Genomic DNA, 54051 nt, shown 5'->3' on the forward strand with positions numbered 1-54051 from the left:
TCTTCCACTTTCTCCGAAGGTTCGTCCCGTCCCGGTGTCTGCTCGCCGGTGTGGATTCTGCTGGTTGGCAGCGGCGGATGGCCCGGGGCTCGGAGGTGGCAGGTATTCGAAGGGCAAGAGACAGGCCCGGACCGGCTGGCGGCCGATCCGGGCAGATGATCAGATCGTCTGGAGCATCCAGCGCAGCATTGTGCGGCGCTTCGACCCCTCGTCGTTGGCAAGCGCGCGAGCGAATGCACGGCGCGAGCCGATGATGATGCACTTCTTCTTCGCACGCGTCATCGCGGTGTAGAGAATGGTACGCTTCAGCAGGCCGTAGTGCGCCTGGTGGAGCGGTATGATCACCGTCTCGTATTCCGAGCCCTGAGACTTGTGGACGCTGAGCGCCCAAGCGAGGTCCAGCTGGCTGAAGTTCTCATCATCGTAGGTGACAAGATCATCGCCCATCTGGACTGCGACCTGACCGCCGGTTCCGACAACCTCAGTGATGATGCCGGAGTCGCCGTTGTAGACATCGCGATCGTAGTCGTTGTCGGTCTGGATGACCTTGTCGCCCTTGCGAGCGACCTGCCCGCGAGCAATACGGACTTCCGCTCCCGACGTACCTGCAACCGCCTGCAAGCGCTGGTTCATCGAGATGGTTCCGACCTCGTCCTTGTGCCCTGGGCAGAGGACCTGCACATCACCGTCAAGCTGCTTGAACAGGTGTGCGATACGGAAGGCGATCTTCGCAGCGTCGTTCTCTTCGATGAAGACGAGATCGGAGCCGCCTAGTTCGGTGGTAACCGGAGCCTTGCCTTCGCGAACCGCGGCAGCGCCCAGTGCGATGGCCGAGCCCTTCGCCTGGCGACGAACCTCGACCAGGCGGGCCACCGGGACCTCGCCGCTCTCGATGATGTCGGCGAAGACGCGGCCGGCGCCGACGGATTCGAGCTGGTCAACATCGCCGACGAGCAGGATGTTGCAGCGGCCCCAGGCGACGGAAAGCGAGGAGAAGATCGCGACGTCCGACATGGAGACTTCGTCGCAAGCCAGAAGGCCGCGCTGCAGCGGATTCTTAGAGTTGCGCTTGAAGCGGCCGTTCTTGTCGATCTCCAGCAGGCGATGGAAGGTCATCGCCTTGATCTTGGTGACCTCGGTCATCCGCTTGGATGCCTTGCCGGTGGGCGACGAGAGCAACACGGGGGCGCGGTCCGCGTATTCCGGGCTGAGCTTGGCCAGGATCTTCCATGCAGCCACGATGACCTTGAGGGTCGTCGTCTTGCCAGTGCCGGGGCCCCCTGTGATCACCGAGATGGGGCACAGGAGCGCCTGGATAGCGCCGAGGCGCTGTTCAGCGTTCAGTTCGACCTGGACCGAGCTTTCGGCCTGAAGAACGCAGCTGAGAGCGACGTCGTAGGGGACGTTCGGTTCTTCATCGAGCTTCGCGAGAATGCGGGTTGCGATGGTGCGCTCGGCGCGCGCCAGATACGACAGGGCAAGGCCCGGCTTGCCGTCGACATCGACGGTCTCGATGCCCTTCTGTTCGAGGCGCGACGCCACGTCGAACACGTTGCGGCTTGCGATCTTGGTACGCTCGAAGACCTGGGCAGCGACCTCCTGGAGGGTCAGGAACGTGTGGCCGTTCTGAGCCGCGGCGCGCAGCGTGTCGAATATGGCTGCGCGGATGCGCCCCTCCGAGCGCAGGGTGAGCCCGGTGGCAAGAGCGATCTTGTCCGCCGTCGCGAAGGCGACGCCGGGGACCTCTGCGATCACGCGATACGGGTCTTTGGTGATCACCTCTTCGGTCTGCATACCGTAGAGTTCGTAGATCTTGCGGCGCAACGCAGGACCGATGTCGTGCTGCGCGAGCAGCGGGCCGAACTTTTCTTCGGCGCGGACTGCTTCCAAGCCTGCGACAGCTGCGTCGATGTTCGCGCCGAGCAGGGCAACTGCACCTGCTTCGCGTGCAAGGACGGCGTCGACCGTACGGCTGCCATAGAAGGCGACCAGCTTGCGAGCGGTGGCGAGCCCCACGCCCTTGATCCCGACCTGGTCGAGCCAGCGGATCAAGCCCTCCTGGGTCCGCGGAACGACGCGCTGCACGTCGGAAACCTGCAGCTGATCGCCGAACTTCTTGTCGGATACGAGCTTGCCCATGAAGCGAGCCTGCTCACCCACGTCGAGGCCCTGAAGCGCCTCGCCTCCCTTGATGGTCATGCGCTGACCGCGATCGTTCTCGATCCCCAGGATGCGGAAGTCGTCCTTGCTGTAGATGACGGACCGCACGCGACCTTCGATCGTCGAAACCTGCTGGTTGGTCATCTGTTTTTCCCTTCCCTAACGCAACTCGTCTCTCACTATTCGGATGAGAACCTTCAGGGCTGGGCTGGGCAGGATCAGGACGTCACATAGACGTCACCCCTCTATCCAGGACCTCGATGGAAAGAAGAACCCCTCCATATGCGAGCAGCCAGGAGGCGAGCCCGTGCAGGGCGATGCTTCCCATGTTGCGCCCGCGGGCACGGCGAATGACGAGGAAGCAGAGCACCCCGGTAAGCAGGAGTACGACAAAGGCCGATTCAGCAGGCAGGGTCATAGGTGCTCCGACTTTTCGTACTGGCAGTGAGTCGTGAACGACGTTCACGGCGGATGCGGCTGGCTAGACTTTCCGGCCGGGCGCCTTCGCCTCCCAGGCAGCGAGCGCGCTCTCGCGACTGTCATCGAGATAGATAGGGAGGACAACATCGTTGAAGATGATGAAGACTTCCTTGCTGCGCTCTATGGAGAGGACCTCATCGATCAAGGAGGTGATATCGCCCATCGGAGAGAGAAAGCACTGACGCTGGACCAACCTGCGAAGCTTGGGCGGTTGCTCGAGCGAGCCGGTTTCGCCGTGGAGGCGAGCGAGAGCCTGGAAGTAGCCGTCGAGGAAGGCCAAGGCGGCATTCGTACCTTCGCCGCGGAAGGACCCCAGGACATCCGCGCCGACCTTGGCCACCCAAGGATCATCGGAAACCTGCGGCTCCTCGAGCCCGAGCAGCCGTACGCCTTCGACCTTCATGCTCAGCGCCACGCCGAAGTTCGTGGTGTAGTGCTGCGGTGGCTGCCAGGCAGTGCGGTCCTCCGGGTCCCTGCGATGCCAGACGTTGTCGTCGCCAACGAGGTCGGACCAGACGTCTCCTTCCTCATCTTCGTGACTGCGAAAGATGAGCCCGTCTGTGACGCGGGACGGAGCCACCGGGTACCGACACAGGTCAGCGAGGTCTGTGTAGGTGGGTTTGACGAAATGAGACATGCAGGGTCCTCGATAGGGTAAGGCAGCTTCACCGGACTATCATCCGTAAATGAAGATGCTGCTCCGGTCAGCGTCGGCGATAGGAGCGTGGAGCTGAGTTCCTGGCCCGGAAATCATAGGCGACGGATGGAAGCTCACGCGCACTCAGCTGCTCCAACCGACGGATCATGTCGTCAGGCTCGGCACGGCAGCGAACAATGGTTACGCCGCGGTCTTCGGCTGTCGGCCGCATCATGCGCTCGAAGGCCGTCACCGTCCCCGTCTCGGTCGTCTCGGCGGGCAGGGCAGGACCGTCGAAGCGGTCTTGCACCGTCATCGCGATGTCCGAAACCCCTAGGGTCGATGTCACGAGGTCGTTCATGCTTTTCCCTTCCCTGACGCGTTGTTGACAGAGCTCAGCCCAAGGTTGCGCGAAGGTGCTCGACCGAGATCCCCATCTGAGACGCCATCATCGCTAAGGGGTCCTGAGCTGGAAACCAATCGACGCCCACATGTCCAGCGGCCTTCTCAACCGCGTTCCGTCGCGAAGCCTCGGCTTTCGCTGCTCCCTCGGTCAGACCGGTTGCGTTCGCATCGAAGCTCAGCCCGTTGTTCTTGCTGATCTCGACGCTCGCCATGACGAGCCAGGTTGACATGATGACGATCCTATTTTGAGTTGCTGGGGCTTCGGATCGCTCCGACGGGTTCAAACGACGTGTCCTGATGGCTCCGTCGCCGCGGCGAAGCCGGCCGGAGCAATGCCCCGGCCGGTCCTCGTTTGCCTTTAGGCTGCGAGGAGGAGATCGTCCTCCTGCGGCACGCGTGCGTAGTAGAGGAGGGAGAGATTGCCCGCTTCCGCCTGCTGCGCGAGAGCGAGCGCCGTGGACGTCTCCAATGCCCGGAGTGCGTCGATGCGCTCGTCTCCAGCCTCGATCCACAGACGCATGCCGTGCTCGTCGAACTCGGTGCTCTCGTTGTAGCCGAGGATCTCCGCGAGGCCCGGCTCCGACATGTCCACGATGATGCAGCGGTAGAATTAGGCGACCTTGCGTGAAGCCTCGACGCGCGCCTCATGGGCCGCCATCCGATCTGCCTTGCGAGCGGCGGCCTCCGCGCGAGCTTCCGCATTGCGCATGACGTGCACGTTCATGCGCGTGGCCTTACGGGCGAGGGCAGCCTCGTGTGCTGCGGCGTTGCGTGCTTCATGCGCGCGCAGGTTCGCAACGCGGATCGCCTCGTCTTCTGCCTGAACCTTGGCGCGAAAGGCGAGGACTTCGCCTTCAGTGGACGTCGCGGAGTTCATTGCGGCGGTCGCCAGTTCAGTTGCGCGTGCATGCAACTGATCAGCGGAGCGAGGTTCACCGACGATGCGGCAACCCGGCATGTTCGGCGCCCACGCGAAGGGCAGGCCAGCGGCGGCAGCGGCGGCAGCGGCGGTGACGGTGTTCATTTTGATTTTCCCTTCCCTTGAGGATCTTCGACCAGCCCTCCTGTTTTCGAGGCACCGCTCAAAAAAACACCGCCGCCCCAACCCGGAAGGTCTGGAGCGGCCGCAATTCGGTCTAGGTCCTGAGCGCGAAGGTCGAGCGCGGGAGCACGCAAGCGTCGTGCGATCCGGAGCCCGAGCCGCCCGGTTGAACCGAGCGGCTGAAGCGTCAGCGGACCTTGCGGCGCACGCCCATGGGGACACTGCCGAGTAGCAGTGAACCTTGGGCCGGCGGCGCAGGCGGCGGGGGCAGGTCGCCCACCAGCGCGCGCGAGACGTGCAAGTCGTCGAACTGCCACTCGCGCGCGCCCTCGCGCAGCTGGGTCTGGAGCCAGCCGACCACGTTCTGGCCGAACAGGTCGCCGGAACTACCCTGGGGCTTGGCGCCCCAGAAAGCATCGCGCATCGACAGCTCGGCGATGTCGCGGCCCATCGTCGCGGCGAGGGCGGCGCGGTAACGATTTCCCTGAAGGCGGGCGGTCTGCGTAAACGCCATCGCCTTCACATTCACCTGGCGCCAGTCAGCGCGGCGCTCCTTTAGCCGCTCGTACGCGGTCATCTTGGACTGCATCGCGTGCGGCGCGGCCAATATCCTCGCCTGGTGCTCAGGCAGGTGGCCAAAGGCGAGCCACTGGAACAAGTGCTCGCCGGACGGGAACACGATCGTCTCGACGACGTGTCCGTCCCGCACCCGCTCGATTACGAGCCGTTCTCCATTGGCCATGTTCGAGAGATGTCCATTGGCATCAGCAACCTTGCACCAGGCTGCCGTGGTAGCCTTCGGCCACAAGCGAGCGGCGGGGACCGTAAGGTCGAACGTCTTGCTCATCGCATTTTCCCTTCCCGAGGTAAGTACAAGGAAGGACTTTACGCAGTCTCCCCCCTCCCATCCCGGAAGGTTATTGCGCGGAGGATCTTCTAGTAGCCGGAGCACGGCTGGCGGCCTGCGCCCGAGAAGTGGTCCAGGACCCAGGCCAGGGGAACCATGGTCCCGGTGCCGCCTGCGGCGATAGCGAGCAGCCCCGCAACGAACGAGTATAGCTGCCCACCCGGGAGTTCGGCGGCATTGAGCGCGGCGCAGGCGGAGCCCGCGGCTGCAGCGACCACGAGGCAGCAGATCACGGTGATGACGGTGAGGCGGTTCATAATGTTCAGCTCCCCGATGGTTGAAGTGTGGGGGCGCAGGCGAGGCCTGCGCCGCGAGGTCAGCTGAGGCGGTTCCACCAGTCGATGTCTGCAGACAATGTCACGAGGCGTCCGTCCACGAGGAACACCGAAATGGAGACGTCATCGGTCACCACGTGAGCGACGTCGCTCCAGTCGAAAAGCGGGTCTTCTCCGCGATCGCGCGACCAGACGAATACGCATTCGTCGGTGAACCCAAGTTCGCTGGCCGGAATACGGGCCGTCGGAGCCAGTGGGTTATAACCGAGCAAGAAGCCGTCTCCGCCTTCCTGCTCCGCAGCCTCGCGCAATGTCTTGAGGGCCTCCACCACCTGTTCGCGGCTCGCTTCGAGCTCGTGTCCGGACAGCGGCTCAGTTGCGGTGATCACGGTGGCGGCGGAATAGCAGAGGTCCGTCATCGAGAGGCTGGAGGTCGGTGCGAGCCGGAAAGAAGGCGACGGGTCGCTGCGAACCCCGACAAACGGAAGCTCGTGAACGATGGCCATTTCGGTGGTGATATGGCTGAGATCCAGGGTAGCCGTTTCGATGATGAGGTTGCCCATCTTCCTTTTCCCTTCCCGGTGATGTTGATGCTTGGACCACCCACGGGGGTCAGATCCGCGCGACGCCGTGATGGTCGAGCTAAACCCACCGACCTTGAGCTAATGAGCGGTGTCGCCGGGAAAGGGGTGGATGAGGGCGTTCGTCAGGGGCCGGGCGCCGCGGCGGCCCAGGCGAGGACGTCGTCGATGTCCTGCTTGGTGTAGTCGGCCCAGCCTGAGACGTCATCTCTCTTCAGGCGAGCGGCAACCTCGGGAGAGATGGCGGAGAGAGACACCCGCGCCGGCTTCAGTCCGAAGCTATCGTTGCGCAAGCTGTCATGCTCGGCGTCTAAAATTGCGACCCCTGAGCCGGTCACGATCAGAGGACCTGCGTCATTGTAGGACCAATCGCCGTGCAATGTCCCGACCACAGTGCCCAGCGGTTCATCGCCGTAAAGATCCAGAAGATCGAGGAACAGTGCCAGTTCGGAGCGTCCGTTGTCGCGCACACGGTTGGTGTTGACCGTGAACGCATCGATGAAGAGACGGCCATCGATCACCGCTACTTCCGCGACCTCGTCTGGGACGTCGGGTGCTGTGATGAGGATCCGAGAGGTAAGCGACGCCAGAAAGGTGCCGTCGCCGGCTTCTCCCCTCTGCGGACTAAGGATCTCCCGCACCATTTCCGGAAGGTTGGCGGGGGCATCAGCCTTCAGGCGCATACCGAGGAGCAGCGAGACATAGTCACCCATTACTCAGCGCTCCGCCGTCGCGACGCAAAGCTGGCGTGTGTAGCCACCCCGGCAGAGGGTCTGGAAGGTGTCGAGCCGGCTTGAGTGCTTTATGTCGAGCATCCGAGCGCGTGTGATGCGCCTGCTGGCAGCGTAGTACCGAACGCGGCCATCGGCGTTGCGGGTGGTTTCGCATAGATTCATCGAAGGTGTTCCTCGGATGGCGTCCTGGGCCAGACGAAAGGAGGCGCCACTGTCAGGCCTTGGCGAACACGAGGTCCGAGAAGACTCCCTCGAGCGGCTGGACCCGGCTAGCGCCGAAGTGCCGACGGTCCTCAATCGTCCAGGGACAATCTTTGTCGGACAGGTGAGGGGCCATCCGGACCTCACGCCCCGCCATCATATGCCAGTCGCCGTCGGCAAGCGCCATAATCCGGTCGATCACCGGGTCGGTACCGGGAGCTGGAAGCTCAGGCAGTGCCGCGAGATCCTCAACGTTCCAGTGGACGCTGGCCTGCATGATGTCCTGGGGCGACCAGTCTGTGGGCTCTGCCGTCTCTGCGGCTGCACCGCTGCCAATCTGAACGCGTGTACGGTGCATGAGCTCCTGGTCATGGGTCACGCGCCATTCGCCGGTGTAAAACCACTCCTGCGTGGTAGTCCGGCGGCGGCTGGTCTCATCCGTAAAGGGACCGGAAGTGATGGTCTGTCCGGCACGCAAAGCATGCACGATCCGCGCGAGGCGCGTGAGATGGTCGATCATCTTGTTTTCCTTCCCGATCGTCTTCGTCAGCTCGAGCAGACGCGTGATGACGCAGACTTCAGACTGCTACGCTGCGCAGGACGTACGTTGACGGCATCATGGTGGTAACCATGATCACCGTCAACGGAGCCACGGAGAAGGTTAGCCGGCCGACGCCTCGCGTCGCGCTTGAGCCTTCTCGAGGAGACGAGTTTGGGCAGCGACGAGACGGCGCATGAGCTTCAGGTCCGCGTCACTGAGCCGCAGCGCCGCGTCGGCCCAGAGATCCACCACGGTCTCCAGCTCCGCTAGCGTCAGCGGGTTCACGGCTCGAGACGCTTCGTAGATCGCGCAGTGGCCGCTGTGGCGCCGGCGGTTCTGCCGGATATAGTCCTCCACGACCTTTCGGCCCTCTCCAGGCTCCGCCAGGGCGTGGACGATGCCGAGATCGTACATCTCCTCGGCAGAGTAGTTCCGGCCGCTGAGGATCATCTGTTCCGCCCGCGCAGCACCGAGGCGCCGGGACAGGAAGCAATGCGCCCCCATGCCGGGGAACAGGCCGAAGACGGTCTCGGGCAAGCCGAAGCTGCTGCCGCGCTCCGCAACGACCACGTTGAACGATAGCAGAGCCTCGAAGCCGCCACCGAGGGCGTCCCCCTGGACCAAGCCGATCGTGATGAGGGGCAAGTTCAAGCCGAGCATGTTCCGGTGCAGGATCCGGACACATGCCCGTCCATAGCGGACGAGCGCTTCCCGGTTGCCTTCGTTGATGTGGCTCGCGAACAGGTCGAGATCACCGCCCAGCGAGAACACCCCCGGGAAGCGGGAGCCGAGTACCACATAGCGGATCGGAAGCGCTCCCGTCGTATGCGCCTGATCGATGTCCGCCTGCCATTGGTCGAAGTCGGCCAGGAGCCCGGGGTTGAAGCTTGGGCGCCGCGTCGGGGTCATGTAGGTCCACAACGTTTCGAGCGCAGGATCGAAGTGGGACTCAAGCTGCTGTTGTTCGAACAGTCCAGCGATCATGGTATAGCTCCTTTTTTTCGCGCAGATCTGCGCTGCGCTCCGCGGAGACGCGTGGACTTGGCGCCTGTGCATCGGGATCAACGTCAGGGTCGGGCGACGCTGGGCAGTAGGATCAGGCGCTCTGGGAGATCGCGACTGGGACCTGGTCGGGATGGTCAGGAGGCACTTCGGCGGCCTCCGACACGATGTCCGTGATCGGTGCGACCGCGACGCCGGCACGTCGGATCTGCTCAACGATCTGAACTGCGCCGGCGGGTCGCATGTGACTTGCGACCGCGGCACTCTTGACCCGTACGATGAACTCGCTGCCGTAAGCCGAGGCCAGACCGGCTTGCTCGACCTCGAGCCACTGCTTGAGATGGAAGCCCGCGCACGTCAGAACGGCCTGAATGCGAGTGGGCAGGGTGACCGGAACCGACGAATGGAGGGTTCGCCCTGGTAGCACGATGCTGGAAAGACAGCGCCCTTGGAGGGAATAGAGATGGAGGTTCTGAGACATCGTGGGCCCCTAGCTCGGCGCAGTGCTTGAGGCCTGCGCCGCCCAAGGGGCGGCGCAGGGAGTGGATCAGGCCGCGAGGCGGCCTTCGGCGTCCACCGATCGCTCGTCCGGGAAGGCGGTGAATACGCCGTCGATCACCAGGCCGGTGATCTTCATGGTGCTGTAGTTCGGCGTGAGCTCGACCTCGAACATGGTGGTGCCGCCGTCCAGCATGGTGTTGATCGCTTCGGCCGCCGGGCCGTATGCCATGCAGGTGCGCGTGTACGCGACGCCGTCGACCATGAACTCCACGCCCTTCAGCGTGGCGAACGGGCGCGGTTCGTCGCCCTTGGTCATGCCGCGGTTGGTCTCGGTGAATGAGATCATAGCATCGAAGGGTGCGACGTCCTGCAGGACGAACTTCTTCTTCATCTGGACGACCTCGCCCTGCGGCGCGTTGTCCTGCGGCGCAGCCTTCGCCTTCTTGCTCGCCTCGATTGCCTTGAAGCGTGCGACTTGGGCGCGGGTGTACTGACGCTTGGTGCCGGTGGTGCTCATCTTGATTTTCCCTTCTCTTGGAAACGACGTTTGCAACCCCTTTGGGGGTAGATCTTGTGGGGCTGCGCTGCCCGGAGGGGCGGCGCAGGGAGCGGATCAAGCCGCGAGGCGCTCTTCGGTCATGGCGGGGCGCTCGTCCGGGAAGGCGGTGAACACCCCATCGATCACCAGGCCGGTGATCTTCATGGTGTTGTAGTTCGGCGTGAGCTCGACCTCGAACATGGTCGCGCCGGCGTCTAGCTGGGCGTTGACCGCCTCGGAAGCGGGGCCATATGCCATCGCAGTGCGCGTGAAGCTCTCGCCGCCGACGGTGAACTCGACGCCCTTGAGCGTGGTGTAGGGGCGGTCGTTCTGGCCGACGCCGCGGCTAGTCTCGGTGAAGCCGATCATGGCATCGAACGGCGCGACGCCGTCTCGAGGTGCCGCTCCGCCGAAGGGCGGAGCGGAAGGGGGTTCAGTCGATGGCGCCGTTGACGTCCTTGTCGACGACGTCGCCGTCGACGAACACGTCGTAGTCGTCGCCGGCGCAGTAGGCGCCGTACCAGCGGGCGATGTCGGCGGTGGCGCCGGCCTCGACCGTCATGCTGGCGGAGGCGGCGCCGGACGTCCGGTTGACGAACGACAGCGTGACGGTCTCAGGCATGGACGCTCTCCGATGATGCCGCTCCCGCCGAGGGCGGGAGCGCGGTGTTACAGCGCGTGCGAGCTGCTGATGATGACGCCGTCGGTCTCGGTCACCATGAACAGCCACTGGGCGTTCGCGCCTGCCGGCGTGAACTGCCCAATGAAGCGGTCGGAGGCATTGTCCTGTCCGCCCCGCCCCGCCCCGCCGTAGGGCGGGGCGGCGCAGGGAGCGGATCAGGCCGCGAGGCGGCCTTCGGCGTCAACCGATCGCTCGTCCGGGAAGGCGGTGAACACGCCGTCGATCACCAGGCCGGTGATCTTCATGGTGTTGTAGTTCGGCGTGAGCTCGACCTCGAACATGGTGGTGCCGCCGTCCAGCATGGTGTTGATCGCTTCGGCCGCCGGGCCGTATGCCATGCAGGTGCGCGTGTAGGCGACGCCGTCGACCATGAACTCCACGCCCTTCAGCGTGGCGAACGGGCGCGGTTCCTCGCCCTTGGTCATGCCACGGTTGGTCTCGGTGAACGAGATCATCGCATCGAAGGGGTCGATGTCCTGGAGGACGAACTTCTTCTTCATCTGGACGACCTCGCCCTGCGGCGCGCTGTCCTGTGCCGCAGCCTTCGCCTTCTTGCTCGCGTCGATTGCCTTGAAACGTGCGACCTGGGCGCGGGTGTACTGACGTGCATTGCTCATCTGATTTTCCCTTCTCTTAGGAACTTATGCTTGACCCATCAGGGTCAGACCTGACCTCGGCGAGGTGATCCTCGCTGTGGCGTCGCAGGTGTTGTGCGCCGTGCAGATTGCTGGGCGACGTGATCGTCCCCCGGTCCCGCTTCGATATCTGGATGAACCGCCAAGTCCGCGTCGGCGATCCTCCGCGCGAACAGGAAGAAGCCGAAGAGGAAGGACATGCCGTCGAGGACGGCATGTGCCCGGAACAAGGGTAGCGGCAACTTGGCAGTGCCCTCCGGGATTGAAGGGAGGAGAATGCTCCTGCCGGCTTCTTCTCCGGGGCTCTCCTATTTTCGCATCGCTGGAACCGGGTCGAGCGAAGATGCCGCGCCCGCGTGTTTTCGAGGCTTCAGCCACGAAGAAAGCGGCCCGCCGCGGAGGCGGCGGGCAGGTCAAACGGTCAGCTTGTTCCCAGGATGGTAGGACGGGCCCCGGTGATCAGTTGGTAGCGAGCGTCTCGCGAATTGATCCAACACCATAGTCCGGGGTGACGCCGTAGGCGGCGAGAGCCTTCTGAAGGGCCCGAGTGGCCGGCCCGCCGATAGCGCTAAGGTATGCGTCGGCGTCGCCGAGCCGCGAAAGCACCTGATCTACAGCCTGGACCATTGCCAGCTCTCGCGGGTCAACGATCTTGGCCATTGCTTCCAGTGAGCGACGCTGGACCTCCTGGCGTTCGGCTAGCTCTGCTGCCAGCCGGGCTTCGTGTGCAGCCTGGTCGAAGACGTAGGGGCGAAAGATGCTGCCATATTCCATGTCGGTCGTCCTCGTTGAAAGGGCAAAGATGCCCTCAGGGTCATCCCTGCTGAGTGGGCGGCGTAGGTCACCGCCGTCGGAATTCAGATGAAGCTCGCGTGCGGATGCGCCTGTCCGTAGGTACGGCGCGTGTCCTTTCGGCTCAGGCCGCGGAGGGAGGCAAGCAGCCGGTCCACTGGCGCGCCGCGACGCCATTCCTTGAAGATCGTGACGGGACAGGTGTCCTTATGCGCCTCATAACGAAGCCAGTCGGCGAGGGGCTTCGGAAGACATCCCATGATCTTGTCCTCGAGCTCTTGCGTCGTTGCGACGGATTGCGCCGAAGGGCTGTTGTGTCCTTGCTCGATGTGAACTTGCTGCTGCATTTTCCACCTCCGGATGAGTTCGTTCATCACAGGCGAAGGAGATGCATCAGTGTAGGGACGAAGTACGGCTGACCTGCTGATCCAGCCAAGCGTACCCCTCTTCCCAGGGGAAGCGGTTCGACCGGTCCGGCATTACGACCTGCGCTAGCTTTGCGGGGCTGGTCGACCCGATGCGCTTCAGACGCGACACCGATCCGAATGCATGGGTGGCGAGCTTCTCGTCCGCCGGAAGTAGCCAGATGGGCACCCCGAAAGGGTTGCGGACGTCATCGGCGGGAAACTGACCGAAGGGGAGTTGCTCACCCGCGAGTTGGATCTCGATGAACATCTGGAGATAGTTGTACGTCGGCGGCGTACAATCTCCGATGAAGATCAGGTCGGTTCCGCCCTGTTCGGACATCCCAATGCTATAGACGAACCCTGGGCTGTCGCGGTCTGGAAGCACAGGCGCAAGCGTGACGCCGTGGCGCCGGATCGCCTCATCCTGGCGCTCTGTGTAGCCTCCAGGGTTGCCGCTGCACTGTTCAACACCGTCGGGGCAACACTCCTGGTCGTCGCCGTTGGCCACCACCATGCGCAAGATCTGGCTCACGAGATCGGCTACCGTTGTGGCGGCATCGAAGTCGACCACGACGCCCTCACCGAACCTCGAGGAGAACGCCTCCTTGAGCGTTGCGGTATCCTCATCGGCCAGCTTCAGAGCCGCTAGATGCGTGAGCAGACTGAGGTCGATGTCTTCGCCGCGTCCATCGATCTGGAACGAGATAAGGGCAAGTACCTGCTCGCTTACGCCGACTACCTGAATGCCTTGGGAAGCAGCCGCAAGGAGGGTCTCTGCGGAGAAGTCGCTATCGGGCTCATTCGCGCTCATGGCCTCCCGCACGACGGCAACGACCGCAAAGGCGATCGTATCGTCCGAAACGTCCGGGTTAGCGTGTGCGAGTTGCGCAGCAGCCTTGGCTACGATCCGCAAGCGGCTGGTCTCGTCCATCTTGATTTTTCCTTCCGCCGTTCTGCTTCGAGGCAGCGTACCCCTATTCGAAATCTGCGTAGTGGGGAGCGGGCAGATGACGCCAGGTAATATCGATGCCACCTGCTGCATGAGCTAACGGCACAGAGCGCGCACGAACTTCGATGATCGTCTTGCGCATACCGTCGACCCAGTCGTGCTCGATACCGGCTTGCGTCAGCGCGCCCTCGATTTCCTGGTGGAGGTCGGAACCACAGGTCATTTCTTTCCAGTCGGCCAGGATCCCCTCTGGACCCTTCAACCATGTTGAGGTCCAGGTCGAACCGCGCAGCGATGGCGCGGATCTCCGAGTACGTGCTCATGTCGGTATTACCTTGGCTGCCGGGCGGTGGCACGACGGATCCTGATGAGTATCGGCGGTCTTGAACTCTTCCTCGCCCGCCGGTCCCGATATCCCGAGGCGCGCGGCGGCCCGATGTGACTGGGCCGCGATCCGCGCAAATGCTTCGGCCTTGGTCTCTGTCGCACGTGAATTGACCCGCGGACTGGCTCCGACGGAGTGCTTCGGTAGAACCTTCTTCCGGGACTTGAGAGGGTTCACGCGCTGAACCTCACGGAAGAAGGCATCGCTGCCTTCTTCCAGCCCGAGTTTGTGCAGGCGAACCTTCTCCTTGACCGAAAGGGTTCCGACCAGAACATTGCACTTGGAATGAGACGCGCGGATGTTCGCGAAGACGTCCGGGCCGCCGTGATGCTTCGCCTTCAGATGCTCTGCGGTGCAGTCGTCCAGGAGGCGCAGATGGCAATAGTAGCAGCGACCATTCTGGTCTTTGCGCCTCTGCTCTCTGTAGCGAATTACGTCGGCGTGCACCACGGGAGACTCCGTAAATAGAGGGCCTTCTTGCACTCTCAGAGGCGAGGATGCAGCGTGGCACTGTTCGGTGAGGCAGAATCCGTTATCTGGACCCTTCGGCCATGTTGAAGCCCAGGTCGAACCGCTCAGCGACGGCGCGATCTTAAGGCGAGGTTGCGGACGAACTTTTCACGCTAGTCCCGGATAGGAAGAAGCCCGGCCGACAAGGTCGACCGGGCGAGTCTTCTGGGTGCGGAGGTTTACATGCCCCGCTGGGACATGGCAGCCATTGCCGCGCCGGCGACAGCGGTGCTGGGCGCTGCCTTCTGGCCGGCGTCCATCGCCTCGTCGTGGGCCCGTGCGAGCGATTCCATGTCGCGAGCAGCGGCGGGCTCAAGGCCGAGATCGCTGTAGCGGCTCCGCAGCAGAGCGTCACCGGCCCGCCCGGCTGCTTCGACGGACGTGGCCAGAGCGTCGAAATCTCCGCTGTTCGACCGACCGATGTCGTCAAGCATGCCCAGTGTGGCCTCGGCCGCGTCAAGGACGCGTCCGCCGTTTTGAACCGTCGGAGCGCGCGTGCGGGCATTAAGTGCGTCAACGAGTTCGGTAATCTCCGACCGCTCGCGTCCGTCCTCGTGAGAGCCACCCCCGAGCTGTACCAAGTCCTTTAGCAATGCTGCGGAGTCACGGACGACCTCGCCGATCCGCTTCTCGAAGACAGCCGTGTCGATCGCGCGGTTCGCGATGGCGAGCTCGTCATCGGCCGGCCGCCCGTAGGTCATCGGCATTGCGACGATGTTGACCGGTCCTGTCTGGTCATCAAAGCTTGTGGCGTTGCGATGGTAGAGGTCGACCTGGAAGGCGCCTTCCTCCAATTCCTTGCGTAGGCCGTCCAGCCCCTCGGGGTGGATCTCGTCGGCAAGCTTACCGGTGAGGCCGACGATCTCGCGCGCGGGCCCCTCCACAGCGATCAACTTGCCTTCCTTGGTCTCCATCGGGACCGCCCACATCTCGCCATCACGCATGGCGATTACGCCGTGCATGCCGGCCTCGCCCAGCTCGTGCTGAAAGGCTTTGGCATTGAAGCGACCCTCGACGCCCTCGAATTCGTAGGTGGGGAGAACATATGCGCCTTCACCCTTCATCACCGTCTTCGAGACGGTCAGGACATCTGTACCCAGGTCGTCGACGAGTGCCTGCGTGTTCACGCCTTCGATACGGGCGCGCGGGTCCACCCGGAGCTTGTCACCGGGGAGGGCGTAATGCTTCACGAAAGTTGCCTCGTGGACGCTCGTGTCGTCCCCTTCGTACGTGATTGGGCTGTCAGCCATCGATTTTCCCTCCGAAAGGCGAATTGTCGATTATCGGATAGGACGCGTCAACAACGGAGTGCTGCCCCACACATCAGCGATGTGGCCCCATCACGTCGATCACCCGACGGAAGATCACTGCGCCATCGCCGGGGGGCGTGACCGGTGGATTGGTCGGGGTAGTGCAGGCTCTGGTCTCGCTGGTGGCGGGCACAGTGGAGCAGTTGAAGTCCGCCACCGCCGTGCCATCCGAACGACGGCACTCCGCTGTCACGGGCCGACTCTGTGTGTCATTCACGCAGGCAGTCCACTGGCCAAACCAAGTGAGTACCCAACTGTACTCGCACGCGCTGGTATCGGAGATTGTCTCCGACGCGACCGGCTGGTCGTCGGCGTCGCATAGCGTTATCGGTGCGGTCGCGCCGTCCGAGCGCAAACAGGTGATAGCGCGAGTGCGAGTCGTCTGGCCGCACGCGGAGGGCGTGTTCCATGTGCCGGCATGCCATGCGTACGTGCAGGCGGAATAGTCCGTCGAGGGCTGCGTTAAAGGCTCAGAGGTGCCGCAGAAAGCTTCATCAGCTGGGGCACCATCCTGACGGAAGCACTCGGCGGTACGGGTCTTTGAGCTCGCCCCGCATGCCGGGGTGGTTGGGCCATACTGGCCGTAGCTCCACGAGTAGGAGCAGGTCGAAAAATCTGCAACCGTCTCGGTGGCCTCGGGTCGAGTTCCGGTACAGAGGGAGTCTGCGACCTCGTCACCGTTCGAGCGGCGGCAAACAACTGCGCGCGTCCGCGTGGAACTGCCGCATGTCTTGGACGGCGAACTCCATGAGTGAGCTTCCCAGGCGTAGCCGCAGGCGGCATAACTGGTGCCCGCGCGTTGATCCGCCGGCCGACCTTCGGGCGGGCAGAACGAGTCCGCGGCGCCTTGGCCGTCGGACCGCTCGCAGGTCACGCTGCGCGTCTCCACGGTTGGTCCGCACGCGGGCACGAGGCCGGTCCAAGCCCCTGCATTCCATGAATAGGAGCACCCCAGGGTCTGGTAGGTAGACTGGCTATTCGAGGGCTTCGCGCCGGACGACGAGCAGTAGCTGTCCCCAACGGTCATGAGGTCAGACCGTGAGCAGCTGACGTCACGGTTCTGGGTAGCTTCTCCGCAGGTGGTCGACGGAGCTGACCACGGGTCAGCCGTCCACGAATAGGAACATGTTGAATAGCTGGTCGTGGGCGCTTCGGATGGCGGCTTGGATGCCTGATCGCAAAGCAACGGATCGACCGACTGATCGTCGGATCGGGTGCAGGTAACAGGACGGGACATCGTCGTCGCGCCACAGGCGGGAACCGGGCTTCCGTAGCTGCCCGTCGTCCAGGAATAGCCGCAGCCGGATGTCTCGTAGGATGCTTCCGACGTGGCAGGCTTGCTCGCCGCCGAACACAAGCTGTCGGATAGCGTCGTGCCCTCGTCGGGGCTGACGCAACTTACGTGCCGGGTCCGGGTTGCCGAGCCGCAGCTGGTCGACCAAGCGCTCCAATTGCCGCTGCTCCATGCGGGTGGCGCTGCCCGATCCGCGGTTCCGCGGATGCCGGAAACAATAAACGCAGCAGGTGCGCCATAGTCTTCGACCATGAAGGTAATCGTGTTTAGGCCGGACTTGAAACCGGATGTGATGCTGAATGCTGTGGGGGAAGAGAACCCGTCTGAGTTGGTCGAGAAGGGCTGGCCGTTGATATATCCGACGCCGTAGTTGTCTACACCCCACGAACCCGTAATCTGTGCCGTCGCGGGATTGAATCCAGTGAGGTCGAAGGTCAGCGTGTAATAGGTTCTCGCCTGGCCGTCGACGATCGGCGCCGTGTAATGGCCTCCGGGAAGTTCGCCGACCCATAGGGAATCGTCGCTCTGATAATATGCTGGGTGGGTGAACACGACGGCGGGGCGGCCGTTCACTTGGTAGTGCGCGTCGAGATCGCCGTCGCCACCGAGCCTCTGACCGTTCGAGTTCAGACCTGTGCCGTAGAGACCGGGAATGGGGTCGGCCCATGCGGCGCTCGACATGAGAAGTGCACATAGCCCGAGCGCCGCACGTCGTGCAGTACGATTGAACCTCATAACGAAGACCCCGAAAGTTAGTTGTTCCATCCGTAAACCAGGCATCAGCAACCCGCAAGGCCCGGTGTTTTAAGGATATCGTTTGGGTTCTTCGTACATTCTTGGCCCCTACATTAGGCAGGAGACTTTTTGATGTCACACAGGCTCGGAGACTTGGGCCATCGATGAAGAAGCTCTTGAGACAGCGAAATATTCGCCGGCGCCTGCTCTGGCCTCCGGCGAATTCTAGAATGTCTCGAATGGGATCGTGAGCGAGCCGTCATCGAGGTCGATCTCGAGGAGATCGACGGACAACAGGCCGTTATGTTCGCGGAAGGTGGCGCCCAGGCGCTCGGGGGACCAGCTGTTTACGTATCCGCGCAGGAGACGGCCGTCCACCCAAACCATCGGAAACCATTCGCCCAAGCCTTCACTGAAGAAGGCGCCGACTATTGATCCTGCAGGGGCAGCGCAGGTCCGGCCAAGCGCATCAAGTAGCACTGTCTCCCGGCTGGCTTCTTCGGACTCAGCCGGAGATGAGGCGTGCCCTGCCCGGCTGGGATTGAGGAGATCTGCAGCGAAGGTGAAAACGCCGTCGTCCCACGACCAGAAGGTCTCACCGCCAGGATGGCCATCTGGCACAAGATGCCGCACAGTGATGCCTGGCGCGACGTTACCGACCTCGAACATCGGATCATCGAACGGGCGGGCGTCGTAGAGGGGCAGGGTCGCGCACGGTGCTAGGGCATTCGCACAGGCGACCTCGTCTCCCCGAGAAGGCCAGCGCAAGCGGTACGTGGTTTGGGTGCTCATGGGCCAGTCCTGATTGAAAGAGATCATACTCAGCGCTGGACGCGCTCGACCGTCTCGCCTCGAGCTTCGATCGCCGGAATGCGGCTTGGGTTTACCACGACGTTGCCCTCGTCATCATGCGCGAACCATCCGTCGCCGTCGCTGGCCTTGCAGAGTAGGCATTCGCTCCATGAGAGCCCGTCAATGTAAACCTTGTGCGCGCGGACGTTGATTCTCCACTCGCGGACAGGAAGGGTGTTGTCGACCACCTCCGTGGCACCACAGACTGGGCAGTCGCAGCCGTCCACAAGGACGATCTTGGGCGCACTTTCTTCCATGTCTTTTCCTATCGTGAGGGAACTTCCCATTGTGCCTGCTAAGCTCTCGTACCCTGTCCCGAGCGCGGTGAAGCAGAAGGGAGGCTGAAATCGTGATCCGGCCGGCTTCAGTCCAGCAGATTGAGATGTTGATCCAGCCGCACCATGCGCGTCAGGCCGTCCCGACGCTCTCCATCGCAGAAGAGATCCTCAAGAAGGGCGTCCTGACGCGCGACTTCTGCCGAGCTCGCCCCGTCGATGTGGAGGCGCCAACCTTCTCCCAGAGGGGTGTCGTCGCCATATACGCGGGACAGACGCTGAACGTCGCCAGGGCCGAATGCCTCCGCGAGGAACGCGGTCACGCTGTCCCGTACGAACTCGATCGGGAGTTCGCCGGACTTCAGGACGTCGACGAGGCCGGTTAGCTGCTGGAAGACTTCGTCCACCGGCTGCCCGGCCTTGGCCGTGGCTCGCGCGCGGTGCGAATGCCGATGCCATTTGGATACGTGCAGGTTGAGGTGGAAATCGGCCATCTGTGGTTCCTTTCTGTGGGTTCCGGCCGCGAGGGCCGGTGCAAGAACGAAGAAGGGCGCCCAGACAATGTCTGCGCGCCCCTCTACGGCTAGGTCAATGGCGAGCTATGCGGCGAGTGCCGTATCTCCCTGCTGGTGATCGTAAGCGTCCGGATTGCGGAGCGCTAAGTCTGGGATCGATCCCTTTTCGACCGCTCCATGGGAGGCGTCGGCGCTATAGCGGCGGGAAAGGCCGCGCAGACTGGCGGTTGCCAGCTGGTGCACGTCGTCTCGCGTCTGGTCGAGCCGTAGGGCGGCCACATACAGGCCGAGGTCGTCGCTGAGGGCCTTCAGGGCCACGTAATCGTCGCCGAGCATCCATCGGCGAAGGCCCGGGATCGTCGGGTGATCGGTGGTCAGCATCGCGTCAGCCACCGAATGAGCTGCCGCCAGAGTCTCAAGGGAGAGCCGGCTGGACGTTTCTACGATCTTGCTCATTTTCCGCTCCATGGAGTTCACCTGTCCCGAGAACAGGCCAACCACTCCGTCACGGGTCGTTTTAGGATGGTTCCTACTCCCCGTCCAGAACCCTCGGCGATTGCGTGTTTTCCTTGCCTACGACAAAAAACGCGAGCCCTTCCAACGGCTGCCGGCTGGATCGCTCGACGCCTTGCCCCACCCGCAGACGGCGAGTTCGTCCGAGAAGATGCGTAGTTGGGCCGGGGAGGGCGCTCGGCATCATGAGGCAAGGCGACCGCCGCCATGACGCTCATAGCGGCGGTTCAGAGGCCCAGAGCGTCTGCGTCCGCTGAACGGGTCACTGGGTAGCCGGAGTCTTCTCCGGCACACCTGCGATCAGGCGATTGAGGTATGCTGCGACGTGCTGGTTTGTCAGGCTTGGGAGTCCAGGGCCTTCCCATTCGAAGAAGCCCTTGGCTGCACAGCCATAGCCGTGCTCCGCTTTGGCCTTGAGCATCTCCTGATCGACCGAGGAACCACTCGCGACGATAGCCGCCACTTTCAGGTCGGCCCACTCATCAACAGTCATATCGTGAAGATGGTAGATGCGAGCGACGTGGGCGACATCCTCCGGGCTGCGGAGCTCGACCAGCCAGGGGGCGGGCTTCCATTGCCACAATCCTCGCGGCCCCTCGACGCTGTGACAGCCTTCCCGGACGGGAGGGCTCCAGTTCCGAGGAAGCACCCCCTGCGGGAACCCACTGATGTCTGTGTAGCCGAGCAGGGTGCGGTTGATATACTCGACGACCTGCGAGGGCGTGATACCGAAATACTTCTTGCGAAAGCCCCGCTCGACCTCATCCCAGCCGACCCCATTGAACGTGGGGAGATCGACTTTGAAGCGGCCTCCGCGGGGCGTTGCGATCGAGATCTCGCGACCGAAACGCCAGCCCCAGGTCTCGCCCCGGATGATAAGGCGGCGCATGCCTCGTGGCACTTCAGGATGGCTTTGCGTAGACATAGAGCTTCCCTGTGCGAGTGAGGTGGATGACACGAAGCCAACCAAGACGGCCGGGAACGTTGAATTTGATCGCAGAGGCGCGGAGGCGCCCTGCTTGAGCCCACGCCGTGGGTGAGAAGGGAACGGCTGAGATGAGGCAGCCGCCGGCGTGGACTCAAGGAGGGCGCCGTCCCTAGGGGACGGCGCTTCGAGCGGTATGGGGCGGGCCTACCTGGGCGTGCGGTCCTTATGAAAACCGCATCAAAGGCTAGAGAGGTCGCAGGTCACGAAGCCGTCCGGAGCCGTGAACGCATCCTCCGAGAGGATGACTGCGATCCCGGATCCACCGTAGAAGCGACGGAAGTTCCCAATCCTCGCGTCGTCTGCCATGTCGTCGCTCCAGCCGCGCAGAACAAACATGTAGGTCAGGTCGGACGCGTCGGCGTGGCGGGCCAGTCGGCGCAGAGGGCTGTCGAAAACCTCGAGGTCGGCGAGGTTCGTACGATCAGAGTCGATGATCTCGATGCGATAGTCGAGTTCCTCAGCGATGCCGCGCAGCACATTGGTGCTGTCCTCCGGCCGCCCGATAATGAAGATGCCGGTCTCGGTGTCGAGTAGCACGCCTTCCTTCTCCTGCTGATGCAGGGCGGCCTGATGGAGTGCGTTCATGATGCGAATAGTTGCGGGGATCGTGGTCATGGTGTTCCCAAGGTCAGAGTGAAGAGGAGAGGGAGATGGCTACAAGGCCCCAGACGATTTTGCACCCATAGTGCAGGAACTGGTCGGCCCCGTAGCTGAACTTTCCGGCAGACTTCGCATCGTGGATCATGAAGTGGGCTACGAGTTCCGCCAAGCCCAGCCATGCATATCCAGTCGCCAGCCCGACGAATAGGCCGTGGATTGCGGCGTGCGCAAAAAGCACCGGAAACCAATGCACGTTCTTCTGGTTGCCGTGCTCGTCGACTGCATGCCTATCTTTGCCAAAAGCCATGTAGGCTGTTTGCAACCCGTAGTCTCCAAGAGCGTGGCCCCCGAGAAGTGCGAGGAACATCATCGCGGGATCGCTTGCGAGGCCGACAGGCATACTGACTTTCCTTGTTGTGCGGCAGAACGCGTTCCGGTGTGCGGATAAGGGCCGAGATCGCAGTTCAGCGCTGCCTGATTGCCCAGACGGTGAGGGAGCCAACTGCAGCGGTGACCTCGGTCAGGCTTTGCAGCATACAAGTCATCGCCGCCTTCATAGCTTCCGGGTCCGTTGCGTCCACGCCCTTAAGATCCCGGGACATTTGGCGAAGTTTTACATTCTGTGCATGCAGGCGTCGCTGAATGTACGTGGGATGTTCAGGCAGAAACATTTCGAACTCCTATTGTGCGAGCGGATGGCCGGCGATGATGGAAAGGAGGCGACGGGCGCTCTCGTCGTCTCCCTCATCCAAGGCCGAGAGTGCCGCATGCGCCTGGTTGGAGATGGTCAACCGGGGCGCCTGAAAGGGAGCATCATCTCGATCGGCATGAGCCAGATCGATGTGGGTCCCCGTACCGGCGAGGCGCCTCGCACGACCGACATCTCGAGGATTCAGGCCGAACTCCATGTCGGTATGGATGAGGCGGTGCAACTGCTCGGCAGTAAAGTCGCAGCGTTCGTCGTCGAGGATCCCGTATGGGCGGTGTCCATTGCGGCTAAGCCAGTCCGCGATCTCACGAGAACGTGAGGAGAGATCGCCAGTCCGCCAATCAGGGTGCAAGCGGCTGGTCAGGTCGTAGCGGGCCAGCATGTCGAGACAATTGTTCGGCGTCCCCATGTCGGCACGGCCGCGGCGCGTAGACGACACCACCATCAGCGCGTCCGTATCCCGTAGGATGCGCCCCAGCAGTCCAAACGCGACCGGGTCGTCAAAACGTCCGAGCGCCATGTTGGCCCGGGTGGTGCAGATCACTCCGTCGAAATCGACGAACCAAACGAAGGCACTATCGGGATTCATCATTTTCCCCTCCCGTTTACAGTGTCTTAGCGGTCCTCAGGCGTAGATCTCTGCGATCCTTGCGAAGGCTTCATCAAGGTTGAGGCGATCTTTGGAGTCGATCGGACACCAGATGGCATCCTCGCGCGGGCGCTGAACCAAACGATGCCGGACGTGCGAGTTAAACTCGATGAGCATCCCCGGGGTGAGAACGACGGGGGCATGCTGACGGACGTGGAGTGTGGCAGCGCTAGGCGCTGCCAGGATCAACAGGTAGCTCCACGGGGGGAAGTCATCGTCGATGTGCTCAGCGATGCGGCCATGAGCAGCGAGCAACTGCTTTGGTCCGTGCTGAATCACCTGTATCGTGCCGCTCTCCCAGGTTGAGCGGTCGCAGGTTGCTACCTCGTGTCCCAGCGCAGATATCCAGGGTGCGTCGCAGATGGTTGAGCGTAAGGGCTGCAGCGCCGCGGGCGCGCCGTTATGTCTTGCCATCAGAAGAGGTCCGGTCGGACTGGCGCCGGTGGCTCGACCAAGTGCCATATCTGGACCCCGGAGAACTCTGGATGCTCCCCGCCGTCGACTGCAGGCTGGACGATCTTGCCCGCATCCCAGAGCCGACCCGCAACCTGAGCGAAACGCTCCTTCTGGGTGCTATCGCTGGGAGTGACGTAGGCGATCACTTCTTCCCTCGTCGAGAAGGATGTGCGGGAGATGATCTTCTCGACGCGATCGATTGAGTGATTACGATCAACGATGTCCCGCACGCACCCGCGAAGGCTGGTGCCTATACTGTTGCGCTGACGCATGCCGAACTGCCGTGCCATGTAGTGTCACCTGCTACCTTTCAGGACAAAGTGCGGTCCAGGAGACCCGGGGCAGCGCGAGACGCGTTCCCGACGCTTCCATCCGTACCTGGCTCGCCGCTATCGTCGTCCAGTTCATTGATACCGCATTCCTTGCACCCGTCCCACAGGGAGAGGGTGCCGCCCTTTTCATAGGGCTCCCAATCTCCGCGACGGAGCAGGCGGCAGTAGCCGTTCCGTTGCGCCGGCTTGTCTTTGCGAAGCTTGTAGTACGGGCACGGAAGATTGCGACCTGGGATGAATGGCTCGCCCGTTGCCGCGCGCTCAGCATCCCCTGCCTGATCCGGCACGCGGGAATAGCAGTAGCTTCCGACCGGCACGACTGTCGCGGCGACTGCTCTGCGGCGGTCAAAGCGGCTCTGGCGCTCGCGAACGATGCGTTCGCGGCGTTGCTCGCGACTTTCGCGGATCATCTCTTTTCCTTTCACTGCGCGGGTCACTCGGTGGCGTGGACGGATGCGTCTTTTCAGCGAATTGCGGTCGAGCCGATCGAATGTTCGGAGCCTAGAGCCTTCCAAGCATGTCGATCGCCAGGTCCGGATCTCCCCAGATCGACCTTAAGTGGTCCCGGGACCATGCCCACGCCTTCTCCGTCTCGTCCCGCAGATACTTGTGCATCACGTTCTTCAGCCCGTTGAAGCCGAACACGATTTCCCAAAGGGCTTGGCTGTCTGCGGACTTGCGCGCATCGCGGAGGCGCTGCGTCGCGTCTTCTTTCCGCGCCTGATCGAGACCGATTTGGTAGCCGAACGGGTCGACCATGAACAGGAGGTCAAACACCTGCTGGAAAGCATCGGTCATGGCGATGCGATCCGGAGTGGGACCGAGCGCCACCAGGGTAGTGGAGATCTTCTCGAACTGGGCGTAGATGGCGGCGCCGAGAGGGGCGAGGCTGCCAGGGTCCACGGTGAAATCGCCGTTTCGCTCCACCATGTCGCGCGAGCCCAGCGCCTTTCCCCGCAGGTCGTTGGCTCCTATCACGATGCCATCACGGCCGCCGTACGAGAGCCACTTGCGAAGCGCGACCGTCATGTCGGCCACGTCTTTCGGCCCGTAGACGTAGTTCGTGCCATGTGACCACACTGGTACATAGTCTCGGGGGTTGATCGGGAGCCCCGGTGCACGCTTGCCGCGCCTCCGGGTGCCCGCGCCGTAGTTCATGTACTCGCCCGTGGAGAAGTCATGGAGCAAGTCATAGCCACGATGGTGCTCGTCCCCTCGCGCGATAGGAATGATCGTATCGTCGACGAGGGAGACCATGACGTAGCCGACGTCCTGCATCGTCCGGGTCTCTTCCGCGGGACAGTCATTGCCGACGTAGCACCAAGCCTTCCACCTCCGGACGTTCGCCAGAGAGCCGGGCATCTCGTATTTTGACGCATCCAAGGCTGGATGGAGCCGAAACCCGTAGCGGGTCGCGGCGGCAGGCGGGAGTGCCGGCGTGGGTAGCGGGAGCTCGAGCGTCTTCATCGTGGATTCCTTTTCAGCCGGCACCGCATCAGGAGCGTACACCGGGCCCATCGGTGAGCAGACAGGAGTGGTCCGGTTGGCCCCCGGCAGGTTCGCGGCGCAGACTCCGTGTGCGAAGCCGCCGTTGGACCGAGGGGGCGAGGGCGGCAGCGTAAGCGAGGGCGGGCTGGACCATAGGAATGAGGCTTACCAGCGGGTCGGCCATGCACATGGTCAGCCAGCGAGGCTGATCTGGCCTGCGACCCAATCCCAGTAGCCGAGGCGAGTGTCGCAGTTCGAGACCTCGTACTGCCAGTCGGAAACCGCATAATCGGGGTGCTGGCCCCAGACCCCGCTGTGCTGTTCGCTCAGCGGCGGGCCGACTTCCGCACCGTCGACAGCAACCGCGACCGTGAATTCCCCGACATCGGTCTTGACCTTCAGCGAACCCTGATCGGGACGGCCGGCGACAAAGTCGACGGCCTCGATCAGTACGAGGGCGTCGCGGACTATGCAGGCTGCAACTTCAACGGTGAGGGCGCTCGTTTCCACCGGAAGCTGATCCGGAAATCTGAGAAGGCGTCATCGTTTTCCTTTCGAACTCACAATCAAGAGAATTTGTCTGACGCGAAATTGCCTGACGGTGGCGCGCCAGCCTGCAGGTCGTGGCGCCCCTTAAACCTGCCGCTTTTCAATGCGGAGGGCACAAAAATGCCCTCCCCGACCGAAGTCCGGGGAGGGCTTAACTCGCCGGGGATCATCACGGCGGAAGGTAGGAGGCGACTTCAGGACTTGATCCGGTGCGGCCGTAAAGCCAGTGCCCTCAGCCGCCGGCAGCGAGCTTGTTCGGGATCACCTCAGCGGTTCGCCAGTTGTGCACGACACCAAGCTTATTGTGATTGGCGCGAACGTATTTGCCCACAGCGCGGGGATACTCCCCGTAAGCGAAGGAGCGGGCGACGCGAAGCACGTAGCCCTCCCAATTCGCTGTATCGGGCAGCGAGAGCTGGCGGACGAGCTTCTCGTCGAAGACACCGCGCCACAGGACGTCGACGGGATTGATCTCGAGGAGGTCGAACCATTCGACCGTGTCGTCCCATGAAAGACACACGTTGCGCTCGTTCCAGATCTGGAAGCCGAGAAAATAGCTCGGCAAGCTGTCGTAGGCGATCGAGTGCTTCGCGTAGAGATCCTCACCGCAAACGCGCCATCCTTCAGGGATGTTGAAGGCGAACCGCGACGCTTCGGCTTTCACCATCGCCTGGCTGTGGTGCGGACGCCCATCGGGCGAGCGGGCATGCAGTCGGCCATCCGGATAGATGGTGGTGTTGCGGCCATCCCACTTCGTGGTGATGACGACCTCTTCCCCGATCAGATGATCCATCGTCGGCATCATCTTGTCGTCGTCGTTCATGCCCGGCGACCAGGGCAGGTGGTATGTGCGGGGGAAGCGGATGAGGTCGGTGTAGAGGTTGAGGACCTTACCTTGGGCGAGAACCTTCTGAACGGACTCGTCGAAGAAGAGCTCGCCGCGGATCCGCTGTCCGTTTGCGAGGATAGGATCGCCCCACTTGGTATAGGGCTGATCCGCGTAGAGGTGCTCGGGGAGAACCACGCGCTTGATGCCGCAGGCTTCCCGTACCTCTTCGCACGAGACCACGGTCTGCTCGCAGCGCAGATGGCACGGCTCACAGACGCTCGATCCGTTATCGATGAAGTACCCGCCCTTCTCGTGCGCAGCCTGAAAGAGACGACGTTCGACGATGTGGTGGGCGTCGTCCGCCGGTGCTCCGCACAGGACACACTTGTGGTTGTCGCGCGCGAAAACCGCTTCGCGAAATGCATCGCGGCTTAGTAGGAGCGTCGGCTTCATGTGATGCACTCTCGTTTCCGGTGGCAGTTCAGGGATGATCGCGCTGTGTCCAGGCGTCCGGACCTGCCTCAAGGGCGGCCTGAGCTGCGGACTGCTCGGGCCAGTATTCAGCGGACTCACGGCTGACCGGGCCCATTCCGTTTGCAGTGCCGATGTAGAAGCCGGCTCGCGATTGAAGGACCCTGAGGGGCAAGCTTACGCCGAGGTGCTCAAGCGCAAGCGCACCCGTGGAGTGGGTTTAGGCAGACATCATTTTCCCTTTCCGATTGCCAGCATTGAAGCCTCAAATGGGCACCACAACGGGCTCGGAAGCCGAGATCAGGAACTGCTCAGGCGAGAACGCTACATGTGGAGTGGCCCCCGGACCGAGGTCCGGGGGGTACGCGTTCAGAAGCGCTGGTTCCAGCCGACAAGGGCGCTGGTGGCTCGTTCGGTCACATCCTGCATCATGCCGATGCGGAAGGAAGAGCGAGCACCGCCGGTGGAATAGCCTGCCGTCAGCTGCAGACGGCGCTGGCCGGCAAGGCTGGCCTTGGTGGTGCTGTAGACCAGCGAGCGGCTGGCGAGGTCGTAGCCGGTGCCGTACGTCAGCTTGGCGGACCCGGACTCGATCGCCAGCGGCTGAGCGACGCCGAGCGAGACCGCGCCGCCGAGCATCTGGCCGGTTGCCTGGAAGCCCAGACGCGAGCCGAGGATACCGGTCGAACCGGTGACCAGGGAGGCGCTGTCGACCTTCAGGCGGGTGACGCCGAGCGAGCCGTAGCCCTCGAGGCTCCAGCCGTCGGCGATACCGAAGCTGTGGTGGGCTTCGAGCATGACGGTGCGCGCGCCTCGGCCGAGGCGCAAGGCGCCTTCGCCGGTGGGCATGCCCATCACCGAGCCGTTCTCCTCGATGTAGGAGACGCGGACATCGGTGCCGCGCGCGGACCAACCGACCGTCACCGCGTTCGCCGAGTTGCCGTAGGAGCGGCCGGTCGACATCGTGAAGCCGATCTTGCCGCCTGCCAGGTAGCGGTCGTAGCCGAAGCTGGTGTCCGCCTGCGGCACATAGGCCAGCACGCCATCTGCGAACGGCGCCAGGCCCATGACGTCCGACTGCAGCGAATCTGCTGCATTCCAGGAGCCGCGGAAGCCGTCCTGACCGTTCACGTAGCCGAAGCTGCCGGCCATCGCCTCGGTGCGGACCTGATCGGCACCAGGACCGAACCGGTAGCTGGCGTAGCCGAAGCTGCCGGAGAAGCCACCGAACGCCAGGCTGGCGTGGTTGCTCATCTGGCGGACCCGGCGCTCGATGCGGCGATCCGCAGCCAGCTGGGGCTTCATGACCATGTCGGCGATCGAACCGGTGTAGTCGCGGCCGAACTCGTCGAGCACCGTGACATCGGAAAGAGCGGTCTTGATCGAAGCCGCGCTCATCGCGCTGGGGACAGCCATGACCGACGTCTTGATGGACGTCTTGGTCGATCCATTCGACAGCGTCGGATTGACCGGCGCGAGGGCAGCCTCGAAGTCCACCAGGCCGCGGCCGTAGATCGGGTCAGTGCCCGGCTCGCCGAGATCCTTGGCAGTGGAGAGAATGACGTCTCCTGCCTGCTGGCCGCTGAGCTGCGGCCATTTCGAGAGGATGTCTGCGGCGAGCGCTGCTACGACCGGAGCTGCGGAGCTCGTACCGGAGAACACACCGACCGAGCCGTCCACCATCGTGGTCACGTTCGCGGCTACGGCGGTGACGGTGCGATCCATCATGGAACCCGCCCTGTTCGAGTACTCCTCGACGCCATAAAACTGGATCGCGGGCATGAGGCCGACGACAAAGAGGAAGGCATCGCGATTCTCTTCGGTGACCCAGTCCGCGTTCACGGGATTGGCACCAGCGTGATTACCCGCCGAATTCACGAGCAGACCGCCGGACTTAGCAAGAAGAGTCGTCGCCTCAGTGAAGTTGGAGCCGCCCCCCGAGAGCGACATGTTGATGACCTTGATCCCGTTACCGGCTGCGTAGCGGATGGCCTCATCTACGTGCATCAGGGGGTCGCTCTGGCTCTTCTCGTCCCAGTCTGCAACGCGCAGTGCAACTATCGTGGCGTTCGGTGCAAAGCCAACGGTCCCGGAGCCGTTTGCGGCAGCGGCGATGATGTTGGCTACCGGAGTGCCGTGATCGGAGTTTGAGCTACCGATCTCGTCGCGCTTCGTGCGCGTGCCGTCGGCGGCAATGATATAACCGAAGTCCTTCGACAGCGGGTCGATGCGGCCGTCGAGCTCGCCGTTCACGTTCACGACGCCGTCGTCGATCACACCGACCTTGACGCCCTGGCCGGTAAACTTGTGGTCGAGCGCGTAGAGCCCGTTCATGAACTCGCTCGATCCATAGTTGCGACGAAACTCGGGTGTGTCGTTTGCCGAGCGAACCGGCTGCTTGCTGGACGGGGTGATGACGTAGCCTGGAGGCGGCGGCAGCGGAGCCGAGTAGACCGGCTCGGTCGGCGTGGGAGCCGGGATTGGTTCCGGTGCCGGCGCGGGGGTCGGCGTCGGAGCGGGCGTGGGCGTCGGAGCCGGCGTAGGGGTTGGCGTCGGCGAGGGGGTCGGTGTCGGTGTCGGTGTCGGAGTGACCGGGGCGCCCGTGGCCGGCGGTGCGGTATTGCCGGGCGAGTTAACGCCGCCGCTGGATCCTCCGCAAGCGGAGAGAGTCGCAAGCGCGATCAGGCTGGCCGACGTCACGAGAATCTTCTTCATCTTAATTTTCCCATCACAAAGATGCTACGTCTTTGCTGACGCAGTCATCTCTCTGGTCTTCGTGCTGAGCCGTCACGTCGGCGCTCCAGGCCTATAGGGGCCTGAAGGTAAAGGTTTAGTTCTTCGATGGCCCGTGAAGGCAGGTCGAGAGGAGCACTTCGGTTGGGTCGAGTAGACTTTCAGGATGCGGCCCGTCAACGGGCCATTCGTAGGCGTCTCTCGTCCCGTGACGGTGGAGTTCGATATGCAACATCGACATCGGCCTTGGGGGAGATTTTTCCTTGATGAGGACGCGCCGGACAAGGCCGACGCGTGTCCCAACCGGAACCTGATCCCCTAGTGCGACAGCGACGGGATCGATCTCACCGTAAACGACAGTCCCGCTGCGCCCCTCAACGAGGACCGCCCACGTATCATTCCAGAATGGCGTAGGCGGGACAGCAATGCTGCCCGTGAAGGGGAGGATTGCTACTACTGTCCCCGCCTCGACTGTGGAGACAGGGGTTCCATCCGGAACATAGATGTCCACGCCTTCGTGGATGTGGTGGCGTCTGCGAAAACCGAAAGCGCCCGGATGAGCATTTCCCAGTGGGATACCGGTGGTGCCTTCCGGCATGTCTCGGAAGCCCTCTGACTCGCGGCTGGGTACGAGCTTCAGAGGTACCGGATTTGCCCACGTGGCGGTGTCTGGATGGGTAGGAAAGACGGACGCAGTCCCATCCGCACACCAACCAGGATGATGTGTGTCCAGCCATTCGACCGCTGCGACCCTGCTTGGGAGCACGTGCTGAACGCCGCATTTCGAACCCGCAGTATGGCACGTGATCAGCATTGAGCCCGGGGCTGGTTCGGAGAGCACCTCGACCTCCTGCCTCAAGGAGGCAGTCTCGACCACAAGACTGCTGGCGCCCTCAGGTCCGGAAGTCTCGATCATCAGCGAGCCTGGAACACCGCCTTGCCGCGCGAGCCGCCCGACCAGGAGGCCCTGGATAGCACCACTTCCTGTGGCGATCCGTATCACTGATCCAAGTGGGACATGCCCGAACATCTTCAAATTCCTAGATCGGGAGAATACGCCTCAGGTAAAATATAGACGTCTTCGAAGAACTCCCGGCGCTGCGCGGCCCGCTTGGCGCCGCGCGTGGCGGCCCGTTGCGCGGCAAGTTCCGACTTGAACGTTTTGGTGAACGTGCGGTTGAAGTCGCGCAGCCGGTCAAAAGCGGCGACGTGGCACGCTTTGGCGCGGCGATAGGTTTCCTCCGCTTTGACGTCGTCGGGAGTTAGTCCCATTGCGCCAGAACCGATGCCCGGGACGGCACCAAGCGCGGCGGCGGCGGTACGCTCGCGTGCCTCCAGCCAGTCGCGCGCAAAGCACGCGCGGCCAAACTCGGTGCTTACATCATGGGCGGTTTCGGCAGGCTTACATTCCGGGCCGAATAGGTGGCCCCGCGGGTTGCCCTTGTTCTGGCGGACGTGCCACGCTGGCGGCGCGAGCAAGTCACACAGAACGCCTAGATAACCCTCCTGTGTGAAATAGCCTGTTACGATAGCCGGGCCACATCCGTTGATGGTGGCGACTATGGCCGCGCCGATAGCGGGGGGTGGCGTTGCGCCCGTCCATTCGACGTTGGCCAGATCGGGAAGGGTGGCGTGGACTTCGTAAGACATGTTCGTTCCTTCGTTCAGTGGCCGCGCGGAAGTCGTCCGAGCGGGTTTCAGCGTTCATCGGGGCGGCGGGTGCGGGTGCATCCCGCCGCCATGGGAACGCTGCTAGATCAGCGAGCGCGCGCCTGAAGGTGCGCGCGGTCAGGAGCAAAAAGACATAGGTGCAGGGTACGCGCCATCGCGCGCGCCTCGTCGGTATCGGTGCTGTGGAGCCAGATGCTGCTGAGGCCGGAGAAACGGGCATGGTCTGCCTCGATCAACTCTACCAAGATCGCAACTGCGTCATGGCCGCTCTCGCTTCCGCTCGCCCGGTAACCGAGATACCAGTCGAGGCAGATCGTGTGCAGACGGCTGAGGTCGATGCTCGCGAGAAGCTTCCGGAAATCTGAAATAGTGCGCGCGATCACGAAGCCTTCCGGCATTTCTCGCTCGTCGTCGAGGAAGATCTTGATTGCCCCGGTGTCAGGGATGCGGGTGTTGTCAGCCCGCCGAACGCCAACCGCAGGAAACCTCACCCGAGCAGGTTTGGGGGTGCTGACTTTCCGGTGGAAGCCCTCGTGGCGAGGTTTGCGCACGCGATCGGCACCCATATCATTTTCCTTGCTGTGATTTACCCATCGATGGTTGGCGGGCTCGAATCTGCTGCGAAGGAAGTATCTGTCTTCCTTGAGGGGGCGCCTCTCAGGTGGATATGGCCTCGATGATGCACGTGATGTCGCTAGCGCTGTACAGCAACGCAATCTGGCCCTCGGCGTGAAAGACCTCTTCGCCGCCTTGAGTATAAGCGGTGACATAGCGCCCGGCGCCGGACGAAGCCTGCTCACAGGAGATCCGATACGCGAGATCCGAGAACTGCTGAAGCGTGTCCTCCGTCATGACCTGCACAGCGCGCGAGGCGCGCACCTCGCGCGCGTTATCCAGGAACGTGTCGCGGACCCGGCGAGCGGGCTCTTCGGGGACCTCACCCTCACGCATCTGAACGGAAACGCGAGCCTGCACCGAGGTCTGGTGCATCATGGTGACGATAAATCGCATGCTTGTTCTTCTCTCGGAGTGAGGGGGTAGTCGCGCCTTGAAGCCTTCGCGAGGTCGATCGCGTTGACTTGGAACCCGCGGTGCGGCTGGACGCAGCGCTGGCGCTTAGGCGATGGGGGTGGTGAGGTGCTTCACGCAATATTGCGCCCGTGCTGGAACGGAGACGAACGTCTTCTCCGGCCACCGATAGGCGGTAAGGCGGCCGCCGTGGACGCATCCCGTATCGATCGAGACTACGTTGCCGACGATCCGTGGCTCATCATACACCACGTGCCCGTGAACAACGGTCGCCGCGCCGGCGTAAGTCCGGGCCCAGTCTTCTCGCAGCGGATAGCCTTCCTCATCCACCTCGGTGCCTCCGGCAACAGGCTTGCCGTAGAGCGCGAAGGATGTGGCACCTGAGGTGTGCCGGCCCTGATGCTCTTCATCGATGCCCGCATGGGCGACCGCAAGGCGGCCGCCATCGAGCATGAGGTGTGGCTCGAGCGTGGAGATCCAGCCCGCCATTTCCTGACGCCAATCCTCTGATGTGTCGGAGAGCTCCTGAACCGTGACGTCGAGGCCCGATTTCATCTGGATCGTCTTGCCGAGCAACCAGCGGCGCAGCTTCTCGTCGTGATTGCCGCGGAGCACCAGCCCGCCGACGTCGGAAAGGCTGCGAGCAACTTCGAGGACGCGGCGGTTCTGGGGCCCGCGATCGGTCAGGTCTCCAAGGAGAATGGCAATGCGCCCCCCAGGGTGCGGCCGTGGGCGCCCGCCCTCGTCTAAATGTCCTAGGAGGCTGAGGAGGTCGAGCAGCTCGTCAGCGCAGCCGTGCACATCCCCGATGATGTCGAACGGACCGGTCAGATGGGTGCGATCCGACGGCATCGGGATCAACTCGAACTCCAAGAGTGCAGGATCCGCTATGTCGTAGCTCGCGTCGATCTTTTCCGATGTGGCGTCCACCTCCGGGCTGCCTGGCAGGCGAAGGCAGATACAGCGAGCACCACGACGATGCGCGGCGGCGGCGACGGCTTTCCGAGCCTTTGCATTCGAGTTGGGCATGCACACCCGCACAAGCCGGGAGTCACCAAGCGCATCGTGCAGTCGCTCAAGCGAAAGGGCTGGCTTCTGGACGTCCCACGGCGCGACCGCAGACTGCGGCACCTCGGCTGCTGCTTGCCCGAAGGCGGCCTGCTTTCCCCCGACGATCAGCACCACGCAATGCGCGGGCAATGGTATTCTTGCCACGGAGATTTCCTTCATGTCTGGTCTCACCCGTATCACCTGGCTCGCTCGATGGGTCAGCCTTCCGCCTCGTTGTCGTGCTTCGATTAGACAGTCGGATCGGATGGTAAGGTTCATGATAGCCGGAGTCATGGCTCAGAATGCGGAGCACGCGCATACTGCTTGCGAGGGAGAGCACGCCTTCAATGCAAGGAGGCGAACTCTTGAAAGGTTCTCAAGCAAGCGGGCGGCTGGGAAGCCGCGGATCGCGACCCCGAAGTTGGGGGCTTAGGGAGACGGTACGCTTGGAGCAGCTGCAGGCTGCCTTCCGCCCCGGAGAGGGATGGCAGCCTGCTCTTCGTTCAGCCGTACTGATGTTCAGGGAAGAGGGGGCGGCCTTCGAGGTCTCCGCCGAACCGTTCGACATTCCGGTCGTCGCTCTGCTTAAAGTCGCCATCATCCGGCTCTTGCCGCTCAAGATCGATCCCGTCTTCGAACGCCATGCGTGCGCGTCCGTGGTCTACGACCTGTCCGGGCGCTTCAGGTGAAGGCTGCACCTCAAGGACAGATGCCGTGGTGTCCTCCGAGGATGCCGGCGGCGCCGTCGGCGCTTCGACATTGGCGGCGATCGCTTCCGAAGCAGCGCTCCCGGGCAAGGTCGGATCGGCTGGCGGGACCTCGAGATCGGAGGTCTCGTTGTCGTTTCCAGAGTTCTCCTGCTGGTCGCGGCTGCGCGAAGCCGGCGTCTCGGCAAGGCCGAACGCCTTCGGGTCGAGCTCCTTCAGGCGGTCGACGATAAACGCGTCGAGCTCGTAGATGCCGTCCGGGCTTGGGATCGGGCGGCGGGTCTCCTTCTTGTCTACGAAGGTGCCCAGATACTTCACGGTCTGGCTATTGAAGTGAAGGCGGCCGATCGACTTGCGATTGTTGTCGTCCAGGAGGATGGCGCAATAGGACTGCGCCGGACGGGCAACAATGCGGCTGGCGTCCATGTGCCGCGCCGCGAGCGCCCGGACGATGTGATAGCCGAGCAGTTCGTCCTGCGTCATCACGCGATCATCGCCGGACGCGATTTCCACAGGGGGCGAACCACCATCGCTGGTGGCCGTCGCGGGAGAGGCGGAGGACAAGGTCAGGCCAGCCACGAGCTGGAACAGGTCATCCTGTGGCTCGAAGCCGGCGGCCCGCATGCGGGCGCCAATGATGTCGATGAATCCTTCCGACGGGTCAGCCAGCTCGTCTCCAACCGCACGGCGGGCGGCTTCATCGTAGCGCCGGCTCTTTGCCGCGCTAGCGAGGCTTGCGATGTCGAACGAGTCCTTCGAAAGACCGGTGAGCACCGAGAAATCGATATCGGCTTCGCCTCCAAGGTCGACCGAAAGCAGCGGTTCGTCGTCCATGAACCCGGGCTGATCGGCGTCGGTGTGGACGCAGAACAGCGACCCATCGGTGAGTACCGCGGTCGTGGCGCCTACAGTGGAGAAGCACTCCGCCAGCTTCACGGCCCGGTCGGAGGTGAGATCGGTCGGATCCTGTGCGAGCGAGATGACCATGCGGTACTGTTCGCCGTCAAGGACGACGAAATCAGCGCGCCCCTGGCTCCGGGTGAAGCTTGGGACCACTTCTTCAGGATCGAAGATGTCGTAGCCAAGAGACTGGATGAACGGAAGAACGAGTGCAGCGCGAGCGGCGTCGTCTGTGCGAACCTTCGTACGGTTCATCCGCAGGCGAGCCTGCAGGGTGCTGATGCGTTCGGCGTCCATGGATAATCCTCGTTATTGGATGGCGCCGGGGAAGGCTCGCCATAATCGAGGAATTGTAGGATGGAACTGCGTGGAGAATCAACGCCCGTGTCGGTGCCATCCGTCGCTTAGCGCAGACGGATGCTGCAGTCCTATTTCGCGGCGCCGCTCGTATGCTCGTGAGCCGCGCGAGCCCGCGCCCACAGATGTGCCTTCATTATGCGGGTCGCTTCCCCGAGTACGCGGGACCGGCGCGTCATCCGTTCCGTAGCCCCAGTGTCTTCGCGAGATGCGAAATAGAGACCGAGGGCGCCCAGAGCCGCTCCCAGCATGGTGACACCCGTAGCCCCAGTGGTCAGCCCGTGGTACCCGATCCCAAGGCCCGCACCCAGTAGAGCGATGTCAGTGCTCCACTCGCGCAGATAGCGTCCCGGTGCTGCAAAGGCGCTCCTGACCACGCCGTCGGTCGATGGCGAGATCCACTGCTCCGCGAAATGGCGGCCCTTGTCGGTGTCGACCGTATAGATGACCATCTCGCCGTTCTGCAGGTGCCGTTTTGCCCCTGGAAGGCGCACAAGACCGTAGGCCGTTCGCAAACGGCCCATGCTTGCGTCCCAGACGCCTTCGTTGACGTGCCACCCGCCCCAGACCTGCGAGCTGACTTGCGTGGGGAACCTGAAACCGGCGATCGCTGCCATGATCTTCTTGCGATCAGCGGCGACGTAAGCGCGCACCGCCTTCGCAGCTCGAGCTGTTACGAGCCGCCGCCAGATGCCGCCGCGGCCATACTCCGCGCCATCGCCCGTCATCCAATAGGTGGAATCTCCGCGGAGCAGAGGGTGACGGATAGTCACGTGGTGGAAGCGTGTGGAAGCCAGGGTGCGGGAAGGAAGCTTGAACCGGCCAGTCAGGCGCCCATTGTCGTAGCGGAGCCTGTAGCTAGTGTCGGTGACCGTCTGCTTGTAGCGCTGCTCGGTTACACCGATCTGCCGCTCGCGGCGTTCATACTCGAGCCATTCGCTTCTATGGACGCTTCCGTCGAAGGCGACTTCGGCTCGCCTGTGCCGGTAAACCGGTGCATCATATTCTTCGAAGATCGGGGTCTGCTCGACCCCTTCGTAGACGCGCTCCGCCGAGCGCTTGTCTACCGGCCATCCGCTCGAGAGGAACACCTCGGCGCGACCAACCTTATTGTCTGCCATTCATTTTCCCCTCGAGAGTCTGTTCAATCCTCTCTTCCAGTCGGATCCGCATGTCTCCTTCCTTGGGGGTAAGATCAACCCAGCGATTTGACCCGCGTGATTAGTTGACCGAGCAGGACGCGGTCCAGTTCGTGAAAGCTCGACGAGACACCGGTCGCTACCAGGATGTGACTGAGATACGGCGCGTACTGAACCACGTTGTCAGGAGTGACCCCACTGGCGATGGCGAGCGGCATCTCCCGCCCTAACCCAGCGTGCAACTGTTCGACCTTGTTGGTGTCTGCCGCAATGCCCGTCGCTGTTCCACTGGTCGTCGGGATGAACCCCATCTTCACTGCCAGGCGAGCGGCTGCGATGGGATCGGGCTCGTGCCGCTGGTGTTTGAACGCGACGCCTGAGAAAAACAGATGCGTAGGGCATTCTAGGAGGTGGTCGCGGATATGCTGTCCCTGCTCCAGGCGATCACCGGAACTGTGGGTGAGTTGTGCGTCGGTCCAAGTCATATCGACACCGCACTCGATATTCCATCTCACCGCTTCCTCGGGCTCAACGCCGAGAAAGTTGATCCCCACCAATCGGCTAGGCCATCGATGCTTGATGGTCAGAGCAACTGCCGGCAAGGGGTCGCTAATCCCGTCCATCTCGATCAGGAAGACGCCACTCGCCCCGGCATCAAAAGCCAGATCGGCGTTCCTCAGGGCCTGCCCGTGGTCTTGATAGTGGATGACCGGGATGACTTGCGGCGCCATCTGCATAGCTCCTGTGACGTTCGCGTCAGCGCGCTCAAGCCGGGGTGAAGGAGATTTCGACGCGCCGATTACGCTGCTCCTTCACCTCGTCGGGCGTGGGAATGAGTGGGTCTTCCTCGCCGTCGGTGTTCGTGGACACGAAGTTGGGGGCGATCCCCTTCGCCACCAGATAAGCCTTCACAGCCTCTGCTCGACGCTGCCCTAGTTGGAGGTTGTATGGGGATGACCCGGTGGTATCGCCGTGTCCCGAGACGACGATCGCAGACCGTCCGAACCTGCCGTAAGTCGCGACGACAAGGTCCAGGATCGGGGCTGCCTCCGGCTTCAGCTCGACCTGATCCAGATCGAAATAGATCCCCCAGGGGCCGGGCGCCTGCACCAGAACCGGTCCTGCATGAGGTGGAGAGGCTGGACCGGACGGGGCCTCGACGGTTGTGACGGTATGCTGGCATCCGGCCACGAGGAGAGCGAGCATCAGGGCGCTGCTGACGCGGGGCAGTCGAAGCGAGGTCATATGAATCCTTCCGTTTCCGGATCGCGGGGTGGCACACGTCGAGCTGGAGGTCGATCCAGCATAAATATTTAACGAAAGCTAGTGCGGCGAGAGAGCTTCAAACGGTCCGGGGCATCGGTTGGTTCAACCTTCATAGGCCTGAACGACACGTCCGACGATCGGATGTCGAACAACATCCTCGCCAGTGAAATGTGAGAAGACCATTCCTTCGACGCGCTCGAGACGCTGAACGGCGTCGGCTAGACCGGAGCTCCGGGGCCCTCCGGGAAGATCGACTTGGTTAGGATCACCGCATATTACCATCCTGCTGCTTTGCCCGAAGCGCGTCAGGAACATCTTCATCTGCGCCGGTGTCGTGTTCTGCGCCTCATCAAGGATGATGAAGGCGTCCGCGAGCGTGCGTCCGCGCATAAAGGCGATCGGAGCGACCTCGATCTCTCCGCTGGCGATCCGGCGTTCGACCTGCTCGGGCGGCATGCAGTCGTGTAGCGCGTCGTAGATCGGGCGCAGATACGGGTCGACCTTTTCCTTCATGTCGCCGGGAAGGAATCCGAGCCGCTCACCGGCTTCGACCGCGGGGCGTGAGAGGACCAATCGCTGAACCCTGCCGGTCATGAGATCGGAAACAGCCTGAGCAACGGCCAGGTACGTTTTCCCCGTACCCGCCGGGCCGAGGGCGAAGATCATCTCAGCGCGTGCAAGGTGCTGCATATAGCTCGCTTGCGCGGGTGTACGGGGAGCGATGGTCTTCTTGCGCGTCTTGATGGTCACAAAGGCAGGTGACCCTTGCATTGCGATAGGCTCGCCCACCTGTCTGCGCGATAGTTCGTACGCAACAACCTCCGGATCGATCTCATGGCCAGCGACGGCCTTGTCGTATAGCGTGCGGAGTAGACGGGTCGCGATTGCGCGGTTCTCGGGCGAGCCGGTAATTGACACTCGCACTCCACGGGCATGGATCGAGACCGAGGTTCGATCTTCGATTGCGACAAGGTTGCGATCAAACACGCCAAACAAGACGGGTAAGATATCAGCTCGAGTGAAATCGATCGTAGCGCTGCTAGCACCCTGGGCCGGTTCAGCCGGTGTTGCGATAATCCGATGGGCCGCGTTCGACTTCCTCATCTCGCCTCCTCGTCACGGATACAGGACCCGTCAACCTGTGGCCGCCGGGCGTGGCGGCGATTTCGAGTGTACCATCCGTAAATCGGGCGTCAACGCATCCGAAAATCCGAAGTTCTCGCTTTGCGCGGTGTCGGTTTCCTGCAATGATTTCGCCGTAAGGGGAGATCGCGCATGGGACTGTTCGGCAAAGTCGCCGCCAACTTCGGAATCCAGACCGACAGTAACGTCGATCTTCTGGATGTCGCCAGCTATGCTCGTCTGCCTGCCGACCATCCCGTTGTCCTGCTTGCGGATCGTGCGGCGACGCGCGGCCTTGGGGCGACTGATCTCGAGTTGGGCCGCTTCTTTGGCGACCCCGTATCGCGAGAGAATGCCGCGCCTGTTGCGCCTCGTGCGGAAACGCCTGCGAGGTATAACTGGGTGGCGCGGCGTACGATCGATCAGATGACGCCACGCCTCGAGGAAAATCATGTTGACCGCCGCATCCCGCGAGAGGTGCGCCTGGCGATGGCGGCGGTGGCCGCGGACATGATCGACCCGTTCGCGTCGACGGAAGGGAGTGTCATCTCTGCCCGTCTTCGTAGCGAAGCTGCCATGTCGAAGCGCGTAGTGGGCTATCTGCAGGCGACTCCCGACGAGATCGCGCGCCGCGCCGCCGGAATGCTGGAGAGGGCTTCAGACGCCGGCCTTCGTGCCGAGTTCGAGCTAGTCCCGGGCACGACGCGTATACGCATTCCCCAGGACTCCCGCGGTCGTACTGCGTGGATTGAGGAGCGGGCGCGGACAGAGCGAGCTCTGGCAGAAGCGGGGGCGCTTCCTGCTGCGGGCATTCTCGACGCCGCAACTCGGATGGACATCGTCGCCGGCGGCGCCCAGGATAGCCCTCTAATGGATACGTATGTCTATCCTGAGATCCTCCGCGACGCAGCTATGTCCTTGGATGAAGCCAATGCCTTCAGCGACATCGATCTGCGCTTTCGCTTCAAGGAGTTGGGTGGGATGGGGACCGCGTCGATCCCTTCGGGCCCAGATCGCGGTGACTGGGTGATGTCGATGCTGATTGAAGAGCGCCAGTCTCAACTGATGACGGGGGAGCAACGGCAGCAGATACTCTCCGATCGCAAGTCTGTGGAGGCGACGCTTCCCCAGCCGCAGCTGACCCCGCAGCAACAGCAAAAGGCAACGATGGCGTTCGCCTTCAATGTGGCTCAGGCTGCGGGCCTGTGATCGGCTGGGATCCGAATGGGCAAGCTCCGCTGTCGGCGAAAGACGCAGCTCGAGACCGGTAGGGCACCGGCCAAGTCCACTTGGTAAAAAGTTTGCTCGGACTTCTTGGATGCGTACGCTATTTGCGGATGACTTCGCAGAGCGGATCGAATACGCTTGCCCCAAAGATACTTCGTCTATGGGAGCAAATGGGTGCGACTAGCAATTCTCGCGGCCGTCTCGGTTTTGAGCATGGGGCTGGCGGACGCCGCCATGGCACAATCCAGTTCTGGGGTTGTGATCATGCGGCGTTCGCTCGACCCGAAGACCCGCACGTATTCGTGGGTTCCCGAGGAATGGAGTCAGTGCTCCAATAGCTGCGGCCCCGGTCAGCAGACGCGTGCCGTGCAGTGCGTGATGAATGGCAAGCTGGGCTCGCCGGAGGTGAACTGTGGCCCGAGCAAGCCTGACGAGGTTCAGGCGTGCTACGACATTCAGGGCTGCTCCTATACCTGGCAGCCGGGCGAATGGTCCGACGTCCAGGGTTGCGGTGAGGTCGTGCAAACGCGCGAGTTGACCTGCCTGAGGGGCGACGGCGAGACCGTCTCGAACGACCAGTGTCCTGCGCCGGCACCTGACACAACGAAGACGGTGCGCGACCTGCGGACCTGCTCCTATTCCTGGAAGGCAGAGGATTATGGAGAGTGGTCCGATTACTGCCGTACGGGTGCCGAGCGATCGCGGGACGTCTACTGTTTGCGGTCGAATGGTGAGCGTGCGGAGGATGGCTTCTGCTCTGCTGCTGGCTCGAAGCCGGACGCAACGGAGACGAGCAATCGCTATGAGCAGTGCGGCTACACCTGGGAAGAAAAGGCGTGGGGCGACTGGTCTTCTGCGTGCCAGACAAACGCAACCCGTCAGCGAGAAGTCGTCTGCCGTCGGTCGAATGGCGATGAAGTTGCCGACAGCATGTGCGCAGCAGCTGGTGCCAAGCCGGCCGTTAGCGAGACCGAGGATCGCTACGAGGGCTGTTCCTACAGCTGGCGCATCCAGGAATGGGGTGCAGTAACGCCGGCCTGCGGCCAGTCTGCGCGTTCGCGCACTGTCGAATGCCTCCGCTCGAACGGCGATGTCGTCGCTGATGGCTCGTGTGATGTCAGCCAGAAGCCGGCGGACACGGAACCGGCGACGAACTATGAGACCTGCACCTACGACTGGAGCGAGGGGGCCTGGGGCGCGCCATCGACGACGTGTGGATCGGCAACGTCGGGTCGTTCCGTGACGTGCCTGTCGTCCGATGGACGCACGGTGACAGATTCGTTCTGCGCGACCGCAAAGCCTCCTGTCTCCAAGACGACCTATGAAACCAGTGGTTGTTCCTATGCCTGGCGCAATGACGAATGGGGAGCGCCGGCCGCTGCGTGCGGCGTTTCCACGCAAAATCGCTCCGTCTGGTGCCTGAGATCTGATGGACAGACGGTGGCGGATGCGAGTTGCCCGTCAGACTCCCGTCCTGCTGCGGTCCAGGGAGCCACGGACTACTCGACCTGCACCTATGGCTGGAACCCGGGGGCATGGAGTGCGCCGTCTTCCACCTGTGGACAGGCGTCGTACACGCGTCCCGTTACCTGTCTTTCCTCAGACGGCCGTACCGTGGCTGATTCCTTCTGTTCGGGGCAGAAGCCGGACACCTCGAAGTCCGACTACGTCACGAGCGGTTGCTCCTACAGCTGGAATGCTTCGGCGACGTGGAGCTCACCAGTGCCGGCCTGTGGACCTACTGTCCAAAACCGTGCGGTGACGTGTCTGCGTTCGGACGGTCAGACTGTTGCGGACGGCCTGTGTGATGCGGGTGCCCGCCCGGCATCTCAACAGGGAGCAACCGATTATTCAACCTGCACCTACGGCTGGACGGCCACTTCGTGGGGTGCCTGGTCGACGGCGTGCGGGCAGGCGGCGCAGACCCGCGCTGTCACTTGCCAGAGCTCTGACGGGCGTACGGTCGCGGACGGCTTCTGCGCCGGGGGAGCGAAGCCGGCGGAAAGCCAAAGCGCGTACCAAACCTCTGGCTGTGGTTACACGTGGCAGACGAGCGCTTTCGGCGCGCCTGCTCCTGCCTGTGGAGCCACGACCCAGATACGTACCGTGTGGTGCCTGAGGTCTGATGGACAGACGGTTGAAGACGGCCTGTGCGGCGCCGGCAAGCCTGCCGTCCAGCAGGCCGCTACGGACTATGGCACATGCTCGTATAGCTGGAATTCAGGCGGCTGGTCTGCTCCCTCGTCGACCTGTGGCGCTGCTACGCAGACGCGTAGCGTATCCTGCCTGCGCTCGGACGGCACCACGGTCGCTGACGCGAGCTGCGCCGCGGCAGGCGCGAAACCCGCGACCTCCCAGACTTCTCTCCAGACGGGGTCGTGCTCCTATGCGCGAGTGAACCCAACGTCGTGGGGCGGGTGGGATAATGCGTGCTCGGGATCCGCACATCGCACGCGCACCTATCAGTGCCAGCGCTCGGACGGCGCGATCGTTGATGGGGGTGAATGCACCAATCGGGGTATCTCGCTGAGCGAGACAGAGACGGGCGCGAACTATACGAACGCATGCCCGGGCTATTTCGCCGTCGGCGGCTGGACCGACTATAACAGCCACTGTTCGGCGTCGGCGACCCGTACCCGGGACGTGGGCTGCTATCGTTCTGGCGACAACGTGTTTGCCGGCGACCAGTACTGCATCGATCGGGGGATGGCCGTTCCCGCGCGCAGCGAGACGACGGGCGTCTACGATGGCTGTGGGTATAACTGGCAGGCTAACGGTTGGAGTGCCCCGGCTCCGGCGTGTGGCGCCTCGACGCAGACGCGCACCGTGTGGTGTCAGCGTTCGGACGGTACGACGGTTGCGGATGCCTACTGCAACGGCGGCACGCGTCCGGCTGCCGCGCAGGCGGCAACGGACTACCAGACCTGCTCCTATGGATGGAACGCGACCAATTGGGGTGCATGGTCCACTACCTGCGGGCAAGGCACCCAGACCCGCTCTGTCTGGTGTCAGCGTTCCGACGGTACGACGGTTGCGGATGCCGTATGTGGCGCGAGCAAGCCCCCGACGTCTCAGTCGGCGTATCAGGTGTCAGGCTGTGGCTATTCATGGCAGGCCGGCGGATGGGGTGCACCGGCTGCAGCATGTGGTGCGTCCACGCAAACCCGGGCGGTCTGGTGTCAGCGTTCCGACGGCGCCACGGTCGACGGTGGCCTTTGCGGGGCAGGTCAGCCGGCATCATCTCAGGGCACGACGGACTATAGCGCCTGCTCGTACGGCTGGGCCTATAGCGGCTGGGGCACAGTCTCGCACACCTGCGGCAACGTTACCCAGAACCGCTCTGTCTGGTGTCAGCGTTCTGACGGACAAAGCGTGGCTGAAGGCTATTGCGGCGGCGGGAAGCCAGCCGCCAGCCAGGCTTGGGCCGATTATTCGGTCTGCACCTACAGCGCTGTGAACCCCGGCGGCTGGTCGGGCTGGAACAGCACGTGTTCGGCAAACGCATATCGTTCGCGCCGCTACCAGTGCCAGCGCGCCGATGGCGCCATCGTTGCGGATGGCGAGTGCACCAACCGCGGCGTGGGCCTGGACGAAGGCCAGGGCGCCGCTGTCTATGATGGCTGCAGCTATGCCGTCAGTTCGTGGGGGGCGTTCACACCCGCTAACCTGTGCTCTGCCAATACCACTGCCACACGCTACGCAACTGGCTGCCAGCGGTCTGATGGTACGCCAGTTGCCATCGCGGAGTGCTCGAACAGGGGTATTCCAACCAGCCAGACGGTGCAGACGTCGAACTTTGCCGGCTGCGGCTATTCGTGGCAGGCCGGCGGCTGGTCCGCGGAGCAGGCTGTCTGTACCACTGGCACGCAGACGCGTGATGTTTGGTGCCTGCGGTCTGATGGGGCGCGGGTTGATGACGGCGCTTGTGGTGCTGGACGGCCCGCAGGTGCGCAGAACTATTCGAACGCGCTGGCGTGTGGCTACACCGCTTCATACGGGCCCTGGAGCCCGTGCCAGAGCAACAACCAGCGCACCCAGTCGATGACGCTCTGCATGCGTTCGGACGGGACGAGCGTTGCTGGTGAGGAGTGTGTCAATCGCGGCCAGCCTTGGACGCGAGCGGAGGCCTGCACGACAGGATATGGTCCTGGCATACAGATTACCTCGAGGCCGCTTTATTATACCTGCACCTCTGGAGCGCCCTATTACTATGGGTGCACCTACATTGGTGGATACGGGTATATGACGGAGGCAAGCTGCACTGGCACTCAGGCCGCCGCCCAGTGCCTTTCTGGCAGCGCCAGGTTCACCCCGATCAACCGGGGGACGCTCAACGGCCAATGCTCGCTTCAGTGCCAGTGAGATCGTCGGACGTCATACGGGTGCGGGGGTCGTCCGAAAGGACGGCCCCCATTTTCTATCGGGCCAGGCGCATCGTGGCGTAGAGACTGCGTGCACTCGACGGCGACTGACGCATCCCGGGACTGGTCCTGTTTTCCAGCTTCGCATGCCCGTTTTCATTGCCGACCATAAAAAAGGGGCCCGAGGGGCCCCTTAGAGATCAAGCCTGCAGGCTGCAGTAGGCCAGTAGGGTTTCCCGCAGGCTGCACGCGATGTCCGGTAGTTTGATCAGCACCGGGGCAGTCGCTGAGCCAGGCATTGCTGGCGCGCCTTCGAACCCGATCTCGGCGACGCGTTCGACCTGCGCATCCGCATCCGGTAACAGGCGATCGAGGATACAGCCAGTGTGGTCCTGCCCGGCCGCGTGCCATTCTACGATCGTGGCAATGAGGGTTCCGGCGCCCCCGTGTGCGACATAGGTGGCAGTGTGGGGGTCGGAAGCGTCCAACCCCAGATTGGTAGCAACAAGCAGGAAGCTCGAAGTGAAGGTCGGCGTCGTCGTCGGCGTTTGGAAGGAGCGCATCTTGCTTGTCCTCGGAACATTTGGAGATCAGCTGAGGCCAGATGGGACGACAGAACCCGCAACCGTCGGCTCGAGCCAGTCGGGTAGAGGGCGTGCCTCCAGCTGGCGAGATCGTGTAGCGTCAAGCGTTCTGATCTGCTGCCTCAGCAGGAGCCCATAGCGCGCAACGCTACGATGCGATCCCAGGCTGCCGCTTCCTCATCATCGATCTCGCTGATGAGGAGGGTCTTGCGCGCGCCGGTGAGGAGCGTCTGATCGTTTGCGGCAACTCGCTGTGGAGCACGGCTGTGGCTTGGAGCGATAGGATGCATTATTTTTTCCTCCACTGCTAAAGTCTTGGGTCTCACTCCGCGGCACCGCGACGACCTAGGGCCGTCACCCTGGGAGCCTGTTCTGAACGGCTTCGCCTAGGTCAGTGAGCGCCCAATGGCATCCCTGGCGTGACCAATCACCCGTTACGAGGACGGGTCCGGCTTGCAGCGTCTCGGGATCCACTCCTCCAAGTGGATACATGGACGCGAGCGTGTTCCCTGACACCCGAACCGTACGCTTTCCCGGCATAGCGAGCAGGGCAGCACGTTGCCGCTCTGTCAGCATCTCGACAATCTTCTCGACGTCCTCAGTCATTGCCAGCCTCCTCGGCGAGTGTTGGGTCGGTGCGGTAGTCCCAAGAACGGCCGTGCTGGAGGCGGAATGCCATCTCAGCGTCCGTCTCGAGACGGTATTTACCGGAGCTCACCAAGAGGACTTGGCGATCACCGAAGGGGCGCGCACCTGTCTTGCGGACGGTCACGGTGAACTCGTCGCCATCGGAGACCCCGGCGCTCGACAACAATCCGTACTGCTTTTCCCCATTGCTCCAACCATCGCTGAAGATGTCTTCCTTGCACACGAGCTGGTCGGCAGCGTTGTGGAAGACGACGGGGTAGGGGACGTGGCCATCTGGAGCCCGATAGGAGCGTCGGGTGAACGTGCGAACTGCGACTCCCTCTCGTTCGGGCGGCACGGCTTCGTCCGGCTTGAGATTGCGGAAGATGTCCGCTGCGTCTGGCAGAGGGGTCCAGAACAGCCTTGCTTCGTCGCTCTCGGCGAACGGCCATCCGCCGCTGTTCACAGTGGAGAGTTCGTGGTGCTCAAGGCCGATCGAGATTTCGACCTTCATTGATCTACCCAAGTCCAACGGCGACCCGACATAGGGCGACTCCTGGATGGGGATCCGCCACCAGAGTACGTCGCCGTGATCTTCGTGCCACTCGGTGAAGGGGCGAGGCGCCGATGCTGCCGCCGCGGGTGAGCTCGGTTGTTGCGAGACGTGCGGCAGAGCGGCGCCTCGAGGGACGGGGTCTGCGGCGAGAGCATTACCCGCGACTAGGCCGATCTCCGTCAATGCGCCCCGGTCATCCGTTCCGCTGCGAAGCTGATCGCAGCAGTCCTTGATGGAGGTTAGCGCCTCCCGAAGTCGCGCAACGTCCTCGCTACGCTGGCTCGCGGCGGGATCGGGATCGGGCGCTTCATAGATGGGGCGGAGTGCTTCGGCGATGATGATGCACTGGTGGTGATGACTGCCCTGCTCCGGAGCCGCAACTCCGATGGTCGAAAGGGTTTGCGCGGCAAGCCGCACCCACGAGCCGTCGAACCCGGCGCCTTGTACCAGATGCAGCATCTGCTCGACCGCGAGCTCGCGAAGGGCGACGTAGCGCTCGGGTGGCATCTGCACCCAGCCAGGCACATCATCGACGGAGATTGTCCCTGGGCGGCTCGTCATCGGGGTGTGCTCAGGTTGTTGCGGCATCGGTTCCTCCTGCGGCTTTGGTAGCCCTCAGGACTTGGGGCAGGGCCGCTGTGTGATGTTGGTTCTGCCAGCCGAGGCGTGGGGTGGTTTTCCTACCACCCCGTCCTGATCAGCCGTTGAACTTCGCCATCAGCGCGGCGAAGGGGTCGGCCCCTTCGTCGGAATTAGGGTTAGAAACGGGCGGCGTGGAAACCTGCTTACGTACTGCCTGGGGGAGCGTGCGTTCGGGGCGAGATTCCGGCGCCCCGTAGATCGGAGCTCGCACGCTCGGTCCGCGCTCGGACCGAAGCGGGAAGTCGAGATCCTGCGGGTCTTCGTCGATATCGATGAACTCATCTCCGAAGACGTCGAACGAGGCCTCGTTCTCGGCCAGCTCGACGTTGATCGGCTCTGCGTTGGGTGCGGTGCGGGGAAGGTCGAGAACGGGCTTGTTGAACATGAATTTTCCTTTCCTGAATGCTCTTCGAAGGTCGGAGGGGGAGAGAGAATTACCTGCTTTTCCCTCCTCAACGTTTGGACAATGCAGGGAGAAGATTAGGCGGCTAAGTCGAGGGCCTGCTCGATACCCATCTCACGCGCTCTCCGAACTAGAGGCTCGAAGTCACCCAACCACGGCGCACGTCCGGCGCTCGCCTTGATTTTTGACCAGGTCCGGTCGATCTGCGGATCGAGGGCAGTGCTGTTCGTTCCCGGCGGACAAAGCGCCGCCCGCAAATCCTGGACGAAGCCCCATTGGTGCGAGATCTGATTTTCGATGAGGTTGACGACGTCGGCCTCGAACGCGAGCCGCTTCTTCAGCGTCTCAACGCGGAAATCGTCCTTCTGCTCGACCGCGTTCAGGGTCGCGAACAGGCCAACTACCAGTCCGTCCTGGCTAGTCTCCAGGCGTATCTTCATGCTGATTTCCGATCAGAAGTAACTGACGGGGGGATGCGCGGCTCGAAAGGGGTATGGACCAGCGGAAGCGACAGCACGTCCTCTCCGTCGCCGTAGGGATCGAGAGTGTCCTGCGCTCGCGTTGTGATACCCAGCACCTCCGACAGATCGAGCCTGGCAAGGATTTCGCCATCCTGGATCAGCAGGACGCTTTCACCGTCCCTCTCGATTGCGAGGTGCTCCAGGTCTGCGTCCTCCAAGGGAGGAGCGCTCTCCGTAAGCGCCCTGCACGTCTTACCGGGATCGATGTCGTAAGCGGATGCCAACCGGTCGGCGAGCAGTACGATTGCGCCCTGCGCGCTCACGGTCGCGCATCCCTCGTCGCGGAAGCTGGCCCGGGCGCGAGCGGCATGTTCTTCGCACCGGAGCCTACGCGCTCGTAGTCCTTCATTTCGTTTTCCTTCCCGAAGGCGGTCCGACATCACTTCGACGATGGAGTTTCTCCCATCAGGAAGTGGGACGACCTCCGACCTTGGTTGCGGCGTACACAACAGCGCCGGCGCCAACGAAGAGAGCGCTTAACCCCACGATCGCCAAACCTACGATTGCGAAAGCCAGCTGCAGCAAGATGGCCACTGGCAGGTCGAATGCGCGCATGAGATTGCCCCTTCCGCAAGGATTATAGGATGGAACGCCGGTTTTAGCGATAGGGCAGGATCTCATCCTGCATTACCTCCAAATCGCCAAGTATCGCAGACGGTCGCGGTGAGAGGGCCATAGGCGCCGGGGCTGGCCTCTCTGGGGCATGCCTAGCCAGGCGCGGTCCCTGTGCGGCCAGCGAGATAGAACACGCACAGAGGGTCGGTTGACGGCGCTGGCCGGCAAGGCGGCCAGCGCAAGCTTTTGAGGCCGGAGGGGCGCGCCTCGCACCACAGCGGGCCGCTCCCGGCTACGCCACTTGCTGGAGATCCCCAAACAAGTGGCGTAGCGACGTTGCTAGCCGCGATCCTCAGGCTCTGAGGGCAGGGATGCGAGGCCGGCCATCAGCAGCATGCCGAGGCCCCTGTCGGTCGACAGGTTGCCGCCGCCCCACGACAAGCTCTTCTTCGCGAAGGCTTGCCAGCCTCGAAAGCCCGCGACTTCATGCAGCCGGCCGATTGATGCGGAAAGTGCTTCGAGAATGCCGTTTTCGTCGAGTGCCAGGATGTCTTCGATCAGAGCACCCGTGCGGGGCGTGGAGGGCGCCGGATCCGGATCGGCGACGGCGACCTGGGGAGCTGGAGCAGGGACTTCGCCACCGCTTTCTCCTCCTTCGCCCAGGACCCGCAGCGCCTCAAGAGCGGCGCCCAGCGATGGGTAGCCGAGTTCCTTCGCTTTGGCCTCCTCCTGCAGGTAGGCGGCATCGGATGCCGCGAGCGATGCCTCGTGGTTTCCAAGCATCGCGTTCAGGAAGTCGATCGTCTCCTGATGGCGAGTGGGCAGTTCGACTTCATCGTACGGCGAGGCGTCAGCCTCGGCCTGTGCCTCGGCCTTCGTGCGACGGTAGCGTGAGATACCCGGTAGCCAATAGGCCTTCATTCTACTTTCCTTGTGAAATCATCGTCAGCGGTTCAGCCCCAGTGGTGGTTTCTGAGCCGCCAAACGCTGGTGTCGGTGATTTTGCGCTTGCCCCACATCCCCCTGCGAAGCAGGCGGGCGAGGAGAGCGACGGGCTTGCCCGGCCGTGTAGCGGCAAAGGCCTGCCCCTGCCATAGCAGCCGCAAACCCACGGGCCCCTTGAGCCCGATCAGCCACATCATTTCCCGATCGTGGACGTCGCGGCAGCAGCTGATCGCGAGATGCCGTCCGCCGTGAACCAGGATGGCCCGGAGGGCGTGAATAGAGGCAGGCCCGTGCACCGCGCCGCTATCGGGGGCATTGATGCCGCGGAGTTGTCCCGTGACGAAATCGTAGCCTAGCAGACCGAAAAACCGGTTGTGACGGAAGCGGATCGTCGATCCGTCGAGGACCGCAATCCGCCGTCCATGGACCAAGCGCATACGAAGACCCAACGCACGCCGGGTCAACCCAGCGAGCACGTTTAGCGGGTTCGGGCCGAAGACACCGAAACCCAGTAGCAGCAAGGCTGCGAGAGCCGGCGCATAATGCATTTTCCATCTCCAGTTACCGGATTGTCGACAGGTCGACATGAAAACTGACTTGGGACGGTCGAGACGAGAGCGCGGGGTCTCCCGTGTCCGGACAATGGCCGGCTGTTTTCGACGAAGGTCGAAAAATTAAGAGCCTCTCGCTGCTCGCCCCGACGAAACGCCGCCGTCGCGCAGCTTGGGTGATGGCTGCGTCTTGAACGGGTGCCGGAAAGCGTCCGGGCCGTTCCCAGCCGCCCATGTGGGGCGATCTGGATCGATGCGCCTCTTGTGGGGAGACGGGAGCCTACCGCACCGGCCGGCTGGCCCGAAGGGGCCGGGCGGTGCGGGTGCCTAAGCGAAGCGGCGGCTAACTGGCGCCATCGTCATTGTCAGGACGGACAGCGCCCTGCCGCTCATGGTTCTCGGCAAGGCGCCGGCTGCTGGAGGGAAACATCGAGGTCCGCTTCAGGCCGTCGATGCCCACTACCGAAATGGCGTGTTCGAACGCGTCCTTGAACGTCTCGTACAATCGCTCATCGCGGGACGGTCGGGTGAGCGGCTGGACGATCGCGGGCGGGCTCATCCACGGCGGATTGGTTCGGTTCACGGCTTGCGGTCCTCAGTAGGCGCTGTCGAGCCCGAGACAGGTGAGATCACGAACTTCACGCGCCAGTGCGACGCCGAAGCGGCGCCGTTCCAGGCGGTGACAGACGATTTTCGTCGCCTTGCCCCAACTCGAGGCGCCGCAGGGGCGACGGCTCCAATATTCGCGGAAGTGGCCATTCTTGGCGGCGTTTTGCCCTTGGGCCATAGGATATCTCCGTCGATCTCCGACGGGCATGTTGCCTTAGTCGGATCGGCCTAGGCCGATAATCGACGGATGTCCCCGTAGCGGCGGATGATGGTCATGCAGCAATTCTCCGTCTTCGGACCAAGCACGTCAAGCGGTTCAAGTGTCGCTCAAATCGTCTTCTTCCAGATAGCGTCTATCGGATGCGACATCCTCACGCGGCATATCAAACATCTCCGGGCCGATGGGCGTGAGATGATCCCCCTTGGCAGCACGATCGAGACGTAGGAGAATTTCCTCGGTCACCAGGGTGATCTGGCGCGCGACCGTATCGCTGCAGTCGATCCACTCTTCGCGAAGCGCCGTCTGGCGAAGCTCTTTCCATGCCGCGAGAAATTCCGGCGTCGCAACTGGTGCGTGATAATGATCGATATATGCCACGGCATGGCTCATATCGTTGCCGAAACCATTGTTGAAATAGTCCCAGCTGATCCTGTTGCAGGCTCGCAGCAGTTCAGCCTCGATGTACGCGGTTGGTCCTTCCGGGGGGATGAACCGCTTCTCCATCTCTGTTACGAGATCCGAGAGAGGATGGTTATTGCCGGCGAACGTGGGGAAAAACATCTCTTTTCCTTTCTCATCAACCTCGTTGCAGCGCCGCAGGAACGGTGATCACAACTGCCGGAGTGGATGTGAAAAAGGGCGGCGGAATGTCACATCCGTCGCCCGCTCATTCCCAATATCGTCGCCGATGTTGGTCAGTCGGATGCTTTTAGAACTTCAGGATCGACCTCCTTGATCGGGATCCCGAAGCGCTGCGCCATTTCATAGGCCAAGCTGCCGCCCAGTATATCGTGGACGCCGCGGCAATGAACGCGCTGCCCGGCGACACTGCCCTTATGGCAGAAGAAGTGGTTTTGCGCTTCCCGGCAGCCCTCGATGATCTGCGCTGCTCGTGCACCACTGACGATCCTGTTGCGCGTGGTGAGGCACTGGCCGCAACACCGAGAGGCGAGCAGCAATTCGGGCGCATCATCACTCATAGGCGTACTCCTCAAGGTGCGGTTATACCGGGGGGGCGCCGTCTTTGTCCCCTGTCGAGCCCGACCCGCGTTTTGCGGCCGCCCAACTTGCCACGCAGATGGACGGACGGCTGGCCGGTTAGTTTACCGATGGGCATCCCTCGCTTCCCCTCGATCTTGCCGTAGGTGCGAAGCGACGACAGATCGCGACCGTACCAGGCGCCCCGGAAAAGGTAGCGCCCCGGGCGAGCAACATTGATGCCTCCAGCGATGTGCTTTCGCGTCACGGTGAACTCCACCGCGAGCTGCGGCCGTCCCTTTGAGCCTTTAACGATCATCAGTCTCATGCTTCTGAACCCGTCTTCGCGGCATCGACGTCCTGGCTTCTCAGAGGTCGAGCCGCCCTATGGCCCGCATCAGCCTCCCTGGACGTCCCGGAAAGTTCGGCGAGCACCGCTTTGGTAATGTCGCGGACGAGCGCTTTGCGTGTCGCATGGTGCATAGTACGCGTCAAAGGCACGACGGTATTGGAGACCGCCGTCTGAATGCGCTCGCGTAAGTCCGTCTCGTCATCGTCCGCGCGGGCGGGGCGTACCTCGATAGCGCCGTCGAAGATGCACTCCATCTTCTCAGCCAGGTACGCGAGACGATAGGGAGCCACGGGTAGGGCGCGCCCGGTGTGCCGGTTCATGTTGAACGGATCGTGTCCCTGCTCATGCAGGTCGCTTACGATCTGGAGATGCTCACTCAGCACCCCGCACCACTCCAGGAAGGCGTGAAAGCGTGCACCGACCTGCAGCTGGAAGAGACGGGCGTAGAGGTTGCCCACCTCTCCCTTGAGCGCCTTCAGGAACTCATCGTCGGTCGTGGTGTGTTCGTCACGTATCGTTTCCATGACCCCCCTCTCGGGTTTGATGTCCTGGATTGCGACGATAATCTGGTCTCGGGAAACTTCGACCTCGATATCGCTCCAGGAAGCCGGAGCACTCACTTGGCCGAAATCGGCGACTTGAGCTACACGGATCGGGTTATGGTGCGTCTCGATCCTGGCCAAAGCCGGTGTCTGGCCAGTCGCAGCGGCGATCACAGGTAGCAGGTGCCGGCGCACCAGCAGCTCGAGCAAATCTCGACGTTGGGCGATAGTCAGAGATTCTTGTAGCAACAGCCAGTCTTCGTGCGGCGGCGCGTCATCGAACTCCTGACCTCGATCCTCGAACTCAAAGGGATGTCCGTCGCTGAAGCCATGCTTGCTCCACAGAGATTCTGCCGAGAGATGGACCGCTTGAAGTTTTCCTGTCATCCAAAGTCTCCTTGCCCGCGAGCTCGCGGTCGATTAGCGCGTGAGAGCGCGTTGTCCCACAGTGTGCGGGGTGCCACCAAAGTTCAGGCGGTCGTAGATCTCGCGGCAGTAGTCGGGATCATCCGTCTCGATTTTTACGATGCCGATCTGGATGTACCAGAATTTGCGTCGCTCGATTTCTCCCAAATCACTCCAGCGGTGCTCGCATTCGGTGCCCCGGAAGACCGAGATTTCGTCAGCACGATAGGCGAGCAGGGCCGAGACGCGCTGCTGACCGTCCAGCAGCCATCGGTCTGTGGCCGCGAACCGATCGTTGGACGGCATTGGGCAGTGGAGGGCGTCGACCACAACGAGCGAGCCCAACGATATGCCGAGAAGGGCGCTTTCGACAAAGCGCTCCTTCTGTAGATCCGTCCAGACGGCTGGGCGCTGGAAAGGCGGGAGGAACCAAGGTCCGGCGCGCGCCTGGCTCTGGTCCCAGAAGTGGTCGCCGTCCCTGTTTGCGGCCGGTTCGATGATCGCCTCCAGGTCCGTACTGCTCTGATTGCCGTGAAGCAGCCGAACCGGGAAGTGGGGGTGGTTGCCGCCGCGCGAACGGATAGTGAAAGTCATGAATACGCTCCTATCAGGGCTGGCATTATTTTCTTCCAAAGTCTCGGATGCGGTCCGGCCCGTGCCGCTAGGCGAGACATCCTGCCTTCGTGCATCCGGTCTCATGATCCGTGGTAGAGTGCTACGACCGGCAGCCAAAGAGACGCGCGACAAGGCCGCGCTTAGGTGGGTTCCCGTCTCCAACCTGCTCTTCGTCCTGAAGAGCTAGCTCCTCCACCTCTGCCCAGGTGGAGATCGAACCGCGATGGTCACCGTCGTACCAGGTTGAAGGCTCCATCATGTTGATGTGGGGCATGGTCCGGAAGGCGACACCATAGGTCGATCGCGCCATCTGGCGGCCGTCGAACCGGCCCTTCTTGAGCCCGTTGCCAGCGAAAGCGCACACGTGTGCGCCCCCGAACGGGAGATTTGGCGGTCCACCCTCAAGGAGGAGCAGGCCGTCGTCTGTCTCGATGAAGTCCAGGCTGCAAGAGACC

General features: G+C 62.8%; 70 protein-coding genes (1 of these 70 only partly in view). 3 read left to right on the forward strand and 67 right to left on the reverse strand.

Annotated features, from left to right (window positions below; genetic code table 11):
* Window positions 1-159 precede the first annotated feature (159 nt).
* From QP045_RS02130 to QP045_RS02220, 19 genes are all read right to left on the reverse strand, one after another.
* On the reverse strand, window positions 160-2304 hold the full coding sequence (locus tag QP045_RS02130) for an AAA family ATPase (RefSeq protein ID WP_422513303.1): 2145 nt from the start codon (window positions 2302-2304) through the stop codon (window positions 160-162).
* 82 nt (window positions 2305-2386) lie between these two features.
* On the reverse strand, window positions 2387-2578 hold the full coding sequence (locus tag QP045_RS02135; protein WP_422513304.1) for a hypothetical protein: 192 nt from the start codon (window positions 2576-2578) through the stop codon (window positions 2387-2389).
* A gap of 63 nt (window positions 2579-2641) precedes the next feature.
* The gene (locus QP045_RS02140) at window positions 2642-3277 is read right to left on the reverse strand and encodes a hypothetical protein (RefSeq protein ID WP_422513305.1); all 636 of its coding nucleotides are present in this window, start codon (window positions 3275-3277) and stop codon (window positions 2642-2644) included.
* 67 nt (window positions 3278-3344) lie between these two features.
* Complete coding sequence (locus QP045_RS02145) at window positions 3345-3638, reverse strand: hypothetical protein (RefSeq protein WP_422513306.1); 294 nt, start codon at window positions 3636-3638, stop codon at window positions 3345-3347.
* Between the two features lie 34 nt (window positions 3639-3672).
* Window positions 3673-3912: a hypothetical protein gene (locus QP045_RS02150; protein ID WP_422513307.1), complete on the reverse strand. Its 240-nt coding sequence runs from the start codon at window positions 3910-3912 to the stop codon at window positions 3673-3675.
* A 128-nt stretch (window positions 3913-4040) separates the two neighbouring features.
* A complete protein-coding gene (locus tag QP045_RS02155; protein WP_422513308.1) occupies window positions 4041-4274 on the reverse strand; it encodes a hypothetical protein in 234 nt (77 codons plus the stop codon).
* Window positions 4275-4292: 18 nt separating this feature from the next.
* The gene (locus tag QP045_RS02160; protein ID WP_422513309.1) at window positions 4293-4706 is read right to left on the reverse strand and encodes a hypothetical protein; all 414 of its coding nucleotides are present in this window, start codon (window positions 4704-4706) and stop codon (window positions 4293-4295) included.
* 205 nt (window positions 4707-4911) lie between these two features.
* Entirely contained in the window at window positions 4912-5571 is a 660-nt protein-coding gene (locus QP045_RS02165; protein ID WP_422513310.1) for an NADAR family protein, read from the reverse strand.
* 89 nt (window positions 5572-5660) lie between these two features.
* Entirely contained in the window at window positions 5661-5888 is a 228-nt protein-coding gene (locus QP045_RS02170) for a hypothetical protein (protein ID WP_422513311.1), read from the reverse strand.
* A 59-nt stretch (window positions 5889-5947) separates the two neighbouring features.
* Complete coding sequence (locus tag QP045_RS02175; RefSeq protein WP_422513312.1) at window positions 5948-6469, reverse strand: hypothetical protein; 522 nt, start codon at window positions 6467-6469, stop codon at window positions 5948-5950.
* A 143-nt stretch (window positions 6470-6612) separates the two neighbouring features.
* Complete coding sequence (locus QP045_RS02180; RefSeq protein WP_422513313.1) at window positions 6613-7200, reverse strand: hypothetical protein; 588 nt, start codon at window positions 7198-7200, stop codon at window positions 6613-6615.
* 3 nt (window positions 7201-7203) lie between these two features.
* Complete coding sequence (locus QP045_RS02185) at window positions 7204-7383, reverse strand: hypothetical protein (RefSeq protein ID WP_422513314.1); 180 nt, start codon at window positions 7381-7383, stop codon at window positions 7204-7206.
* Between the two features lie 52 nt (window positions 7384-7435).
* Entirely contained in the window at window positions 7436-7942 is a 507-nt protein-coding gene (locus tag QP045_RS02190; protein ID WP_422513315.1) for a hypothetical protein, read from the reverse strand.
* Between the two features lie 141 nt (window positions 7943-8083).
* On the reverse strand, window positions 8084-8947 hold the full coding sequence (locus QP045_RS02195; RefSeq protein WP_422513316.1) for a crotonase/enoyl-CoA hydratase family protein: 864 nt from the start codon (window positions 8945-8947) through the stop codon (window positions 8084-8086).
* A gap of 112 nt (window positions 8948-9059) precedes the next feature.
* The gene (locus QP045_RS02200) at window positions 9060-9446 is read right to left on the reverse strand and encodes a hypothetical protein (RefSeq protein ID WP_422513317.1); all 387 of its coding nucleotides are present in this window, start codon (window positions 9444-9446) and stop codon (window positions 9060-9062) included.
* Window positions 9447-9512: 66 nt separating this feature from the next.
* Complete coding sequence (locus QP045_RS02205) at window positions 9513-9983, reverse strand: hypothetical protein (RefSeq protein ID WP_422513318.1); 471 nt, start codon at window positions 9981-9983, stop codon at window positions 9513-9515.
* A gap of 96 nt (window positions 9984-10079) precedes the next feature.
* Window positions 10080-10373 (reverse strand): hypothetical protein, encoded by a 294-nt coding sequence (locus tag QP045_RS02210; RefSeq protein WP_422513319.1) that lies wholly within the window; start codon window positions 10371-10373, stop codon window positions 10080-10082.
* A gap of 64 nt (window positions 10374-10437) precedes the next feature.
* Complete coding sequence (locus QP045_RS02215) at window positions 10438-10626, reverse strand: hypothetical protein (RefSeq protein WP_422513320.1); 189 nt, start codon at window positions 10624-10626, stop codon at window positions 10438-10440.
* A 215-nt stretch (window positions 10627-10841) separates the two neighbouring features.
* On the reverse strand, window positions 10842-11303 hold the full coding sequence (locus QP045_RS02220) for a hypothetical protein (RefSeq protein WP_422513321.1): 462 nt from the start codon (window positions 11301-11303) through the stop codon (window positions 10842-10844).
* A 107-nt stretch (window positions 11304-11410) separates the two neighbouring features.
* Between QP045_RS02220 and QP045_RS02225 the strand changes: the two genes are divergently transcribed.
* Complete coding sequence (locus QP045_RS02225; RefSeq protein WP_422513322.1) at window positions 11411-11557, forward strand: hypothetical protein; 147 nt, start codon at window positions 11411-11413, stop codon at window positions 11555-11557.
* Between the two features lie 223 nt (window positions 11558-11780).
* On the opposite strand, the gene QP045_RS02230 is transcribed toward QP045_RS02225, so the two are convergent.
* The 33 genes from QP045_RS02230 to QP045_RS02390 form a co-directional block, all read right to left on the reverse strand.
* Window positions 11781-12095, reverse strand: a complete 315-nt coding sequence (locus tag QP045_RS02230; protein ID WP_422513323.1) for a hypothetical protein — start codon at window positions 12093-12095, stop codon at window positions 11781-11783.
* An 83-nt stretch (window positions 12096-12178) separates the two neighbouring features.
* Window positions 12179-12487: a hypothetical protein gene (locus QP045_RS02235; protein ID WP_422513324.1), complete on the reverse strand. Its 309-nt coding sequence runs from the start codon at window positions 12485-12487 to the stop codon at window positions 12179-12181.
* Between the two features lie 19 nt (window positions 12488-12506).
* Window positions 12507-13451 (reverse strand): DUF4262 domain-containing protein, encoded by a 945-nt coding sequence (locus QP045_RS02240; protein WP_422513325.1) that lies wholly within the window; start codon window positions 13449-13451, stop codon window positions 12507-12509.
* 43 nt (window positions 13452-13494) lie between these two features.
* Window positions 13495-13731, reverse strand: coding sequence for a hypothetical protein (locus QP045_RS02245; protein WP_422513326.1), 237 nt, complete (start codon window positions 13729-13731; stop codon window positions 13495-13497).
* 57 nt (window positions 13732-13788) lie between these two features.
* A complete protein-coding gene (locus QP045_RS02250; RefSeq protein ID WP_422513327.1) occupies window positions 13789-14304 on the reverse strand; it encodes an HNH endonuclease in 516 nt (171 codons plus the stop codon).
* A 239-nt stretch (window positions 14305-14543) separates the two neighbouring features.
* Window positions 14544-15614, reverse strand: a complete 1071-nt coding sequence (locus tag QP045_RS02255) for a hypothetical protein (RefSeq protein WP_422513328.1) — start codon at window positions 15612-15614, stop codon at window positions 14544-14546.
* 73 nt (window positions 15615-15687) lie between these two features.
* Entirely contained in the window at window positions 15688-17703 is a 2016-nt protein-coding gene (locus QP045_RS02260) for a thrombospondin type-1 domain-containing protein (RefSeq protein WP_422513329.1), read from the reverse strand.
* Between the two features lie 225 nt (window positions 17704-17928).
* The gene (locus QP045_RS02265; protein ID WP_422513330.1) at window positions 17929-18495 is read right to left on the reverse strand and encodes a hypothetical protein; all 567 of its coding nucleotides are present in this window, start codon (window positions 18493-18495) and stop codon (window positions 17929-17931) included.
* Window positions 18496-18524: 29 nt separating this feature from the next.
* Window positions 18525-18812, reverse strand: a complete 288-nt coding sequence (locus tag QP045_RS02270; protein ID WP_422513331.1) for a hypothetical protein — start codon at window positions 18810-18812, stop codon at window positions 18525-18527.
* A gap of 107 nt (window positions 18813-18919) precedes the next feature.
* A complete protein-coding gene (locus tag QP045_RS02275) occupies window positions 18920-19324 on the reverse strand; it encodes a hypothetical protein (RefSeq protein WP_422513332.1) in 405 nt (134 codons plus the stop codon).
* A gap of 105 nt (window positions 19325-19429) precedes the next feature.
* On the reverse strand, window positions 19430-19801 hold the full coding sequence (locus QP045_RS02280) for a hypothetical protein (protein ID WP_422513333.1): 372 nt from the start codon (window positions 19799-19801) through the stop codon (window positions 19430-19432).
* A 319-nt stretch (window positions 19802-20120) separates the two neighbouring features.
* Window positions 20121-20747 (reverse strand): hypothetical protein, encoded by a 627-nt coding sequence (locus QP045_RS02285; RefSeq protein WP_422513334.1) that lies wholly within the window; start codon window positions 20745-20747, stop codon window positions 20121-20123.
* Between the two features lie 276 nt (window positions 20748-21023).
* Entirely contained in the window at window positions 21024-21461 is a 438-nt protein-coding gene (locus QP045_RS02290; RefSeq protein ID WP_422513335.1) for a hypothetical protein, read from the reverse strand.
* A gap of 13 nt (window positions 21462-21474) precedes the next feature.
* On the reverse strand, window positions 21475-21846 hold the full coding sequence (locus QP045_RS02295) for a DUF3307 domain-containing protein (RefSeq protein ID WP_422513336.1): 372 nt from the start codon (window positions 21844-21846) through the stop codon (window positions 21475-21477).
* 64 nt (window positions 21847-21910) lie between these two features.
* Window positions 21911-22117, reverse strand: a complete 207-nt coding sequence (locus QP045_RS02300) for a hypothetical protein (RefSeq protein ID WP_422513337.1) — start codon at window positions 22115-22117, stop codon at window positions 21911-21913.
* Window positions 22118-22126: 9 nt separating this feature from the next.
* Window positions 22127-22747 (reverse strand): HAD domain-containing protein, encoded by a 621-nt coding sequence (locus tag QP045_RS02305; protein ID WP_422513338.1) that lies wholly within the window; start codon window positions 22745-22747, stop codon window positions 22127-22129.
* A 33-nt stretch (window positions 22748-22780) separates the two neighbouring features.
* Window positions 22781-23218 (reverse strand): hypothetical protein, encoded by a 438-nt coding sequence (locus QP045_RS02310; protein WP_422513339.1) that lies wholly within the window; start codon window positions 23216-23218, stop codon window positions 22781-22783.
* Complete coding sequence (locus QP045_RS02315; RefSeq protein ID WP_422513340.1) at window positions 23218-23550, reverse strand: hypothetical protein; 333 nt, start codon at window positions 23548-23550, stop codon at window positions 23218-23220. The genes QP045_RS02310 and QP045_RS02315 overlap by 1 nt, the downstream gene beginning before the upstream one ends.
* Window positions 23551-23570: 20 nt before the next feature.
* A complete protein-coding gene (locus QP045_RS02320; protein WP_422513341.1) occupies window positions 23571-24002 on the reverse strand; it encodes a hypothetical protein in 432 nt (143 codons plus the stop codon).
* A 91-nt stretch (window positions 24003-24093) separates the two neighbouring features.
* The gene (locus QP045_RS02325; RefSeq protein WP_422513342.1) at window positions 24094-25059 is read right to left on the reverse strand and encodes a hypothetical protein; all 966 of its coding nucleotides are present in this window, start codon (window positions 25057-25059) and stop codon (window positions 24094-24096) included.
* 213 nt (window positions 25060-25272) lie between these two features.
* Entirely contained in the window at window positions 25273-25590 is a 318-nt protein-coding gene (locus QP045_RS02330) for a hypothetical protein (protein ID WP_422513343.1), read from the reverse strand.
* A gap of 271 nt (window positions 25591-25861) precedes the next feature.
* Complete coding sequence (locus QP045_RS02335) at window positions 25862-26911, reverse strand: RNA ligase family protein (protein WP_422513344.1); 1050 nt, start codon at window positions 26909-26911, stop codon at window positions 25862-25864.
* A gap of 387 nt (window positions 26912-27298) precedes the next feature.
* Window positions 27299-29644, reverse strand: a complete 2346-nt coding sequence (locus QP045_RS02340; protein WP_422513345.1) for a S8 family serine peptidase — start codon at window positions 29642-29644, stop codon at window positions 27299-27301.
* Between the two features lie 115 nt (window positions 29645-29759).
* Window positions 29760-30692 (reverse strand): peptidoglycan DD-metalloendopeptidase family protein, encoded by a 933-nt coding sequence (locus tag QP045_RS02345; protein ID WP_422513346.1) that lies wholly within the window; start codon window positions 30690-30692, stop codon window positions 29760-29762.
* A gap of 2 nt (window positions 30693-30694) precedes the next feature.
* Complete coding sequence (locus QP045_RS02350) at window positions 30695-31312, reverse strand: hypothetical protein (RefSeq protein ID WP_422513347.1); 618 nt, start codon at window positions 31310-31312, stop codon at window positions 30695-30697.
* 107 nt (window positions 31313-31419) lie between these two features.
* Complete coding sequence (locus QP045_RS02355; RefSeq protein ID WP_422513348.1) at window positions 31420-31899, reverse strand: cyclic-phosphate processing receiver domain-containing protein; 480 nt, start codon at window positions 31897-31899, stop codon at window positions 31420-31422.
* 91 nt (window positions 31900-31990) lie between these two features.
* Window positions 31991-32344, reverse strand: coding sequence for a hypothetical protein (locus QP045_RS02360; protein ID WP_422513349.1), 354 nt, complete (start codon window positions 32342-32344; stop codon window positions 31991-31993).
* 105 nt (window positions 32345-32449) lie between these two features.
* Complete coding sequence (locus tag QP045_RS02365; RefSeq protein WP_422513350.1) at window positions 32450-33577, reverse strand: metallophosphoesterase; 1128 nt, start codon at window positions 33575-33577, stop codon at window positions 32450-32452.
* Between the two features lie 338 nt (window positions 33578-33915).
* Window positions 33916-35316 carry a hypothetical protein gene (locus QP045_RS02370; RefSeq protein WP_422513351.1) on the reverse strand — a complete coding sequence of 467 codons (1401 nt, stop codon included), beginning with the start codon at window positions 35314-35316 and terminating at the stop codon, window positions 33916-33918.
* Window positions 35317-35447: 131 nt separating this feature from the next.
* Window positions 35448-36497, reverse strand: a complete 1050-nt coding sequence (locus QP045_RS02375) for a hypothetical protein (RefSeq protein ID WP_422513352.1) — start codon at window positions 36495-36497, stop codon at window positions 35448-35450.
* Window positions 36498-36571: 74 nt separating this feature from the next.
* Window positions 36572-37246 carry a hypothetical protein gene (locus tag QP045_RS02380; RefSeq protein ID WP_422513353.1) on the reverse strand — a complete coding sequence of 225 codons (675 nt, stop codon included), beginning with the start codon at window positions 37244-37246 and terminating at the stop codon, window positions 36572-36574.
* Between the two features lie 34 nt (window positions 37247-37280).
* Complete coding sequence (locus QP045_RS02385; protein WP_422513354.1) at window positions 37281-37760, reverse strand: OmpA family protein; 480 nt, start codon at window positions 37758-37760, stop codon at window positions 37281-37283.
* 123 nt (window positions 37761-37883) lie between these two features.
* On the reverse strand, window positions 37884-38885 hold the full coding sequence (locus tag QP045_RS02390) for a PhoH family protein (RefSeq protein WP_422513355.1): 1002 nt from the start codon (window positions 38883-38885) through the stop codon (window positions 37884-37886).
* Window positions 38886-39056: 171 nt separating this feature from the next.
* On the opposite strand from QP045_RS02390, the gene QP045_RS02395 reads away from it, so the two are divergent.
* Both QP045_RS02395 and QP045_RS02400 read left to right on the forward strand, forming a co-directional pair.
* The gene (locus QP045_RS02395) at window positions 39057-40112 is read left to right on the forward strand and encodes a hypothetical protein (RefSeq protein ID WP_422513356.1); all 1056 of its coding nucleotides are present in this window, start codon (window positions 39057-39059) and stop codon (window positions 40110-40112) included.
* 282 nt (window positions 40113-40394) lie between these two features.
* Entirely contained in the window at window positions 40395-44492 is a 4098-nt protein-coding gene (locus QP045_RS02400; protein WP_422513518.1) for a thrombospondin type-1 domain-containing protein, read from the forward strand.
* Between the two features lie 199 nt (window positions 44493-44691).
* On the opposite strand, the gene QP045_RS02405 is transcribed toward QP045_RS02400, so the two are convergent.
* The 15 genes from QP045_RS02405 to QP045_RS02475 all read right to left on the reverse strand — a co-directional run.
* Window positions 44692-45054, reverse strand: a complete 363-nt coding sequence (locus tag QP045_RS02405) for a hypothetical protein (protein WP_422513357.1) — start codon at window positions 45052-45054, stop codon at window positions 44692-44694.
* Window positions 45055-45197: 143 nt separating this feature from the next.
* Window positions 45198-45365 (reverse strand): hypothetical protein, encoded by a 168-nt coding sequence (locus tag QP045_RS02410; protein ID WP_422513358.1) that lies wholly within the window; start codon window positions 45363-45365, stop codon window positions 45198-45200.
* Window positions 45366-45673: 308 nt separating this feature from the next.
* Window positions 45674-46846 (reverse strand): hypothetical protein, encoded by a 1173-nt coding sequence (locus QP045_RS02415; RefSeq protein ID WP_422513359.1) that lies wholly within the window; start codon window positions 46844-46846, stop codon window positions 45674-45676.
* 109 nt (window positions 46847-46955) lie between these two features.
* On the reverse strand, window positions 46956-47285 hold the full coding sequence (locus QP045_RS02420) for a hypothetical protein (protein WP_422513360.1): 330 nt from the start codon (window positions 47283-47285) through the stop codon (window positions 46956-46958).
* Between the two features lie 95 nt (window positions 47286-47380).
* Window positions 47381-47743, reverse strand: a complete 363-nt coding sequence (locus QP045_RS02425) for a hypothetical protein (protein ID WP_422513361.1) — start codon at window positions 47741-47743, stop codon at window positions 47381-47383.
* A complete protein-coding gene (locus QP045_RS02430; RefSeq protein WP_422513362.1) occupies window positions 47740-48087 on the reverse strand; it encodes a hypothetical protein in 348 nt (115 codons plus the stop codon). Before QP045_RS02430 ends, QP045_RS02425 begins: the two co-directional genes overlap by 4 nt.
* Before the next feature lie 631 nt (window positions 48088-48718).
* Complete coding sequence (locus QP045_RS02435; RefSeq protein WP_422513363.1) at window positions 48719-49300, reverse strand: hypothetical protein; 582 nt, start codon at window positions 49298-49300, stop codon at window positions 48719-48721.
* A gap of 32 nt (window positions 49301-49332) precedes the next feature.
* The gene (locus QP045_RS02440; RefSeq protein WP_422513364.1) at window positions 49333-49872 is read right to left on the reverse strand and encodes a hypothetical protein; all 540 of its coding nucleotides are present in this window, start codon (window positions 49870-49872) and stop codon (window positions 49333-49335) included.
* A 346-nt stretch (window positions 49873-50218) separates the two neighbouring features.
* Window positions 50219-50458: a hypothetical protein gene (locus tag QP045_RS02445; RefSeq protein WP_422513365.1), complete on the reverse strand. Its 240-nt coding sequence runs from the start codon at window positions 50456-50458 to the stop codon at window positions 50219-50221.
* A 12-nt stretch (window positions 50459-50470) separates the two neighbouring features.
* Complete coding sequence (locus QP045_RS02450; RefSeq protein WP_422513366.1) at window positions 50471-50662, reverse strand: hypothetical protein; 192 nt, start codon at window positions 50660-50662, stop codon at window positions 50471-50473.
* 138 nt (window positions 50663-50800) lie between these two features.
* Window positions 50801-51265 carry a hypothetical protein gene (locus tag QP045_RS02455; RefSeq protein WP_422513367.1) on the reverse strand — a complete coding sequence of 155 codons (465 nt, stop codon included), beginning with the start codon at window positions 51263-51265 and terminating at the stop codon, window positions 50801-50803.
* A 134-nt stretch (window positions 51266-51399) separates the two neighbouring features.
* Window positions 51400-51684 carry a hypothetical protein gene (locus QP045_RS02460; RefSeq protein ID WP_422513368.1) on the reverse strand — a complete coding sequence of 95 codons (285 nt, stop codon included), beginning with the start codon at window positions 51682-51684 and terminating at the stop codon, window positions 51400-51402.
* 322 nt (window positions 51685-52006) lie between these two features.
* Window positions 52007-52963: a hypothetical protein gene (locus QP045_RS02465; protein WP_422513369.1), complete on the reverse strand. Its 957-nt coding sequence runs from the start codon at window positions 52961-52963 to the stop codon at window positions 52007-52009.
* A gap of 33 nt (window positions 52964-52996) precedes the next feature.
* Entirely contained in the window at window positions 52997-53575 is a 579-nt protein-coding gene (locus QP045_RS02470; RefSeq protein WP_422513370.1) for a DUF262 domain-containing protein, read from the reverse strand.
* A gap of 121 nt (window positions 53576-53696) precedes the next feature.
* On the reverse strand, window positions 53697-54051 hold the 3' portion of the coding sequence (locus tag QP045_RS02475) for a hypothetical protein (RefSeq protein ID WP_422513371.1). It continues 1154 nt past the right edge of the window; 355 of the gene's 1509 nt are visible here — the last part of the coding sequence; its start codon lies off the right edge, out of view; the stop codon is at window positions 53697-53699.

It is taken from the genome of Sphingomonas sp. 3-13AW (assembly GCF_049311085.1).
Taxonomy (GTDB): domain Bacteria; phylum Pseudomonadota; class Alphaproteobacteria; order Sphingomonadales; family Sphingomonadaceae; genus Sphingomonas.

Bases quoted from the DNA above. Each gene is read 5' to 3' on its own strand.
- QP045_RS02130 (WP_422513303.1), bottom strand. From the start codon at position 2,304: ATGACCAACCAGCAGGTTTCGACGATCGAAGGTCGCGTGCGGTCCGTC.
- QP045_RS02135 (WP_422513304.1), bottom strand. From the start codon at position 2,578: ATGACCCTGCCTGCTGAATCGGCCTTTGTCGTACTCCTGCTTACCGGG.
- QP045_RS02140 (WP_422513305.1), bottom strand. From the start codon at position 3,277: ATGTCTCATTTCGTCAAACCCACCTACACAGACCTCGCTGACCTGTGT.
- QP045_RS02145 (WP_422513306.1), bottom strand. From the start codon at position 3,638: ATGAACGACCTCGTGACATCGACCCTAGGGGTTTCGGACATCGCGATG.
- QP045_RS02150 (WP_422513307.1), bottom strand. From the start codon at position 3,912: ATGTCAACCTGGCTCGTCATGGCGAGCGTCGAGATCAGCAAGAACAAC.
- QP045_RS02160 (WP_422513309.1), bottom strand. From the start codon at position 4,706: ATGAACACCGTCACCGCCGCTGCCGCCGCTGCCGCCGCTGGCCTGCCC.
- QP045_RS02165 (WP_422513310.1), bottom strand. From the start codon at position 5,571: ATGAGCAAGACGTTCGACCTTACGGTCCCCGCCGCTCGCTTGTGGCCG.
- QP045_RS02170 (WP_422513311.1), bottom strand. From the start codon at position 5,888: ATGAACCGCCTCACCGTCATCACCGTGATCTGCTGCCTCGTGGTCGCT.
- QP045_RS02175 (WP_422513312.1), bottom strand. From the start codon at position 6,469: ATGGGCAACCTCATCATCGAAACGGCTACCCTGGATCTCAGCCATATC.
- QP045_RS02180 (WP_422513313.1), bottom strand. From the start codon at position 7,200: ATGGGTGACTATGTCTCGCTGCTCCTCGGTATGCGCCTGAAGGCTGAT.
- QP045_RS02185 (WP_422513314.1), bottom strand. From the start codon at position 7,383: ATGAATCTATGCGAAACCACCCGCAACGCCGATGGCCGCGTTCGGTAC.
- QP045_RS02190 (WP_422513315.1), bottom strand. From the start codon at position 7,942: ATGATCGACCATCTCACGCGCCTCGCGCGGATCGTGCATGCTTTGCGT.
- QP045_RS02195 (WP_422513316.1), bottom strand. From the start codon at position 8,947: ATGATCGCTGGACTGTTCGAACAACAGCAGCTTGAGTCCCACTTCGAT.
- QP045_RS02200 (WP_422513317.1), bottom strand. From the start codon at position 9,446: ATGTCTCAGAACCTCCATCTCTATTCCCTCCAAGGGCGCTGTCTTTCC.
- QP045_RS02205 (WP_422513318.1), bottom strand. From the start codon at position 9,983: ATGAGCACCACCGGCACCAAGCGTCAGTACACCCGCGCCCAAGTCGCA.
- QP045_RS02210 (WP_422513319.1), bottom strand. From the start codon at position 10,373: ATGATCGGCTTCACCGAGACTAGCCGCGGCGTCGGCCAGAACGACCGC.
- QP045_RS02215 (WP_422513320.1), bottom strand. From the start codon at position 10,626: ATGCCTGAGACCGTCACGCTGTCGTTCGTCAACCGGACGTCCGGCGCC.
- QP045_RS02220 (WP_422513321.1), bottom strand. From the start codon at position 11,303: ATGAGCAATGCACGTCAGTACACCCGCGCCCAGGTCGCACGTTTCAAG.
- QP045_RS02230 (WP_422513323.1), bottom strand. From the start codon at position 12,095: ATGGAATATGGCAGCATCTTTCGCCCCTACGTCTTCGACCAGGCTGCA.
- QP045_RS02235 (WP_422513324.1), bottom strand. From the start codon at position 12,487: ATGAACGAACTCATCCGGAGGTGGAAAATGCAGCAGCAAGTTCACATC.
- QP045_RS02240 (WP_422513325.1), bottom strand. From the start codon at position 13,451: ATGGACGAGACCAGCCGCTTGCGGATCGTAGCCAAGGCTGCTGCGCAA.
- QP045_RS02255 (WP_422513328.1), bottom strand. From the start codon at position 15,614: ATGGCTGACAGCCCAATCACGTACGAAGGGGACGACACGAGCGTCCAC.
- QP045_RS02260 (WP_422513329.1), bottom strand. From the start codon at position 17,703: ATGAGGTTCAATCGTACTGCACGACGTGCGGCGCTCGGGCTATGTGCA.
- QP045_RS02265 (WP_422513330.1), bottom strand. From the start codon at position 18,495: ATGAGCACCCAAACCACGTACCGCTTGCGCTGGCCTTCTCGGGGAGAC.
- QP045_RS02270 (WP_422513331.1), bottom strand. From the start codon at position 18,812: ATGGAAGAAAGTGCGCCCAAGATCGTCCTTGTGGACGGCTGCGACTGC.
- QP045_RS02275 (WP_422513332.1), bottom strand. From the start codon at position 19,324: ATGGCCGATTTCCACCTCAACCTGCACGTATCCAAATGGCATCGGCAT.
- QP045_RS02280 (WP_422513333.1), bottom strand. From the start codon at position 19,801: ATGAGCAAGATCGTAGAAACGTCCAGCCGGCTCTCCCTTGAGACTCTG.
- QP045_RS02285 (WP_422513334.1), bottom strand. From the start codon at position 20,747: ATGCGCCGCCTTATCATCCGGGGCGAGACCTGGGGCTGGCGTTTCGGT.
- QP045_RS02290 (WP_422513335.1), bottom strand. From the start codon at position 21,461: ATGACCACGATCCCCGCAACTATTCGCATCATGAACGCACTCCATCAG.
- QP045_RS02295 (WP_422513336.1), bottom strand. From the start codon at position 21,846: ATGCCTGTCGGCCTCGCAAGCGATCCCGCGATGATGTTCCTCGCACTT.
- QP045_RS02300 (WP_422513337.1), bottom strand. From the start codon at position 22,117: ATGTTTCTGCCTGAACATCCCACGTACATTCAGCGACGCCTGCATGCA.
- QP045_RS02305 (WP_422513338.1), bottom strand. From the start codon at position 22,747: ATGATGAATCCCGATAGTGCCTTCGTTTGGTTCGTCGATTTCGACGGA.
- QP045_RS02310 (WP_422513339.1), bottom strand. From the start codon at position 23,218: ATGGCAAGACATAACGGCGCGCCCGCGGCGCTGCAGCCCTTACGCTCA.
- QP045_RS02315 (WP_422513340.1), bottom strand. From the start codon at position 23,550: ATGGCACGGCAGTTCGGCATGCGTCAGCGCAACAGTATAGGCACCAGC.
- QP045_RS02320 (WP_422513341.1), bottom strand. From the start codon at position 24,002: ATGATCCGCGAAAGTCGCGAGCAACGCCGCGAACGCATCGTTCGCGAG.
- QP045_RS02325 (WP_422513342.1), bottom strand. From the start codon at position 25,059: ATGAAGACGCTCGAGCTCCCGCTACCCACGCCGGCACTCCCGCCTGCC.
- QP045_RS02335 (WP_422513344.1), bottom strand. From the start codon at position 26,911: ATGAAGCCGACGCTCCTACTAAGCCGCGATGCATTTCGCGAAGCGGTT.
- QP045_RS02340 (WP_422513345.1), bottom strand. From the start codon at position 29,644: ATGAAGAAGATTCTCGTGACGTCGGCCAGCCTGATCGCGCTTGCGACT.
- QP045_RS02345 (WP_422513346.1), bottom strand. From the start codon at position 30,692: ATGTTCGGGCATGTCCCACTTGGATCAGTGATACGGATCGCCACAGGA.
- QP045_RS02350 (WP_422513347.1), bottom strand. From the start codon at position 31,312: ATGTCTTACGAAGTCCACGCCACCCTTCCCGATCTGGCCAACGTCGAA.
- QP045_RS02355 (WP_422513348.1), bottom strand. From the start codon at position 31,899: ATGGGTGCCGATCGCGTGCGCAAACCTCGCCACGAGGGCTTCCACCGG.
- QP045_RS02360 (WP_422513349.1), bottom strand. From the start codon at position 32,344: ATGCGATTTATCGTCACCATGATGCACCAGACCTCGGTGCAGGCTCGC.
- QP045_RS02370 (WP_422513351.1), bottom strand. From the start codon at position 35,316: ATGGACGCCGAACGCATCAGCACCCTGCAGGCTCGCCTGCGGATGAAC.
- QP045_RS02375 (WP_422513352.1), bottom strand. From the start codon at position 36,497: ATGGCAGACAATAAGGTTGGTCGCGCCGAGGTGTTCCTCTCGAGCGGA.
- QP045_RS02380 (WP_422513353.1), bottom strand. From the start codon at position 37,246: ATGGCGCCGCAAGTCATCCCGGTCATCCACTATCAAGACCACGGGCAG.
- QP045_RS02385 (WP_422513354.1), bottom strand. From the start codon at position 37,760: ATGACCTCGCTTCGACTGCCCCGCGTCAGCAGCGCCCTGATGCTCGCT.
- QP045_RS02390 (WP_422513355.1), bottom strand. From the start codon at position 38,885: ATGAGGAAGTCGAACGCGGCCCATCGGATTATCGCAACACCGGCTGAA.
- QP045_RS02395 (WP_422513356.1), top strand. From the start codon at position 39,057: ATGGGACTGTTCGGCAAAGTCGCCGCCAACTTCGGAATCCAGACCGAC.
- QP045_RS02400 (WP_422513518.1), top strand. From the start codon at position 40,395: ATGCGGCGTTCGCTCGACCCGAAGACCCGCACGTATTCGTGGGTTCCC.
- QP045_RS02405 (WP_422513357.1), bottom strand. From the start codon at position 45,054: ATGCGCTCCTTCCAAACGCCGACGACGACGCCGACCTTCACTTCGAGC.
- QP045_RS02410 (WP_422513358.1), bottom strand. From the start codon at position 45,365: ATGCATCCTATCGCTCCAAGCCACAGCCGTGCTCCACAGCGAGTTGCC.
- QP045_RS02415 (WP_422513359.1), bottom strand. From the start codon at position 46,846: ATGCCGCAACAACCTGAGCACACCCCGATGACGAGCCGCCCAGGGACA.
- QP045_RS02420 (WP_422513360.1), bottom strand. From the start codon at position 47,285: ATGTTCAACAAGCCCGTTCTCGACCTTCCCCGCACCGCACCCAACGCA.
- QP045_RS02425 (WP_422513361.1), bottom strand. From the start codon at position 47,743: ATGAAGATACGCCTGGAGACTAGCCAGGACGGACTGGTAGTTGGCCTG.
- QP045_RS02435 (WP_422513363.1), bottom strand. From the start codon at position 49,300: ATGAAGGCCTATTGGCTACCGGGTATCTCACGCTACCGTCGCACGAAG.
- QP045_RS02440 (WP_422513364.1), bottom strand. From the start codon at position 49,872: ATGCATTATGCGCCGGCTCTCGCAGCCTTGCTGCTACTGGGTTTCGGT.
- QP045_RS02450 (WP_422513366.1), bottom strand. From the start codon at position 50,662: ATGGCCCAAGGGCAAAACGCCGCCAAGAATGGCCACTTCCGCGAATAT.
- QP045_RS02455 (WP_422513367.1), bottom strand. From the start codon at position 51,265: ATGTTTTTCCCCACGTTCGCCGGCAATAACCATCCTCTCTCGGATCTC.
- QP045_RS02460 (WP_422513368.1), bottom strand. From the start codon at position 51,684: ATGAGTGATGATGCGCCCGAATTGCTGCTCGCCTCTCGGTGTTGCGGC.
- QP045_RS02465 (WP_422513369.1), bottom strand. From the start codon at position 52,963: ATGACAGGAAAACTTCAAGCGGTCCATCTCTCGGCAGAATCTCTGTGG.
- QP045_RS02470 (WP_422513370.1), bottom strand. From the start codon at position 53,575: ATGACTTTCACTATCCGTTCGCGCGGCGGCAACCACCCCCACTTCCCG.